The sequence below is a fragment of the Streptomyces diacarni genome, assembly GCF_003323715.1.
Classification (GTDB): Bacteria; Actinomycetota; Actinomycetes; order Streptomycetales; family Streptomycetaceae; genus Streptomyces; species Streptomyces diacarni.
In genome coordinates, this window is record NZ_QOIN01000048.1 from 113,536 (window position 1) to 171,206 (window position 57,671).

General features: G+C 72.8%; 44 protein-coding genes and 2 tRNA genes (2 of these 46 only partly in view). 28 read left to right on the top strand and 18 right to left on the bottom strand.

The window, feature by feature from the left end; genetic code table 11:
- From DTL70_RS22370 to moeZ, 6 genes are all read left to right on the top strand, one after another.
- Window positions 1-1,161, top strand: the 3' portion of a protein-coding gene (locus DTL70_RS22370; protein ID WP_114023785.1) for a DUF3152 domain-containing protein. 351 nt of this gene lie to the left of the window's left edge; the window shows 1,161 of its 1,512 coding nt (coding positions 352-1,512); its start codon lies off the left edge, out of view; its stop codon occupies window positions 1,159-1,161.
- A 238-nt stretch (window positions 1,162-1,399) separates the two neighbouring features.
- Window positions 1,400-3,424, top strand: coding sequence for a DUF3492 domain-containing protein (locus tag DTL70_RS22375; protein ID WP_114023786.1), 2,025 nt, complete (start codon window positions 1,400-1,402; stop codon window positions 3,422-3,424).
- Window positions 3,421-4,761 carry a hypothetical protein gene (locus tag DTL70_RS22380; protein ID WP_114023787.1) on the top strand — a complete coding sequence of 447 codons (1,341 nt, stop codon included), beginning with the start codon at window positions 3,421-3,423 and terminating at the stop codon, window positions 4,759-4,761. The genes DTL70_RS22375 and DTL70_RS22380 overlap by 4 nt, the downstream gene beginning before the upstream one ends.
- A 180-nt stretch (window positions 4,762-4,941) precedes the next feature.
- A complete protein-coding gene (locus DTL70_RS22385; protein ID WP_114023788.1) occupies window positions 4,942-6,138 on the top strand; it encodes an SDR family oxidoreductase in 1,197 nt (398 codons plus the stop codon).
- Window positions 6,126-6,932, top strand: coding sequence for a spherulation-specific family 4 protein (locus tag DTL70_RS22390; protein ID WP_114023789.1), 807 nt, complete (start codon window positions 6,126-6,128; stop codon window positions 6,930-6,932). Before DTL70_RS22385 ends, DTL70_RS22390 begins: the two co-directional genes overlap by 13 nt.
- Window positions 6,933-7,017: 85 nt before the next feature.
- Window positions 7,018-8,196: an adenylyltransferase/sulfurtransferase MoeZ gene (moeZ, locus tag DTL70_RS22395; protein ID WP_114014423.1), complete on the top strand. Its 1,179-nt coding sequence runs from the start codon at window positions 7,018-7,020 to the stop codon at window positions 8,194-8,196.
- Between the two features lie 75 nt (window positions 8,197-8,271).
- Here the strand turns inward: moeZ and DTL70_RS22400 are convergent, their stop codons facing one another.
- Together DTL70_RS22400 and DTL70_RS22405 are read right to left on the bottom strand one after the other, a co-directional pair.
- Complete coding sequence (locus DTL70_RS22400; RefSeq protein ID WP_114023790.1) at window positions 8,272-9,957, bottom strand: alpha/beta hydrolase; 1,686 nt, start codon at window positions 9,955-9,957, stop codon at window positions 8,272-8,274.
- A gap of 145 nt (window positions 9,958-10,102) precedes the next feature.
- Window positions 10,103-13,120, bottom strand: a complete 3,018-nt coding sequence (locus tag DTL70_RS22405; protein WP_245979548.1) for a flippase-like domain-containing protein — start codon at window positions 13,118-13,120, stop codon at window positions 10,103-10,105.
- Between the two features lie 143 nt (window positions 13,121-13,263).
- Between DTL70_RS22405 and DTL70_RS22410 the strand changes: the two genes are divergently transcribed.
- The 5 genes from DTL70_RS22410 (at window position 13,264) to nudC (ending at window position 24,103) form a co-directional block, all read left to right on the top strand.
- Window positions 13,264-13,704, top strand: a complete 441-nt coding sequence (locus DTL70_RS22410) for an MGMT family protein (protein WP_425470394.1) — start codon at window positions 13,264-13,266, stop codon at window positions 13,702-13,704.
- A gap of 179 nt (window positions 13,705-13,883) precedes the next feature.
- Entirely contained in the window at window positions 13,884-17,507 is a 3,624-nt protein-coding gene (locus DTL70_RS22415) for an ATP-dependent helicase (RefSeq protein WP_114023792.1), read from the top strand.
- A 281-nt stretch (window positions 17,508-17,788) separates the two neighbouring features.
- Window positions 17,789-21,487 (top strand): ATP-dependent helicase, encoded by a 3,699-nt coding sequence (locus DTL70_RS22420; RefSeq protein WP_114023793.1) that lies wholly within the window; start codon window positions 17,789-17,791, stop codon window positions 21,485-21,487.
- A 28-nt stretch (window positions 21,488-21,515) separates the two neighbouring features.
- Window positions 21,516-22,925 carry a dipeptidase gene (locus DTL70_RS22425; RefSeq protein ID WP_114023794.1) on the top strand — a complete coding sequence of 470 codons (1,410 nt, stop codon included), beginning with the start codon at window positions 21,516-21,518 and terminating at the stop codon, window positions 22,923-22,925.
- Window positions 22,926-23,191: 266 nt separating this feature from the next.
- Window positions 23,192-24,103, top strand: a complete 912-nt coding sequence (nudC, locus tag DTL70_RS22430) for an NAD(+) diphosphatase (RefSeq protein WP_114024235.1) — start codon at window positions 23,192-23,194, stop codon at window positions 24,101-24,103.
- Between the two features lie 136 nt (window positions 24,104-24,239).
- Here nudC and DTL70_RS22435 read toward each other — a convergent pair whose 3' ends face one another.
- A complete protein-coding gene (locus DTL70_RS22435; protein ID WP_114014418.1) occupies window positions 24,240-24,482 on the bottom strand; it encodes a mycoredoxin in 243 nt (80 codons plus the stop codon).
- Window positions 24,483-24,636: 154 nt separating this feature from the next.
- Between DTL70_RS22435 and DTL70_RS22440 the strand changes: the two genes are divergently transcribed.
- The 4 genes from DTL70_RS22440 (at window position 24,637) to DTL70_RS22455 (ending at window position 28,267) form a co-directional block, all read left to right on the top strand.
- Window positions 24,637-26,835: an ATP-dependent DNA helicase UvrD2 gene (locus DTL70_RS22440; protein WP_181861037.1), complete on the top strand. Its 2,199-nt coding sequence runs from the start codon at window positions 24,637-24,639 to the stop codon at window positions 26,833-26,835.
- A 308-nt stretch (window positions 26,836-27,143) separates the two neighbouring features.
- Window positions 27,144-27,410: a hypothetical protein gene (locus DTL70_RS22445; RefSeq protein WP_425470406.1), complete on the top strand. Its 267-nt coding sequence runs from the start codon at window positions 27,144-27,146 to the stop codon at window positions 27,408-27,410.
- Window positions 27,411-27,542: 132 nt separating this feature from the next.
- On the top strand, window positions 27,543-27,911 hold the full coding sequence (locus tag DTL70_RS22450) for a WhiB family transcriptional regulator (RefSeq protein WP_114014415.1): 369 nt from the start codon (window positions 27,543-27,545) through the stop codon (window positions 27,909-27,911).
- Complete coding sequence (locus tag DTL70_RS22455) at window positions 27,908-28,267, top strand: hypothetical protein (protein ID WP_114023796.1); 360 nt, start codon at window positions 27,908-27,910, stop codon at window positions 28,265-28,267. Before DTL70_RS22450 ends, DTL70_RS22455 begins: the two co-directional genes overlap by 4 nt.
- 230 nt (window positions 28,268-28,497) lie before the next feature.
- On the opposite strand, the gene DTL70_RS22460 is transcribed toward DTL70_RS22455, so the two are convergent.
- Entirely contained in the window at window positions 28,498-30,105 is a 1,608-nt protein-coding gene (locus DTL70_RS22460) for an ABC1 kinase family protein (RefSeq protein ID WP_245979549.1), read from the bottom strand.
- Window positions 30,106-30,158: 53 nt separating this feature from the next.
- A complete protein-coding gene (locus DTL70_RS22465; protein ID WP_114023797.1) occupies window positions 30,159-31,259 on the bottom strand; it encodes a ThiF family adenylyltransferase in 1,101 nt (366 codons plus the stop codon).
- 269 nt (window positions 31,260-31,528) lie between these two features.
- Between DTL70_RS22465 and DTL70_RS22470 the strand changes: the two genes are divergently transcribed.
- Entirely contained in the window at window positions 31,529-32,104 is a 576-nt protein-coding gene (locus DTL70_RS22470) for a M48 metallopeptidase family protein (RefSeq protein WP_114023798.1), read from the top strand.
- Window positions 32,105-32,182: 78 nt separating this feature from the next.
- Here DTL70_RS22470 and DTL70_RS22475 read toward each other — a convergent pair whose 3' ends face one another.
- Window positions 32,183-32,761: an NUDIX hydrolase gene (locus DTL70_RS22475; RefSeq protein ID WP_181861038.1), complete on the bottom strand. Its 579-nt coding sequence runs from the start codon at window positions 32,759-32,761 to the stop codon at window positions 32,183-32,185.
- The gene (locus DTL70_RS22480; protein WP_114023799.1) at window positions 32,758-34,344 is read right to left on the bottom strand and encodes a zinc-dependent metalloprotease; all 1,587 of its coding nucleotides are present in this window, start codon (window positions 34,342-34,344) and stop codon (window positions 32,758-32,760) included. Before DTL70_RS22480 ends, DTL70_RS22475 begins: the two co-directional genes overlap by 4 nt.
- A 167-nt stretch (window positions 34,345-34,511) precedes the next feature.
- On the opposite strand from DTL70_RS22480, the gene DTL70_RS22485 reads away from it, so the two are divergent.
- The 4 genes from DTL70_RS22485 (at window position 34,512) to DTL70_RS22500 (ending at window position 38,051) form a co-directional block, all read left to right on the top strand.
- A complete protein-coding gene (locus tag DTL70_RS22485) occupies window positions 34,512-35,612 on the top strand; it encodes an SDR family oxidoreductase (RefSeq protein WP_114023800.1) in 1,101 nt (366 codons plus the stop codon).
- A 232-nt stretch (window positions 35,613-35,844) separates the two neighbouring features.
- Window positions 35,845-36,348, top strand: coding sequence for a molybdenum cofactor biosynthesis protein MoaE (locus tag DTL70_RS22490; RefSeq protein ID WP_425470395.1), 504 nt, complete (start codon window positions 35,845-35,847; stop codon window positions 36,346-36,348).
- Window positions 36,349-36,559: 211 nt separating this feature from the next.
- Complete coding sequence (locus tag DTL70_RS22495) at window positions 36,560-36,910, top strand: hypothetical protein (RefSeq protein WP_114023801.1); 351 nt, start codon at window positions 36,560-36,562, stop codon at window positions 36,908-36,910.
- A 25-nt stretch (window positions 36,911-36,935) separates the two neighbouring features.
- Window positions 36,936-38,051 (top strand): YlbL family protein, encoded by a 1,116-nt coding sequence (locus DTL70_RS22500; RefSeq protein ID WP_114023802.1) that lies wholly within the window; start codon window positions 36,936-36,938, stop codon window positions 38,049-38,051.
- A gap of 163 nt (window positions 38,052-38,214) precedes the next feature.
- On the opposite strand, the gene DTL70_RS22505 is transcribed toward DTL70_RS22500, so the two are convergent.
- Window positions 38,215-38,781 (bottom strand): PPA1309 family protein, encoded by a 567-nt coding sequence (locus tag DTL70_RS22505; RefSeq protein WP_181861039.1) that lies wholly within the window; start codon window positions 38,779-38,781, stop codon window positions 38,215-38,217.
- 163 nt (window positions 38,782-38,944) lie between these two features.
- On the opposite strand from DTL70_RS22505, the gene DTL70_RS22510 reads away from it, so the two are divergent.
- The 4 genes from DTL70_RS22510 to DTL70_RS22525 all read left to right on the top strand — a co-directional run bounded on the left by DTL70_RS22510 (window position 38,945) and on the right by DTL70_RS22525 (window position 44,443).
- Window positions 38,945-41,875, top strand: coding sequence for a UPF0182 family membrane protein (locus DTL70_RS22510; RefSeq protein WP_114024239.1), 2,931 nt, complete (start codon window positions 38,945-38,947; stop codon window positions 41,873-41,875).
- Window positions 41,876-41,923: 48 nt separating this feature from the next.
- Window positions 41,924-41,997 (top strand) — tRNA-Met (locus tag DTL70_RS22515).
- Window positions 41,998-42,176: 179 nt separating this feature from the next.
- Window positions 42,177-43,997 carry a tetratricopeptide repeat protein gene (locus DTL70_RS22520; RefSeq protein ID WP_425470396.1) on the top strand — a complete coding sequence of 607 codons (1,821 nt, stop codon included), beginning with the start codon at window positions 42,177-42,179 and terminating at the stop codon, window positions 43,995-43,997.
- Between the two features lie 372 nt (window positions 43,998-44,369).
- Window positions 44,370-44,443: transfer RNA gene (locus DTL70_RS22525), tRNA-Met, on the top strand.
- A gap of 113 nt (window positions 44,444-44,556) precedes the next feature.
- On the opposite strand, the gene DTL70_RS22530 is transcribed toward DTL70_RS22525, so the two are convergent.
- From DTL70_RS22530 to DTL70_RS22545, 4 genes are all read right to left on the bottom strand, one after another.
- Window positions 44,557-45,687: an ABC transporter substrate-binding protein gene (locus DTL70_RS22530; protein ID WP_114023805.1), complete on the bottom strand. Its 1,131-nt coding sequence runs from the start codon at window positions 45,685-45,687 to the stop codon at window positions 44,557-44,559.
- A 43-nt stretch (window positions 45,688-45,730) separates the two neighbouring features.
- Window positions 45,731-46,597 carry an ABC transporter permease gene (locus DTL70_RS22535; protein ID WP_114023806.1) on the bottom strand — a complete coding sequence of 289 codons (867 nt, stop codon included), beginning with the start codon at window positions 46,595-46,597 and terminating at the stop codon, window positions 45,731-45,733.
- Complete coding sequence (locus DTL70_RS22540) at window positions 46,594-47,397, bottom strand: ABC transporter ATP-binding protein (RefSeq protein ID WP_114024240.1); 804 nt, start codon at window positions 47,395-47,397, stop codon at window positions 46,594-46,596. Before DTL70_RS22540 ends, DTL70_RS22535 begins: the two co-directional genes overlap by 4 nt.
- Window positions 47,398-47,777: 380 nt before the next feature.
- On the bottom strand, window positions 47,778-48,194 hold the full coding sequence (locus DTL70_RS22545; protein WP_114023807.1) for a Fur family transcriptional regulator: 417 nt from the start codon (window positions 48,192-48,194) through the stop codon (window positions 47,778-47,780).
- Window positions 48,195-48,358: 164 nt separating this feature from the next.
- On the opposite strand from DTL70_RS22545, the gene DTL70_RS22550 reads away from it, so the two are divergent.
- A complete protein-coding gene (locus DTL70_RS22550) occupies window positions 48,359-49,795 on the top strand; it encodes a catalase (RefSeq protein ID WP_181861068.1) in 1,437 nt (478 codons plus the stop codon).
- Window positions 49,796-49,980: 185 nt separating this feature from the next.
- On the opposite strand, the gene DTL70_RS22555 is transcribed toward DTL70_RS22550, so the two are convergent.
- Both DTL70_RS22555 and hisN read right to left on the bottom strand, forming a co-directional pair.
- Entirely contained in the window at window positions 49,981-50,421 is a 441-nt protein-coding gene (locus DTL70_RS22555) for a CBS domain-containing protein (protein WP_114023809.1), read from the bottom strand.
- Window positions 50,422-50,593: 172 nt separating this feature from the next.
- Window positions 50,594-51,388 (bottom strand): histidinol-phosphatase, encoded by a 795-nt coding sequence (gene hisN / locus DTL70_RS22560; protein ID WP_114023810.1) that lies wholly within the window; start codon window positions 51,386-51,388, stop codon window positions 50,594-50,596.
- A gap of 164 nt (window positions 51,389-51,552) precedes the next feature.
- Between hisN and DTL70_RS22565 the strand changes: the two genes are divergently transcribed.
- On the top strand, window positions 51,553-52,221 hold the full coding sequence (locus DTL70_RS22565) for a TetR/AcrR family transcriptional regulator (RefSeq protein WP_114023811.1): 669 nt from the start codon (window positions 51,553-51,555) through the stop codon (window positions 52,219-52,221).
- Between the two features lie 42 nt (window positions 52,222-52,263).
- Here the strand turns inward: DTL70_RS22565 and DTL70_RS22570 are convergent, their stop codons facing one another.
- From DTL70_RS22570 to DTL70_RS22585, 4 genes are all read right to left on the bottom strand, one after another.
- Window positions 52,264-52,587 (bottom strand): DMT family transporter, encoded by a 324-nt coding sequence (locus DTL70_RS22570; RefSeq protein WP_114023812.1) that lies wholly within the window; start codon window positions 52,585-52,587, stop codon window positions 52,264-52,266.
- Window positions 52,588-52,703: 116 nt separating this feature from the next.
- On the bottom strand, window positions 52,704-53,723 hold the full coding sequence (gene rsgA / locus DTL70_RS22575; protein ID WP_114023813.1) for a ribosome small subunit-dependent GTPase A: 1,020 nt from the start codon (window positions 53,721-53,723) through the stop codon (window positions 52,704-52,706).
- Window positions 53,724-53,736: 13 nt separating this feature from the next.
- The gene (gene aroA, locus DTL70_RS22580; RefSeq protein ID WP_114023814.1) at window positions 53,737-55,110 is read right to left on the bottom strand and encodes a 3-phosphoshikimate 1-carboxyvinyltransferase; all 1,374 of its coding nucleotides are present in this window, start codon (window positions 55,108-55,110) and stop codon (window positions 53,737-53,739) included.
- A gap of 88 nt (window positions 55,111-55,198) precedes the next feature.
- Window positions 55,199-55,927, bottom strand: a complete 729-nt coding sequence (locus DTL70_RS22585) for a M50 family metallopeptidase (RefSeq protein ID WP_114023815.1) — start codon at window positions 55,925-55,927, stop codon at window positions 55,199-55,201.
- Between the two features lie 99 nt (window positions 55,928-56,026).
- Between DTL70_RS22585 and DTL70_RS22590 the strand changes: the two genes are divergently transcribed.
- Window positions 56,027-56,869, top strand: coding sequence for an SOS response-associated peptidase (locus tag DTL70_RS22590; RefSeq protein ID WP_114023816.1), 843 nt, complete (start codon window positions 56,027-56,029; stop codon window positions 56,867-56,869).
- Between the two features lie 96 nt (window positions 56,870-56,965).
- Window positions 56,966-57,671: the 5' portion of an alpha/beta hydrolase family protein gene (locus tag DTL70_RS22595; RefSeq protein ID WP_245979550.1), read on the top strand. It continues 20 nt past the right edge of the window; only the first 706 of its 726 coding nucleotides appear in the window; the start codon lies at window positions 56,966-56,968; its stop codon lies beyond the right edge, outside the window.

Consider the following 57,671-nt stretch of genomic DNA (forward strand, 5'->3'; position numbering starts at 1 on the left):
CAAGGCCGCGGCCAGGCGCAGAACCCGTGGCGCTCGCAGGGACCCGAGCAGCAGCGCGGCGGCCCCCACGGGCCGCGCCAGGACTACCTCGACGCCTTCGACGACGCGGTCTTCACCCACAGGGCAGCCGGGGCGCCCGGCGCCTCGGCCCCCGCCGACGCGCGCCAGCGCCCCGCGGGCGCCTCCGGCACGCCGCGGGCTCCCCACCGCGCCGCCGGGCCCGCCGCGCCCGGACCGCCGGCGCCGCAGGCCACCGCCGACGCGCCCCCCGCGGACGACGAGCCGCGCGGCGACCGTACGGCGGGGCCCGCGCAGTCGCGTCCACGGCGGCAGCGCACCGGCGGCAGGGCCCGCACGTACACGGGTATCGCCGCCGCGGCCATCACGACCGTGCTGGCGATCGTCATCGCGGCCCAGGTGGCGGGCGGCGAGCACAGCTCGGGGCAGTCCGACGACGGAGCCAACACGGGCGAGCGGGCGCCGGGCGGAACCGCCGGGCAAGACGACCGCGCCGACCGCGGGACGCGGCCCACCCCGGGCGCCCCCGGCAACGGATCCGCTTCGTACGACGCGAAGATGGCGCATGTCTACCCGCTGGCCGACGACCTGGAGGGAACGGACAAGTTCACCGCCGTGCCCGGCCACGAGAAGGGCAGCGGCAAGGGCGAGGTGATCCGCTACCGCGTGGACGTGGAGAAGAAACTGCCGCTGGACGGCGAGCTGTTCGCCAAGGCGGTCCACAAGACGCTCAACGACGAGCGCAGTTGGGCGCACGACGGCAAGCGCAGCTTCGAGCGGGTCTCCTCGGGGAAGGCGAAGTTCGTCATCACCCTGGCCACGCCGAAGACCACCGACCTGTGGTGTGCCAAGTCGGGCCTGGACACCAGCGAACAGAAGGTGTCCTGCGACTCGGCGGCCACCGAGCGGATCATGATCAACGGTTACCGGTGGGCGCGTGGGGCCAAGACCTTCGGGCCCGGACAGATGCACGCCTACCGCCAGATGCTGATCAACCACGAGGTCGGCCACCGGCTCGGCCACGACCACGTCGGCTGCCCCGGCGACGGCGAGCCCGCCCCGGTGATGATGCAGCAGACCAAGTACCTGACCACGCAGGGCAAGACCTGCCGCCCCAACGCCTGGCCCCACCCGCGCGGCTGACACCCGGCCGCCACCGCCCGCACGGTTCGCCTGGAGCGGGTGGTTCCCGTAGAGCGGGTGGTTCCCGTGCTGTGGGAAAACGCGCGACGCGCGGGAAAGTCACGGGTCTTCACCCCTTCCGGTGGTGTGACGGACAACCGTCCATCGTGCGACGGGGGCGCGCATAGCGTCGTCCGCGTCCCGCCACCGAGCCGTTCGCGGCCGCTGGCACGCCGCGACGAGGGTTGGGGGTGCGCACATGCGCATCGCACTGCTTACGGAAGGTGGTTACCCCTATCTGCGGGGTGAGTCCGCGCTGTGGTGCGACCGCCTGCTGCGCGGCCTGGACGGCCACGAGTTCGCCGTTCATGCCCTCAGCCGCAGCGCACGGCAGGAACGGGCCGGCTGGTGTGAGCTGCCGGCCAACGTGACCCGGGTGCGTACGGCGCCGCTGTGGGGCCCGGGGGAGCCGGCCGGTGGGTCCGCGCGCGGGCTCGGGCACGGATTCCACGGACGGCGCGTGAGGCGTCGCTTCCGCGAGTACTTCTCCCTGCTCGCCGAGGCCGTGTGCACCGCACAGTACGGAGCGCGGGTGGACGCGCTCCGGGGTGCGGGTTCCGCCGCCGGGGCAGCTGTCGTGACGTCGCAGGCGGACCGTTTCGCCGCAGGCCTGTACGGGCTGGCCGAACTGGCGGCCGAACGCGACGGACTGGGTGCTGCCCTCCGCTCCGAGCAGGCGGTGCGCATCCTGCAGGCCGCCTGCCGCGCGCCGGGCGCGCCGCGCGCCGCGCACGCCGCCCAGGTCGAGGATCTCCTCACGGTGGCGGAGCGGCTGGAGCGCGCGCTGCGTCCGCTCTCGCTGGACTGGTACGGACTGCGCGGCGGGGAGGCGGGGCTGGCGGCGGCCGACCTGTGTCACGCGGTCGGCGCAGGACCCGCCGCACTGCCCGGGCTGCTGGCCCACCGTGCCCGGGGTGTCCCCCTGCTCGTCACGGAGTACGGCGTGCGGCTGCGCGCGCACTACCTGACGAGCGCCGCGAGCGCCACGGGGGCCGTCGCACGCGGTGTGGCGGGCGCCCCGGTGCGCGCCCTGCTCGGCTCCTTCCAGCGGCTGCTGACCCAGGAAACGTACGCGCGGGCCCACGTCATCACGCCGGGCAACGCGCACGACCGGACGTGGCAGGAGCGGTGCGGCGCGGATCGCACCCGGCTGCGTACCGTCTATCCGGGCATGGATCCGGCGCCGTTCGACGCGGTGGGGGAGCGGGCCGCCGATCTGCCGCCACGTGACGGGTGCCGCGCGGGTGGCGCGCCGACGCTGGTGTGGGCAGGGCGGATCGGCCCGGCCAAGGACGTGAGCACCCTGTTGCACGCCTTCGCCCGGGTGCGGGAGACGGTGCCGGGAGCGCGGCTGCGAATCGTCGAGACGGGCCCTCCCGACGGCCGTCCCAGGCCCTCGGCGGCGGGCGGCGACGGGGACGACGCCTCTCTGCCGCTGTGCCGGGCGCTGGCCGCACGGCTGTTCCCCGCGGATGCCGACGGCGCCTGTCCCGTCGCCTTCGACGCCGTGGGCAGCCGCGCCGTGCCCACTCTCGCCGACGCCTATGCCGCCGGGGACGTCGTGGTGCTCTCCAGCGCGGTGGAGGGCTTCCCCGTCTCGCTGGTGGAGGCCATGTTCTGCGGGCGGGCGACCGTCTCGACGGAGGGCGGCGCGGTCCGCGAGGTCATCGGCGGCACCGGCCTGGTCGTCCCGCCGCGCGACCCGCGCGCGCTCGCCGAGGCGTGCGCGGCGCTGCTGGGCGACGGGGCGCGCGCCGCACGCCTGGGCGCCGCCGCGCGTGCGCGGGCGCTCGAACTGTTCACCGTCCGGCAGAACGTGGAGGCCTTCCGCGCCCTCTACCTGGAGGTGCTGGCCCGTCACCCGGCCGGTGCGCACGCGAGCGACCGGGCGCAGGTGCCGGACGGTGACGTCGCCCACCCGGCGCGTCTGTTCGCGCGGCCCGCCGAGTCCCACCTGCCCGGCCGCTGGGCGGGCGCGGCCCGGCGCGGCGCCGGCACCGCCCCCGCGAACCCGGATGGACACCGTTCGACGGGCGCGGCCGGCCGCGCGGGCCGTCGTACCAGCACCGCCCGTCTCCCGGCGGGCGGCGCCGCGCACACCCCGAGCTGGGCCGGACAGGACCGTCAGGCGGACGGGTCCCCCGCACGGAACGCGCCGTTGCGGCGTGCGGCACCGGAGCGCACCGCCGTCGGCGCCGAACCGGAGGAGGCGACGGCCCCGTGAACACCCACCCCGCTCCCGCCGGTCCCGATTCGGGTTCCGGCTCCTCCGCCGACCCCGTCCGTGTGCTGTTGAGCCGGCACAGCACGCTGTGCGAACGAGCGGTCGATCCCTTGGAGATCGCCGCCGGGCTGGAGGCCGGCGGTGTCACGGACCGTACGGTCGCCTCGTGCCGGCACCGGGACGTCTTCTCCCTCGCCGAGGAGCTGTACGCCCGCGCGCCCCGGCGGGAGGACGACGCGCAGGCGCGTACGCCACTCCCGTCCTCCTCGCCCGCTCCCGACAGCGGTACCGGTACCGAGACCGGCACCGCCTCCCTCGCCGGTTCCGGGCACCCGGACGGCGGGGCGGGTCCCACCGGGCCCGCACGCGGTCCGGTGGCGGCGCGGCTGCTCGCCGGGGCCGTCGCGTTCGGGCTGCCCCTGTTGCCGGGACTCCTGTGCGCGGGCACCCTGGCCTGGCTCGTCCTGCTGGAGAGCGCACCGCCCGCCGTGCGCGCCGTCGTCTGCGCCGTGGGCGCGGGCGCGGTGCTCGGCAGTGGCATCGCGGCCGTGCGCGCCGTCCCGGCCACCTCACGCGCGGCCGGCGTGAGACCGCGGCCGTTCCCCGTACTGCCGTTTCTGTGCGTCTGCTGGCTGATCGGATACGCGCTCTACGGTGACTGGCTGCTGCGGCAACTCCTCGGCGGCGGGCCCGAGTTCCCCGGCACTGCCCCGGCGCCGCCCCCGCCCGGTGTTCCCCTGGGCCTCGCGCTGGCACTCGCCCCCGCCGTGTGGTGTGCGCGCGGGTTCGCGCGGGGAGCGCGGCGCAAGCTCGCCGGTTGCCGCAGCCTGGGGGAGTTCTCCGCTCGCGTGCGGCCCCTGCTGGCGCTGGCCGTGTGCGCCTTCGCCATCAGTTGCCCTGCGCTCCAGTGGGGGGCGCACACCCTCGCGGACGGGGCCTACGCGGGAGCCGACGGGGCCTACGCGGGAGCCGACGGGGCCTACGCGGGAGCGGAAGCGGTCGACGTCCCGGCCGGTCCCGTCTTCTGGGCCACCGCCGCTGTACTGCTGCTGCTGTTCGCCGCGCTGCTGCTGGGCGCGCACGGCTTCCGGCAGGCCGTCCGCGCCGGGCTGCTGGCCGCCTGCGCGCTGGAGGCCGCCGTCCTGCTGTCCGTTCCGGCCGCACGGCTGCCCCGGTTGCAGGTGCTGAGCCGGCCCGTGGAGGCGCTGGCGGCACACCAGGGCACGGCGTGCGTCCCGTTGGCGGCCTGCGGCTGCGCCGCCCTCGTCCTGCTGGCGTACGCGTCCGTCACGTTGCCCCGCGCCTCCGCACACCACCGGGAGGCGGCGCCCGCGTGAGCAGCGCGCCCCCCTCCCGTCCCCGTACCGGCACGGGCTTACGAGCCCGCTGCCTGACATCGACAAGGAGCACGACCCCATGACCCACGCGCAGTCGGCACACCGAGGCACCGCAGGGCGGCAGGCCCGTCCAGCCGTGCGCCCGCTTCAGGACGGCCTCTCCCACGAGGAGGTCGCACGATGAGGGTGCTGCTGCTGGGCGCCGGCGGATACCTGGGCCGGTTCGTCGCCGACCGGCTGCTCGCGGACCCCGCCGTGCAGCTCACCGCCCTCGGCAGGGGCGACGACGCGGACGTGCGGTTCGACCTGTCCACCGGCAGTCCGGGGGCGCTCACCCGTTTCCTGGACGCGGTCCACCCGGGCGTCGTCATCAACTGCGCCGGTACCACCAGGGGCAACGGGCGCGAGCTGATCCGGCACAACGTGGTGGCCACCGCCGCCGTCTGCGAGGCGCTGCGCCGCAGCGGCTGCGGCGCCCGTCTCGTGCACGTGGGATGCGCCGCCGAGTACGGGCCTTCGCAGCCGGGTTCGTCCACCGGGGAGGAGGCGGTGCCGCGCCCCGGCGGCCCCTACGGTGTCAGCAAACTGGCCGGCACCGAACTGGTACTCGCCTCCGGGCTGGACGCCGTCGTGCTGCGCGTCTTCTCGCCCATCGGGCCCGGCACCCCCGCGGGTTCGCCCCTCGGGCGCGTCGCCGAAGCCATGCGGCGCGCGATGCAGCAGGGGGACAGCGAACTGAAACTGGGCGGGCTCGGGGTGCAGCGCGACTTCGTCGACGTGCGCGACGTCGCGCGCGCCGTGCACGCCGCCTCGCTGTCGGCAGCACAGGGCATCGTCAACATCGGCACCGGCCGGGCCGTGCGACTGCGGGACGCCGCCTCGCTGCTGGCCCGTGTCGCCGGATACGCGGGGTCCGTGCACGAGCAGGGCGGTGGTCCGGCACCCGGCGACGGACATCCGGGGGCCGCGGCGGGCGTCCACGGCACAGGACCCGGCGGTCCCGGCGGCCCGAGCGCTCCCGGCGGACACGGAGGCCCCGGCGGACCCGCGGGGCCCGGCGGACAGACGCCGGTGATCCCCGCACAGGCCCACGCCGCCCACGCCCTCCAGGCGGTGCACGCCCAGCACGGCACACCCGGGCACCACCCGGGAGCGCACCCCGCGGCCTCGCAGCACGCCCCGCACGCGGCGCACTCCGGGCAGTCGGCGCCCGTGGCCCCGTCCGGCCCGCCCGCCTCGTATCCGTACCCGGACGGGTGCGGGGCCTGGCAGCAAGCGGACGTCCGTACGGCCAGGGACCGGCTCGGCTGGCGGCCGCGCATCGGGATGGAGGAGTCGCTGGCCGACATCTGGATGGAGGCCGCATGCCGTATCTGACGACACCGCCGGGACGGGCCCGCCGGGCGGGTGACGGCAGCGGGGTGCGTCGGCTGGGCCTGGGGGTCCCCGGCTGTGCCCATCCCCTGCTGGCGCCCGCGGAGTGGGCGGAGCTCTCCCGGCCGGGGGTCGGCGCCGCCCCCGGGCCCGAGCGGGAAGCGGGGCCGCTGCACTGGGTGGTGCTGGACATCGCCGACGGGCCCGGCGCGCGCCCCGACCCGTATTGCGCCCCCGCGACGGCCGCGCTGCGTTCCGCCGGGGTCGCACTCCTCGGTCGTCTCGACATGCGAGACGGTACGCGGACATTCGGCGAGCTGCTCTCCGAGGCCCACAGGTTCCTCGACTGGTACCGGGTGGACGGCTTCCACCTGGTGCACGCGCCGGGCGGCGCGGACCGGCTGGGGTACGTCCAGCGCCTGGCGGCCACCCTGCGCGCGCTGCTGGGCGGCGAGCGCGACGGCGGACACCTCGTCCTGGCGCCCGGCGGCCCCTCGCACCCGGCCTACCTGGAGTGCGTCGACCAACTCGTCACCTATGCCGGGAACTGGGCGGACTACCGCTGGTCGCAGGCCGAGGAGTGGACGGCGGCGCACCCCGCCGAGCGCTTCTGCCACCTGGTGCACTCGCTGCCGCGGCTGCACCTGGAGGAGGCGCTGCGCATCGCCCGCTGGCAGGGCGCGGGCACCGTCTGCTTCACGGACCGCACCCGTGGCGCCGGCCGGGACCCCTGGGAGACGCTGCCCGGGTACTGGGACGAGATCGTCTCGTGTCTTGGACCTGGTGTCTCGGAATGAGATAGCGCGTGGCAGTGTTGCGAGAGGAACGGCCCGCCTCCGGGCGGGTGACTTCCCGCACGTCCCACCGACCATCGGAGTCTCCGTGTCACTGCCACCCCTGGTCGAGCCAGCTGATGAGCTCACCGTCGACGAGGTCCGCAGGTACTCACGTCACCTGATCATCCCGGATGTCGGGATGGAGGGTCAGAAGCGGCTCAAGAACGCGAAGGTGCTGTGTGTGGGCGCGGGGGGTCTCGGCTCCCCCACCCTGATGTATCTCGCCGCCGCCGGTGTCGGGACACTCGGCATCATCGAGTTCGACGAGGTCGACGAGTCGAACCTCCAGCGCCAGGTCATCCACAGCCAGGCGGACATCGGCCGCTCGAAGGCGGAGTCGGCGAAGGACACGGTGCTGGGGATCAACCCCTACACCCAGGTCAATCTGCACGAGGAGCGGCTCGACTCCTCGAACGTGATGGACATCTTCGCGCCGTACGACCTGATCGTGGACGGCACGGACAACTTCGCCACCCGCTACCTGGTCAACGACGCCTGCGTGCTGCTGAACAAGCCGTACGTGTGGGGCTCCATCTACCGCTTCGACGGCCAGGCGAGCGTCTTTTGGAGCGAGCACGGCCCCTGCTACCGCTGCCTGTACCCGGAGCCCCCGCCGCCCGGCATGGTGCCGAGCTGCGCGGAGGGCGGCGTGCTGGGCGTACTGTGCGCCTCCGTCGGCTCGATCCAGGTCAACGAGGCCATCAAGCTGCTGGCCGGCATCGGCGAGCCGCTGGTCGGCCGCCTGATGATCTACGACGCGCTGGAGATGACCTACCGCCAGGTCAAGGTCCGCAAGGACCCCGACTGCGCGATCTGCGGCCCCAACGCGACGGTCACCGAGCTGATCGACTACGAGGCGTTCTGCGGCGTCGTCTCCGACGAGGCGCAGGAGGCCGCCGCCGGCTCCACCATCACTCCCAAGCAGCTCAAGGAGTGGATGGACGACGGCGAGCAGATCGACGTCATCGACGTGCGCGAGCAGAACGAGTACGAGATCGTCTCGATCCCCGGCGCCCGGCTGATCCCCAAGAACGAGTTCCTGATGGGCAACGCGCTCCAGGACCTCTCACAGGACAAGAAGATCGTCCTGCACTGCAAGACGGGTGTCCGCTCGGCCGAGGTGCTGGCCGTCCTCAAGAACGCTGGATTCGCCGACGCCGTGCACGTGGGCGGCGGGGTGATCGGCTGGGTCAACCAGATCGAGCCCGAGAAGCCGGTCTACTGAACCGACTCGCGCGACAGGGCGGTGTTCCCCTCACGACGGGGACACCGCCCTTCGCCGTGCCGGGCCGTCACCGGATCACCGGCAGTTCGTGCCGTCCTCGGGGACCTTCCCGCGCAGCAGATAACCGTCGACCGCGCGCCGCACGCACGTGTTGTCGCTGTCGTACGCGCCGTGGCCCTCGCCCCGGTAGGTGACCTCCACCCCGACGCCCTCGCCCAGCTCCTTCTTCATGGCACCCGTGCCTCCGTAGGGCGTCGCGGGGTCCCCTGTCGTGCCGACGAGCAGGATCGGAGCGGCCCCGGCGGCCCCCACCGGAGGGGACGTCCACTGCCCCCGGACCGGCCAGTCGTGGCAGGAGGAGAGCCCCCACGCCGACATCGGCCCGAAGACGGGCGACGCCTCGGTGAAGCCGGGCAGCTCGGATTTGATCTCCCGCGCGCCGTAGCGCTGCCGGTTGTCGGCGCAGCTGATGGCTGTCAGGGAGGACTGGAGCGTGCTGTAGGTGCCGTCCTGGTTGCGTCCGTTGAGCGCGTCCGCCAGCAGCAGCAGGGTGCTCCCGTCGCCGTCCACCAGCGCCTCCTGAAGCCCCCGTGAGAGCAGCTGCCAGGTGTCCTTGGCGTACAGCGCCTGTGCGATGCCGCCCTCGGCCAGTGACTCGGTCAGCTTGCGGCCGCTGTCGGTGGGCATCGGCTCGGCGTCGAGCTCGGCGAGCAGGTCGGTGATCCGCTGTTTCCCCTCGTCGGGGTCCTCGCCCACCGGGCAGTCCTCGCCGCGCGCCGCGCAGGCCTTGAGGAAGTTGTCGAGCGCCAACTGGAAGCCGCCGGACTGGCTGAGCGAGCCGGCGACCGGAGTGGAGCGGGGGTCGACGACGGCGTCGAAAACGGCGCGCCCCACTTTCCGCGGGTACAGGTGCGCGTAGACACCGCCCAGCTCGGTGCCGTAGGAGATGCCGAAGTAGTGCAGCTTCTCGTCGCCGAGCACCTGGCGCATCACGTCCATGTCGCGTGCGGTGTTCTCCGTCGTCAGGTGCGGCAGGAGCGTCCCGGCCCGTTTTTCGCATCCGTCCGCGAAGTTCTCCTGGCGGTCGAAGAGGCGCCTTTGCTCGCTGTCGGTGTCCGGTGTCCAGTCGGCGGCGAAGTAGCCGTCCAGTTTCTTGTCGCTCAAACACCGCACCCCCTCGCTGCGGCCCACCCCGCGAGGGTCGAAGCTCACCAGGTCGTAGCGTCCGCGCAGCTTCTCGTAGTCCCGGGCGAAGGCGGGCAGGGTGGCCACCCCCGAGCCGCCGGGACCGCCGAAGTTGAACAGCAGGGAGCCGATACGTTTTCCGCCTCCCTTGCGCTCGGTGGCGCGGATCATCGCGATGCCGAGCGTCCTGCCCTTGGGCTCGTCGTAGTCGAGCGGCACCTTCAGCTCGGCGCACTCCCAGCGCGTCCCACCCGGCAGCGGGGAGGGCGAGCCGGCGTCCGTGCCCTGTGCCGCGTTCGGCTCGGGACAGCGCGACCAGGACAGCTTCTGCCGGGTGACGGAGTCGGGCAGCGCTGGAGAAGGGGGCCCGGTGGGAGTGCCGGAGGGCCGGGTCGAGGAGGCGGGAGGGGAGTCCGGGGCCCTGCCCGAGGCGGAGGAGCCGCGGGCGTGGGGGTGGGCCGCCTGCTTTCCCGTGCCGTCCGATGCGGCGCTGCCGCAGCCGCTCGCGACGGCCGCGGCCGCTATGAGCGCCGCCACGAGGGCGGCACGCGGCCGCAGGGAGCGGGTGTGACGCATGGGACGTCCTCCCGTGCAGACGGTGGGACGTTCATCGTGCGTACGGCGGGGCGGCCGGGGCGCGCTGTGAGGGGCGTTAGGGTGTACGGCTCGCTACGACGCCCCTGCGCCACGGCGCTGGACGGCTCACTACAGCACTGTCGCGTTACAGCGCTCCCTTGCGGGTCAGATGGGTGAAGGACAACCAGCCGGGCAGCACCGGCAGCCAGAGCGTCATCAGCCGGAAGAGCAGCACAGCCGGGGTCGCCACCTCCTTGGGCACCCCGAAGGCGATGAGCGCGGCGATCAGCGCCGCCTCGACGGCACCGAGGCCGCCCGGTGTGGGGGCGGCGGACCCGAGCGCGTTCGCCGTCAGGAAGACGACGGCCAGGTTGGCGTAGCTCGTCTCGTGGCCGAAGGCACGCACGCACGCGTCCAGGCACATCACGAACGCCAGGGTCAGCAGCAGCATCCCCAGCACGCCCGTGAGGAGTTTCTGCGGCCGCTGCACCACGTCCAGCATCCGCGGCACCACCCCCGCGAACAGCGAGCGCACGCGGTTGGAGACGAACCTGCGCAGCGCGGGAACCGCCGTGACGATCAGCACCAGCACAGCAGCCGTCAGCAGGCCCGCGATGACCGCGCGGGACGGCGAGAGGGTGGGCGTGTGCTCGGTGCCGGTGATGTAGCCGAACAGCAGCAGCAGGGTGATGTGGCTGCCCAGCCCGAAGAGCTGGGAGGCACCGACGCTCGCCACCGCGTGTCCGGGCCGGACCCCCGCACGCTGGAGGAAGCGCGCGTTCAGGGCGACGCCGCCGACCGCCGCCGGGGCGACGAGCTTCACGAAGGAGCCGGCGATCTGCGCCTGCACCGTCCGCCACCACGACACCTTCTCCGGGACGAACCCCAGCAGCGACATCGCGGCGCACGCGTAGGTGAGCGCGGAGAAGGCCACGGCCCCGCCGACCCATGCCCAGTTGGCGTCCAAAACGACGTCCACCGGCACCTGCGAGAGCTGCGTGAGCAGGAAGTAGGCGGCCAGGGTGCCGGCGATGAAGCTGACCAGGGTGCGCGGCCTGATGCGCTCGAGACGGGCGGGCTCTATGGGGGCCTGCGGCCTGATGCGCAGCACCTGGTGGCGGATCTGGGCCAGCAGATCCTCCTCGCGTGCCTCTTCCAGCGCCTCGTCTATGGCCTTCTTCTCGGCGTTCTTCTCGGCCCGCAGCGACTTGCGGTGCGCGCGTCCCCCCGCCGCCTCGGCCCCGTGCACGTCCTCCCCGCGGGCTCCGGCCTCCCTCGCCTTGGTCTCCTTGTTGGCGCGGGAGGCCTCGATGACCGCCTCGCGTTCCCGTTCGGCGCGCTCCTTGGCGAGGTGGCGCAGGGTGGTGCGGGTGCTGCGGCTGAGCGCGATGGGCTGGAGGAGCGGGAGGCTGTCGGCGATGGCGTCGGGGCCCAGCACGTCCACCGCGGCCGCCACCGCGCGTTCGGCCCCCACGCGCAGCCCCAGCGTCGTCAGCAACTGGGCGACGTCCATGCGCAGGATCAGGTCGCCCGCCGCGATCTCGCCGCCGCGCAGGTCCGTGAGGTAGACGGCGCCGGAGCGGTCCACCAGCAGCGCGTCCCCGACCAGCCTGCGGTGGGCGATCCGCCGGGACTGCAGCGCCTCGACCTGCTGCCATGCCGTGCGCATCAGCGCGTCGCTGATCTCCTCGTCCGCCAGCGCGTCCAGGCTGCGTCCTGGCAGGTGTTCGTAGACGAGCATCACGGCGTCGGGGCCGAGCTCGGAGGTGGCGATCAGCCGGGGCGCGTTGGCGCCGGCGGAGATCGCCGCGTAGGCCAGCAGGGCCTCCTGCTCCAGCGCCTGGCGCAGCGACTGCAGACTGCGGCGCTGGGTGATCCCGCGCAGCGCCAGCCTGCGCCAGACGCGGTAGAAGAACCCCTGCGCCTGCTGTTCGCGGTCGACCACGGTCACATCGAGCGGCCCACCGTCCTCCAGGGTCACCCGGTAGCGGCGTCCGCGGTCGTTGTGGTCGCGCTTGTCGGCGTCGCCCGCCTCCTCCACGCGCAGCGCGCCGACCGGGTTGAAGCCCACCCGGCGCAGCCCCGCCAGCAGCGTCTGCCCGGTCGGCCTGACGTTGGGGGTGCCGACCGCGTACAGCGTCCCGTAGGCGATCGACCATCCGATGAGGATCGTCACGGCGATGGAGAAGGCGGTGGTGTACCCGGGCACCAGGACGGCGAAGGCGTTCAGCAGCAGTACGCCCCACAACACGACCCGCCAGCGGGGGCGGCGCGCCATGCCGACCGCCGTCATATAGGCGATGACCGGCGCCAGGTAACTGTGCACCGGTGTGGTGGCGTCCTGCGGGGTGATGGCCTTGGTCAGGGCGTCCCTGATCGAGTCGGGGGCCGCCTGCGCCACCCACAGGTCCACGGCCAGTGAGGCGCCGTGTGCGAGCACGGCGGCCAGGACTCCGTCGGCGATGCGCAGCCCGTCCCGTTTGATCAGCCTCTCGATCGCGAACGCGACGGGCACGAGCAGGACGGCGATGCTGGAGGCCAGCCCGGTCAGGCTGATGAGCAGGTCGGGCGCTTCCGCGGTGCCTTTGTCGATGTCCTGTTCGAGTCCCGCGGTGGTGCCGTGCGCGAAGTTGGCGATGGTGAGGACCAGCGCGATGCCCAGCAGTCCCAGCACCAGCCGCAGCAGGTCGGAGGGCCGGTGCACCCGGGCGGAGAGCAGCGGCTCGTCGCTCTCGATCTCGATACGGTCCCCCTTGGCGACGGCCTCCAGCTTCTCGCCGGGCGCCAGCGGCTCGGTCTTCGCAGCCTTCGCGGTGTGCTCCCGGTTCGCAGCCTTCTCCGCGTTCGGGGTCTTGCCGGCTTCGCCTCCGTCCGCTCCGTCCGCGGCGTTTTCGGGCTCCCTCACGCCTTCGGGGCCTTCGAGCTTCCCCGCGGCCTCGGCTTTCCCCGCGGCCTGGGTCGTCTCCGCGACCTGGGCCTTTCCCGCGGCCCGGGTCGTCTCCGCGCCTTCGGTCGTCTCCTCGCCGGGTTCCGGCGCGTCGTCCTGGTTGCCGATGGTTCCGCCGTCCCCGTGGGCAGCACTGCCGGCGGCGGGTGCGCCCCCTGACCGGGGGCCGTCACCGTGCCGCTGTCCGGATTCCGTCTCGTCCTGGTCCCGTATCACTCGTCACCGCCCGGAAGATGGTGGCACGAGGGAAGACTCACCGGGAGCACGAGGGTGCATTCCGGGGTCCCCGGGGACGAATCGACGGGCGGTACAGGCCGGCCGCGGGCGATCCGGCACGGCTGTCGGTGGCATGAGGCAGCATGGCCCGTATGCCTGGAGAACCCGGAGACGGGCGACCGTCGGCCGGCCGCACCGCACCGCCCGTGGCGGACCCGCCCGCGCCGTCCGACGTGGACGGGACCGCCCTGCCCGAGCTGCCCGATTACGCGGAGCGCGTACTGGAGGTGGCCGACCTGATCCCCGCGGGCCGCGTGCTGACCTACGGGGACATCGCCGAGTGGCTCGAAGAGGGCGGTCCCCGACAGGTGGGCCGGGTCATGGCGCTGTACGGCGGCGCGGTGTGCTGGTGGCGTGTGGTGCGCGCCGACGGCGTGCCGCTCCCCGGCAAGGAGCGCGAGGCGCTGAGGCACTACCACGCGGAGGGCACTCCGCTGCGGTCCGGCTCCGCCGCCTCCAGCACGCCAGGGCACATCCCGCGCATCGACATGCGCCGGGCCCGCTGGGACGGGAAGCCCGGATGATCCCGCGCTGCGGCTGCTCACGGTTTCCAGCTTCCGTCATGGCCCCCGGCTCCACGCACCCCCGAGTGCGTACGGAGTACCGCGGCCGTACGGGGTACAGGAGCGATGCGCTGCGGCACATGTGCCCGCTGGCGTAGCGTCTGTACCACCCCGCACAGACCTCCCCCTAGGCGATCCACGTGAGTCCCTCCCTTACTGCCGAGGCGCATCAGCGGTCCCGCGGGCCCGGCGCGTACCGGCTGGTGCGCACCCCGGCGGGACCTGTCGATCTCCCTGCGTCTGACGCGGCACAACGCGCCGTGGTTGACCACAGGGGCGGCCCCCTCCTCGTCCTGGCGGGTCCCGGAACCGGCAAGACCACCACGTTGGTCGAGGCGGTCGCCCGCCGTGTGTGCGAGGGCGCCGATCCCGAGCGCGTCCTGGTGCTCACCTTCAGCCGCAAGGCCGCCGTGGAGCTGCGCGACCGGATGACGGCCCGGCTGTCCCGCGCGGCGGACGCCGGTGCCCTGACCGCGCCGCAGGCCACCACCTTCCACTCCTACTGCTACGCGCTGGTCCGCGCCCACCAGGAGGCCGATCTGTTCGCCGAGCCGCTGCGCCTGCTGACAGGCCCGGAGCAGGATCTGCACATCCGCGAGCTGCTGGAGGGCCAGATCGCGCTGGAGCGGCGGGGGCGGGCGACGGTGCGCTGGCCGGACGAGCTGCGTGCCTGCCTGACCACTCGCGGTTTCGCCGACGAGGTGCGGGCCGTGCTGGCCCGCAGCAGGGAGCTGGGGCTGGGCCCGGCGGCGCTGGAGGCCTTCGCGCGGCGGGCCGGGCGCCCCGACTGGCGGGCCGCGGCCGGCTTCTTCGCCGAGTACCTTGACGTGCTCGACGCGCAGGGCGTCCTCGACTACGCGGAGCTGGTGCACCGGGCCGCGCTGCTCACCGAGCGTGACGAGGCCGCCTCCTGGCTCGACGGTGCCTACGACGCGATCTACGTCGACGAGTACCAGGACACCGACCCCGCCCAGGCGCGTCTGCTGCGCGCGCTGGCGGGCGGCGGGGCCCGCACGCTGGTGGCGTTCGGCGATCCCGACCAGTCGATCTACGCGTTCCGCGGCGCGGACGTGAACGGCATCCTGGACTTCCCCGACGCCTTCCGGCAGCCCTCCGGCGACCCCGCGCCCGTACGGGTGCTGCGCACGGCGCACCGTTTCGCGCCCCCGCTGTCGGCCGCCACCCGCCGGCTGACCGAGCGTATGCCGCTGACCCGGCTGCCCGCCGAAGCGGTCCGCGCCCACCGTGCGCTCGCCCCGGCGCCCGCTCCCGGCGTCCCTTCCCCCCGTCCAGCGGACCGGCGGCCCGGCAGCACCGACGAGCAGCCGTCCCCTCCCGAGCGGGAATCTCTCCCCGAGGGCGGGTCCCCCTCAGGACGGGCCGCGCGTGAGCGGCCCGCCCATGAGCGGGCCTTGCCCGAGCGGGCGGGAGCGCGCCCGGCCGCCGCCGGCCGGGTCGAGGTGTTCACCTACCCCACGGCCGGCGCTGAACTGGAGCACATCGCCGATGTGCTGCGCCGTGCGCACCTGGAGGAGGGCGTGCCCTGGGACGAGATGGCCGTGCTGGTGCGCGCGGGCGGACGCTCCCTGCCCGTGGTGCGGCGCGCCCTGGTCTCGGCCGGGGTGCCCGTCGACGTGGACGGTGACGACGTGCCGCTGCGCCACGAGCCGGCCATCGCCCCGCTGCTGACCGCGCTGCGGGTCGCGGCCGAGGGAGCGCTCGAAGAGCGCGCCTCGCTCACCACCGACACCGCACTGACGCTGCTGTCCTCTCCGCTGGGCGGGATGGACGCGGCCGATCTGCGCCGCCTGGGCCGGTCGCTGCGTGAGGAGGAGCGCGCGGCGGGCGCCAGGGTGCCGCGCCCCTCCGACGTGCTGCTGGCCGAAGCGCTCGCCGAGCCCGAACGGCTGGTCGCCCACACGCCGCAGTCCCTGGCGGCCTCGGCGGCGCCAGGGGGCCGCTCCGTCGAGGGCGCGCACAGCCTCGGGCTGCTGCTGCGCAAGACCCGCGAACTGCTCGACGGGGGCGGCACGGCCGAGGAGGCGCTGTGGACGCTGTGGACCGGCACCGGGTGGCCCGACCGGCTGGAGCGGGCCGCGCGCCGGGGCGGCACAGGCGGGCGCCACGCGGACCGCGACTTGGACGCGGTCTGCACCCTTTTCGCGGTGGCGGCCCGCGCGGAGGAGCGCGGTGGCGGCCGGGGCGCCCTCAACTTCCTCGCGGAACTGGAGGCCCAGGACATCGCCGCCGACACCCTCGTCCAGCGCGCGGTACGCCCGGACGCCGTACGGCTGCTGACGGCGCACCGCGCCAAGGGACGGGAGTGGCCGCTGGTCGTCGTCGCGGGGGTGCAGGAGGGGCTGTGGCCCGATCTGCGGCGGCGCGGCTCCCTGCTGGAGGCCGACCGCATCGGCCGCGACGGGCTCGCCGAACCGCTGTCCGCCGGAGCGCTGCTGGCCGAGGAGCGCAGGCTCTTCTACGTCGCGGCCACCCGTGCCTCGCGGCGCCTGGTGGTGACGGCCGTCCGCGCCCAGGCGGAGGACGGCGACCAGCCCTCGCGGTTCCTCGCCGAACTGGGGGTCGAGCCCCGGCAGGTGGCGGGACGCCCGCGCCGGCCGCTGTCGGTGCCCGCGCTGGTCGCGGAGCTGCGCGCCACCACCGTCGACCCGCAGGCCTCGCCGGCGCTGCGGGACGCGGCGGCGCGCAGGCTGGCCCGGCTCGCGGGGGAGCGTGACGAGGAGGGCTACGCGCTGGTCCCCGCGGCCCACCCGCAGCGCTGGTGGGGGCTGGCCGAGCCGACCCGCTCCGACGTACCGCTGCGCGACCGCGACCAGCCGGTGGCGCTGTCGGGCAGCGCGCTGGAGCAGTTGGAGCGCACCTGTTCGCTGCAGTGGTTCCTCACCCGCGAGGTGAAGGCCGACGAGCCGGCGACGGCCGCCCAGGGCTTCGGCAACGTGGTGCACGTCCTGGCGGACGAGGTCGCCTCGGGCAGCAGTCCCGCCGACCTGTCCGTGCTGATGGAGCGGTTGGACGCGGTGTGGGACGGGCTCGCCTTCGAGGCGCCGTGGAAGTCGCGGCAGGAGAAGGAGAGCGCGCGGGCCGCGCTGGAGCGGTTCCTGCGCTGGCACGTCATGGAGCGCGGCGAGGGCCGCGAGCCCGCCGGAAGCGAACACGGTTTCGAGGTGACGTTGCGGGCGGGCGAGCACGCCGTCCGCATCCGGGGCAGCATGGACAGGGTCGAGCGGGACGCCCAGGGCCGCGCCTACGTCGTCGATTTCAAGACGGGCCGCGCCCGCCCCACAGGCCCCGAGGTCGAGCGCCATCCCCAGCTCGCCGTCTACCAGCTCGCCGTACGGGAAGGCGCGGCGGACGCGCTGTTCGACGGGCGGCGGCCCGAACCCGGCGGAGCCGAACTGGTGCACCTGCGCATCGGAGCCGCCAAGCGTGACGGCGGCGAGACCCTGCCCGTGGTGCAGCGCCAGGAGCCGGAGAGCGGCCCCGACGACGCCCCGGACGGGCCCGACGGCGCCCCGGCCTCCGACGGTGCCCCGGTCCCCGAGGGCGCTCCTGGAAGCTCCGGCCCCGACGCCCCACAGGGCGGCTCCGGTGACTCCGGTGGCGACTGGGTGGGGGATCTGCTGGCCACGGCCGCCGCCCGCGTGCTGGACGAACGCTTCACCCCGACCCCGGGGCAGCACTGCGCCCACTGTGCGTTCCGCTCCGCGTGTTCGGCCCGCCCGGAGGGCCGTCAGATCGTGGAGTGACCCGACCGGTCGTGCACCGGACGTCCGGCGGCCCGCAGCGGTCTGCGGGGCACCGGACGGCCGGCGGCCCGCAGCGGTCCGCGGGGTCGCAGACGGCCCCGGCCAGGCGGGCCGGCCGCGGTCGGGGAAGGCGGCACCGGCCAGGCAGGCCGGCGCGGTCGGACAAGCGGTCGCGAGCAGCCGGGATCGGTGTCCTGCCGACGGGGGCGGCGGTCCGGCCGGGGTGGGGCCATGACCCCGCCCCGGCTCGGCTGTCAGCCGCGCCCGCTAGCGTCTGAGGAGTGCCCGCACCACTCAACGACCCCGGACAGCTCGCCGAGCTGCTGGGTATCCCGTTCACCCCGGAGCAGACGGCCTGCATCACCGCACCGCCCGCCCCGCAGGTCATCGTCGCCGGTGCGGGCTCGGGCAAGACGACCGTCATGGCCGCCCGCGTCGTCTGGCTGGTGGGCACGGGCCAGGTCGCCCCCGACCGCGTACTCGGCCTGACCTTCACCAACAAGGCGGCCGGGGAGCTGGCCGACCGCGTCCGCAAGGCCCTGCACAGGGCGGGCGTCACCGATCCCGACCCGGCCGTCCCCGGCAGCGCGGAGGCCGGGGAGCCGCAGATCTCCACCTACCACGCCTTCGCGGGGCGGCTGCTGAGCGAGCACGGGCTGCGCCTGAGTATCGAGCCGTCCGTGCGGCTGCTGGCCGACGCCACCCGCTTTCAGCTCGCGGCGGGCGTGCTGCGCGCCGCCGAGGGCCCCTACGAGGCGCTCACCAAGTCCGTTCCCGCTCTCGTCGAGGACGTGCTGGCGCTCGACGCCGAACTGAGCGAACACCTGGTCACCCCGGAGCGGGCCCGCGATCACGACGCGGAACTCCTCACCTCGCTGGAGGGCGCCCGGCTGACCAACGACAAGCTCCGCAAGGTCCCGCAGGCCACCCGCGCCCGCGAGGAACTGCTGGACCTGGTGGAGACCTACCGTTCGCGCAAGCGGGAACGCGAACGGATCGACTTCGGTGACCAGATCGCCCTCGCCGCCCGCCTCGCCGGGCTCCCGGACGTCGGGCGGGCACTGCGCGAGCAGTATTCCGTCGTCCTGCTGGACGAGTACCAGGACACCTCCGTCGCGCAGCGCGTCATGCTGGCAGGACTGTTCGGGCAGGGCACCGGCCACCCCGTCACGGCCGTCGGCGACCCCTGCCAGGCCATCTACGGCTGGCGCGGGGCCTCCGTCGCCAACCTGGACGACTTCCCCCGGCACTTCCCGCACGCCGACGGCAGCCCGGCCCGACGCCAGTCGCTGAGCGAGAACCGCCGCAGCGGCGGCCGCCTGCTCACCCTCGCCAACGGCCTGGCCGCGCCGCTGCGGGAGCGGCACGCAGGGGTGGAGGCGCTGCGCCCCGCCCCCGACGCGGCCGGGGCGGGCCGAGTGCGGGCGGCGCTGCTGGACACGCAGGCCCAGGAGATCGACTGGCTGGCCGACTCCCTGGCCCACCTGGTGCGCACCGGCACCCCGCCGGGCGAGATCGCCGTGCTGTGCCGCGGCGCGGGCGACTTCGCGCAGATCCAGGGCGCGCTGGCCGAGCGGGAGCTCCCCGTCGAGGTGGTGGGCCTCTCAGGGCTGCTGCACCTGCCCGAGATCGCCGACCTGGTGGCCGTCTGCGAGGTCCTCCAGGACCCCACCTCCAACGCGGCGCTCGTCCGGCTGCTGACCGGCCCGCGCTGGCGCATAGGCCCCCGCGATCTGGCGCTGCTCGGCCGCCGCGCCGCGCTGCTGGTCGCCCACCAGCGCGGCGGGGCCGACGCCGACCCCGACGAGCGGCTCGCCGCCGCCGTGGAGGGCGCCGACCCCGCCGAGGTGCGCTCGCTGGCCGACGCCCTCGACACCTTCCTGGAGAGCGAGGGACACGACGACGAACTGCCGTTCTCCGCCGAGGCCCGGGTGCGCTTCGCCAGGCTGGCCGCCGAGCTGCGCGAGCTGCGCCGCTCCCTGGCCGACCCGCTCATGGACGTCCTCCACCGGGTGCTGGCCGCCACCGGACTCGAGGTGGAGTTGGCCGCCTCCCCGCAGGCGGTCGCCGCGCGGCGACGCGAGACCCTCGGCCGGTTCCTCGACATCGCCGCCGGGTTCGCCTCCCTGGACGGCGAGGCGACCCTGCTGGCCTTTCTGGCCTTCCTGCGCACCGCCGTGCAGTACGAGAAGGGCCTCGACAGTTCCCTGCCGGGCGGCGAGGACACGGTCAAGGTGCTGACCGCGCACAAGTCCAAGGGCCTGGAGTGGGACGTGGTCGCCGTACCGGGGCTGGTCGCCAAGCAGTTCCCCAGCGAGCAGGCCCGCGAGACCTGGCTCAGCCAGCCCAAGGTGCTGCCGTACGCGCTGCGCGGCGACGCGGCCACCCTGCCGCAGGCCCCCGAGTGGAACGCCAAGAGCCTCAAGGAGCACGAGAACGCGCTGCGGGCCCACCAGGCCACCGAGGAGCTCCGTCTCGGTTACGTCACCTTCACCCGTCCCCGCAGCCTGCTGCTCGGTTCGGGACACTGGTGGGGTCCGGCACAGAAGCGTCCCCGCGGACCGTCCGCCTTTTTGGAGGCCCTGCGCGCCCATTGCGAGGCCGACCCCGCACACGGTGAGGTCGAGCACTGGGCGGACCCGCCGGAGGAGGACGCGGTCAATCCCGCGCTGGAGGAGTCCGCCGAGGAGCGTGCCTGGCCCCTGCCGCTGGACCCGACCGCTCTGGCACGCCGCCGGGCGGCCGCCGACGCGGTCCTGTCCTATCTCCAGGGCGCACCCGCCGACGGGGCAGCGACGGATGTCCGAAGGGCGAGCGGAACGGAAGCCGGGGCGGAACGACTCGGCGTCGAAAGGGAGCGCGAAAGGGAGTCTGCGGGGGAGCCCGACAGGGAGTCTGCGGGGGAGCAGGGAAGGGACTCTGCGGGGGAGCCCGACAGGGAGGCTGAGAGGGAGCTCGAAAAGGAGCCTGCAGGGGAGCGCGAGAGGGACACCGCAAGGGAGACCGGGCGAGAGCCGGGGGCGGATGACGTGGCCGGCGGCAGCGGTGCCGACGGCCTCGGTGCCGGTGGCCTCACCCCGGAAGAGGCGCGTCTGGCCGCGGCGTGGGACCGCGATCTGGAAGCTCTCACGGGCGAGCTGCGCCGCTCGCGGGCAGCGGTACGGGACGTGCCCCTGCCGCGTACGCTGAGCGCCACCCAACTGCTGCGTGTGGCCGCCGACCCGGAGGGTTTCGCACGGGAACTCGCCCGCCCCATGCCGCGCCCGCCGCGGCCCGCCGCCGCCCGCCGCGGTACCCGGTTCCACGCCTGGGTGGAGTCCCGCTTCGAGGAGCTGACCCTGCCCATGCTCGGTCCCGACGAGCTGCCGGGCGCGGAGGGGGAGGGCCCGGACGGCGGTGAGCCCCCGTCCATCGCGGACGAGCGGGACCTGGCCGCGCTGAAGGAGGCCTTCGAACGCTCCCCCTACGCCCGCCGCTCCCCCTACCGCGTCGAGGCACCGTTCCAGCTGATGCTGGCCGGACGCGTCATCCGCGGCCGTATCGACGCCGTCTACCGCGACCGTGCGGCCGACGGCGGTGTGACGTTCGACATCGTGGACTGGAAGACCGGGCGCGGTCAGGACGCCGACCCCCTCCAGCTGGCCGTCTACCGGCTGGCGTGGGCCGAGCAGCACGGTGTCCCGCTGTCCTCCGTCAGTGCGGGATTCTTGTACGTGCGCAGTGGTGAACTCGTCCGCCCCGAGGGGCTGCCCGACCGGGCCGGTCTGGAAAGACTCCTGACCGGGAGCACGGACGGCACGGACGGCACGGACGGCACGGACGGCACCGCTAGTACGAGCAGCACGGGCGGCAGCGTCAGTACGAGCAGCGCGGGCGGCACCGGAACACAGGACGAGGCGGACTCTTCCGGGCAGGCCGGCAGCGGCACCGGTGGCGGCACCGCGGAGCCGGGTGGCGGCCACCGTTCGGCTGACGAGTAATCCCCCGACGACCGTTAGGCTCGATGGCATGAGCACCACCCCGGCTCCTCCGGACAACGCCGTCCGGGCCTTCATCGACGACCAGCGTTCCGCCTTCCTCGCCGACCTGTCGGCGTGGCTGCGCATTCCCTCCGTTTCGGCCGATCCGGGTTGTGCGGACGAGGTGCGGCGCAGCGCCGACTGGCTCGCTGCCGCACTGCGCGCCACCGGTTTCCCCGTCGTTGAGGTGTGGGAGACCGACGGGGCGCCCGCCGTCTTCGCCGAGTGGCCCGCCGCCGACCCGGCCGCACCGACGGTGCTGGTCTACGGCCACCACGACGTGCAGCCCGCCGCCGTCGCCGACGGCTGGCACAGCGAACCGTTCGAGCCCCAGGAGCGGCAGGGACGCCTCTACGGGCGCGGCGCCGCCGACGACAAGGGGCAGGTGTTCTTCCACACCCTGGGTGTCCGCGCGCACCTGGCCGCCACGGGCCGCACCGCTCCGGCGGTCGGCCTCAAACTGCTGATCGAGGGCGAGGAGGAGTCGGGATCGCCGCACTTCCCCGCTCTGCTGCGCGCCCACGCCGCACGCCTGGCCTGCGACGCCGTCGTCGTCTCCGACACCGGCATGTGGGACGAGAACACCCCCACCGTCTGCACCGGGATGCGCGGCCTCACCGACTGCCAGATCGACCTGCGCGGCCCCGACCAGGACATCCACTCGGGCTCCTTCGGCGGCGCCGTCCCCAACCCGGCCACCGAAGCGGCCCGGCTGGCGGCAGCACTGCACGACGAGGACCGCAGGGTGACACTGCCCGGGTTCTACGACGGCGTCATTCCTCTCACCGACGAGGAGCGCACCCTCTTCGCCGAACTGCCCTTCGACGAGGACGCCTGGGTCCGCACCGCCCACTCCCACGCGACACTGGGCGAGCACGGCTACAGCACCCTGGAGAGGGTGTGGGCCCGCCCCACCGCCGAGGTCAACGGCATCGGAGGCGGCTACCAGGGCCCCGGCGGCAAGACCATCGTGCCCGCCCACGCACAACTGAAGCTCTCCTTCCGCACGGTCGCGGGACAGGACGAGGAGAAGATCCAGCAGACGCTGCGCGAGTGGGTCGCCGACCGGGTGCCGGCCGGTATCGAGCACGAGATCACCTTTTTCGGCGCCACCCGCCCCTGTCTCACCCCGCTCGACCATCCCGCGCTGCGCTCCCTCACCCGCGCCATGAGCCGCGCCTTCGGGCAGCGGGTCCGCTTCACCAGAGAGGGCGGTTCGGGGCCGGCAGCCGACCTTCAGGACGCCCTGGGGGTCCCGGTGCTCTTCCTCGGAATCTCCGTCCCTTCGGACGGCTGGCACGCGCCCGACGAGAAGGTCGAACTCGACCTCCTGTTCAAAGGCGCGGAGACGGCCGCCTATCTGTGGGACGACCTGGCGGCACACTGGGGCGCGGGCTGAGACCGGGCCGGCCGCCCCTCCCGTGAGCCACCGGGTGCCCCGCGCGGGCACGCCCGGGCCGCCTCACCACCACGCACCGACCCGTCCCCTGACCCGCCACCGGGCAGGGAGGCCCCGACACCTGGGGGAGTAGGAAACACACAGTGACCACCTCGACCTCGATCGACCGCCCGGACCGCCCGGAACGCTCCACCGGCGATGCCGCCACACGCCCCGCGGACCACGCCACCGGCTCGGCGCCCGCCGCGCCCGACGCGGAGCGGCCGATCAGCCTCACCGCCACGGGCGGTATCGACCGCGCCTCCCACCACCGTCTGGACGAGGCCTGGCTCGCAGCGGCCTGGAGCCACCCCACCACCCGCGTTTTCGTGGTCTCCGGCGGCCAGGCCCTGATCGAGGACAAGGAGGACGGCACCACCGAACTCGTCACGATGCCCTCCTTCGACGCGCCCTTCACCGAGGCCCACCGCTACTTCCTGGGCACGGACGAGGAGGGGGTGCGCTACTTCGCGCTCCAGAAGGACACCCTGCCCGGACGTATGGACGACATCGCGCGGCCCGCCGGGCTCCGCGAGGCGGGCGTGCTGCTCTCCGACCGCGACAGCGAACTGATGACCCACGCCGTCGGCCTGGAGAACTGGCAGCGCACCCACCGCTTCTGCTCCCGCTGCGGCGAGCGCACCGGCATCGCCGCCGCGGGACACATCCGCCGCTGCTCCGCCTGCGGTGCCGAGCACTATCCGCGCACCGACCCGGCCGTGATCATGCTCGTCACCGACGAGCAGGACCGCGCCCTGCTGGGTCGCCAGGTCCACTGGCCGGAAGGCAGGTTCTCCACCCTGGCGGGCTTCGTCGAACCGGGGGAGTCCCTCGAAGCCGCCGTACGCCGCGAGGTCGCCGAGGAGGCGGGCGTGGCCGTCGGCCCCGTCGCCTACGTCGGAAGTCAGCCCTGGCCCTTCCCCTCCAGCCTGATGCTCGGCTTCATGGCGCGCGCCACCCGCTCCGACATCCAGGTGGACGGCGACGAGATCGAAGAGGCGCGCTGGTTCTCCCGCGACGACCTGCGGGACGCCATCGAGTCCGGCGAGGTGCTTCCCCCCTCGGGCATCTCCATCGCGGCCCGCCTGGTCGAACGCTGGTACGGCCAGCCTCTGCCGCAGCCCCGCCACCACAGCTGAAGGCGACACCTCCGCCGCCCTCTCCCGGTATCACGACGGCCCCGCCGGGCGGCCTCGGTCCTGCCGGACCGGCCGCCCTGCGGGGCCGCGAAGATCGGGACTCGAACCGTCCCACAAGGCCGCGAAGAACCGGGTCTTAGGCCCCGACCTTCTCCTTCACCTGCGCCAGCGACGGGTTGGTCAGCGTCGAACCGTCAGGGAACAGCACAGTGGGAACGGTCTGGTTGCCGCCGTTCGCCTTCTCCACGAAGGCCGCCGACTCCGGGTCCTGCTCGATGTTGACCTCCGTGTACGCGATCCCCTCGCGCTCCATCTGGCCCTTCAGCCGGCGGCAGTAGCCGCACCAGGTGGTGCTGTACATCGTCACAGTGCCCGCCATTGTCCAGTGCTCCTTCGTCTCGTTCGGTGCCTTCGGTGAACGCGCGACGGTACCCGGCCATTCCCCGGACCCCCGAACCTCATTCGTACGACTAACACCCCCACCCTGTGGACAGCCGCCTCCTCCCCACCCCGTCCCCTGGCAGCATGGCGGGGTGACAGCAGCAACGGACTCCCCGCTCTTCCCACAGGCACCCGACTCTCCCGACGCGGTGCTCGAGGGCCTCGACCCCGAGCAGCGCGAGGTGGCGACCGCCCTGCACGGTCCGGTGTGCGTGCTGGCCGGTGCGGGCACGGGCAAGACCCGCGCCATCACCCACCGCATCGCCTACGGCGTGCGCGCCGGCATCCTGCCCCCCGCGAGCGTGCTGGCCGTCGCCTTCACCCAGCGCGCCGCCGGAGAGATGCGCGGACGGCTGCGCGCTCTGGGCGCCCACGGCGTGCAGGCCCGCACCTTCCACTCCGCGGCGCTGCGCCAACTGCAGTTCTTCTGGCCCCGCGCGGTGGGCGGCGAGCTGCCGCAGCTCCTCGAACGGAAGGCCGCCCTCGTCGCCGAGGCCGCCACCCGCTGCCGCCTGCGGCTCGACCGCAACGAGCTGCGGGACGTCACCAGTGAGATCGAATGGTCCAAGGTCACCCAGACCGTCCCCGAGGACTACCCGGCCGCCGCCGCCAAGGCAGGCCGCCAGGCCCCCCGCGACCCTGCCGAGACCGGCCGCATCTACGCCCTGTACGAACAGCTCAAGCGCGAGCGCTCCGTGATCGACTTCGAGGACGTCCTGCTGCTGACCGTCGCCGTACTCGAAGACCGTGCGGACATCGCCGAAACCGTCCGCGGCCAGTACCAGCACTTCGTCGTCGACGAGTACCAGGACGTCAGCCCCCTCCAGCAGCGCCTCCTGGAGCTGTGGGTCGGCGAGCGGGAGAGTCTGTGCGTCGTCGGCGACGCCAGCCAGACGATCTACTCCTTCACCGGCGCCACCGCCGACCACCTTCTCGACTTCCGCACCCGCCATGCGAACGCCACCGTGGTCAAGCTCGTCCGCGACTACCGCTCCACCCCCCAGGTGGTGCACCTCGCCAACGGCCTGCTGACCCAGGCCTCCGGGCGGGCGGCCGAACACCGGCTCGAACTCGTCTCCCAGCGCGAGGCGGGCCCAGAACCGGTCCACGCCGAGTACGCCGACGAGCCCGGCGAGGCCGAGGGCACCGCCCGCCGCATCCGCGACCTGATCGCCTCGGGCGTACCGGCCAGCGAGATCGCCGTCCTCTACCGCATCAACGCCCAGTCCGAGGTCTACGAGCAGGCCCTCGCCGACGTCGGGGTCCCCTGCCAGCTGCGCGGCGCCGAACGCTTCTTCGAGCGCCCCGAGGTCCGCGAAGCGTTCGTGGTGCTGCGCGGCGCCGCCCGCGCGGGCGGGAACGACGCGCTGCTGGACGACGCGGTCGACCTCCCCTCCCAGGTGCGCGCCGTCCTCGGTACCAAGGGCTGGTCGCCGCAGGCCCCGGCAGGCTCCGGCGCCGTGCGGGACCGCTGGGAGTCGCTGGCGGCCCTGGTGCGCCTGGCGACGGACTTCGCCGCGGCCCGCCCCCAGGTGACGCTCTCCGACCTCGTCACCGAGCTGGACGAACGGGCCAGGGCCCAGCACGCCCCCACGGTCGAGGGCGTCACCCTCGCCTCCCTCCATGCGGCCAAGGGCCTGGAGTGGGACGCGGTCTTCCTCGTCGGCCTCACCGACGGCATGCTCCCCCTCACCTACGCCAGGACCGACGAGCAGATAGAAGAGGAACGCCGCCTGCTCTACGTCGGGATCACCCGCGCCCGCCGCATCCTCACCCTCTCCTGGGCCCTGGCCCGCTCCCCGGGAGGCCGCCCCGGCAGACAGCCGAGCCGCTTTTTGAAGGGGCTCCGGCGCGGCGGAGCGGGAGCGGCCTCGCGCGCGGGCACCGCGACCGGCAGCGTGGAGGGCGGCTCCGGCCCGTACCGGGTCCCCGGCACGCGCTCGCGGGTGCGCCGTGCTCCGGCGCGGTGCCGGGTGTGCGGACGCTCGCTCACCGACCCGGGCGAGGTGAAGCTGATGCGCTGCGAGGACTGCCCCTCGGAGCTCGACGAGGTGCTCTACGAACGCCTGCACCAGTGGCGGGCTGGCCAGGCCGCGCTGCTGGGCCAGCCCGACTACTGCGTCTTCACCGACAAGACGCTGCTGGCCATCGCCGAGACCGTCCCCGGCGACGAGGCGGCCCTCGCCCGGATCTCCGGCGTCCGCGCGCGCAAGCTCCAGCAGTACGGCGCCGACGTCCTGGCCCTGTGCGCGGGCGAGGAGCTCCCGAAGACGGAGGAGAAGGAGACGTAGGGAGCTGTCACGCAAGGAGGCGGCAGTGGTGGGTGGGCAAGGGGGAGGGAGAGGGAGAAGGCCGAGCGAAGCGGAACGGACCGAAGAGCCACCGCGCGGTGGGCCTGTTTCTCTGTCACAGAAGCTGTGACAGAAAGCCGCGAAAAATAGTTTGCGCCCGCCGTGCGGAGCCTCATAGCCTTCCGGACATGGAGAGGGCGGGCCTTTTCGTCTCGTCCCTTCCATGCTCTACTCAGTCCTGAACAACTACGGATCGGCCTCGCGGCCGGTCCCCGAGACGCCGAGAGGAGGCGAGACCAGTGGCCACGATGAAGACGCAGATCAAACTGACTGATCACTCGGTCGTTCGCGCCTGCCTGCTCGGCTCCCGCCTCCACGGCACCGGTGTGTCCGGTGTCGCGCTGGGCGGCAATGAGCGACCGACCCAGGCACCCGAGGTAGCAGCACCGGCACGGGCAGCAGTGCCCTTCGCCAGTGGCTTCGCGGCCGACGGTGCCGGCGAGGGACGCCAGAAGACGCAGCGCTACACGATGTGGGCCTTCCGTGGGCTCGATCCCTGGAGAGATCCAGCCTGATCGGCGAGATCAGGTCGGCACCTTCCAGGGCCGCGGAACCCACACCGGGATCCGCGGCCCTTCTGTTTGCCCCGACCGGCCACCAGCCGGACCGACCAACAACAGACACACGACAGACAGGAAGAACCGACAGTGCACACCGAGACGCACCCCAACCCGTTGCGCCCCGCGCCTTCTCTGCCGCCTGATGCCACCACGGAGGACTCCTTGAACGCCCCGCTGTTCACGCTCACCGAGCTCGACGACGCGATCGACCGTCTCGGCGTCGACGTACCCTGCCGCTCCTACGACCCGGAGGTCTTCTTCGCCGAGTCGCCGGCCGACGTCGAGTACGCGAAGTCCCTCTGCCAGACCTGCCCGCTGCGTGAGGCCTGCCTCGCCGGCGCCAAGGACCGCCGCGAGCCCTGGGGTGTCTGGGGCGGCGAGCTGTTCGTCCAGGGCGTCGTCGTTCCGCGCAAGCGGCCGCGGGGGCGTCCGCGTAAGAATCCGGTGACGGCATGAGCTCCCACCGTCACGGCTCGGCCGCCCGCCGCACGGCGGCTGCCGGAACGATCGACAACCCGTCGGCGCTGGACCCCCGTATGCGCCACCTCACGAAGCAGGATCCGACGATGACATCCACTCGCGAGATCACCGCCCACTCCCACTCCGATGCGACGCTCGTGCGTCAGGACAGGAACCGCGACATGCAACTCATGCCAGAAAGCCTGGCGAGGGTGCACATACACGACAGGCTGAGGGAGGCGGATTCGGAGCGGCGGGCGCTGCGGCTGCGGACCGCCCGCCGCCTCCAGCGCCGGGCCGAACGGGCCACCCTCAAGGCGCGGCGTGCGCTGGCCATGGCCGTCATGCAGTGACCACGCGTCGACCCCTCTGTGGGAAGAGCCGGGGCTTTCGCCCCGGCTCTTCGCCGTTGCGGGCAAGCCTCAAGCGAGAGGGGCGCACCTGCGCGAGGGGCGCGCCTGTGTGGTGGGCGCGCCCGTGCGAGGGGGCGTCTGCGCGACCGACGTGGCTGCCGCGGTGACTCGGCCCCATGAGAGGCGGCCTCCGAGTAGCCGGCCCTGGGAGTGGGGCCCGTCGCCGGTGCTCACGATGCGGCTTCGGACGGCTCCGCTTCATCGGGATCGACGGGCTCGACGGACTTGGTGGGCTTGGTGGGCTTGGTGGGTTTGGCGGGCTCGACGGGCTCGATGGGCTCGACGGGCTCGATGGGCTCGACGGGCTCGATTGTCCCCGTCGCCTTCGCGGTATCCAGCACCTCCGCGGTTCCGGTGGAATCCGCCGTCTCCGCCTGCTCGGCGGTCTCCGCCGTCTCCGCGTGCGCGGCGGTTTCGGTGGGGCGTGTGGGCGGGGGTGGCTGGTCGGTGGGGGCGAAGCCGGGGACCCAGGTCGCCATGTCGTCGCGCATCCGCACCGTGGCGCCCAGTTGGCACAGCACGCCGATGGTGCTCAACGTCACCCGGTGGATGAGCAGGTAGGAGGGGGGCAGGTTGAGCTGCCGGCCCAGCTGGTGGGCGGGCGAGCGCGGGTCGGCTATCCGGGCCGCCTGCCCCCGCATCCACTCGCGGTCGAAGGTGAACTCGGGGGCGTTGGCGGGCTCGATGATGGGCGTCAGGTAGTCCCGTATTTCTTCGGGGTCCAGCGCGATCCGCTCTTTGACGAACCCTTCCTCGCGCAGCAGCTCGTAGGCGGTCTCGGCGTCGCCGTCGAGTATCAGCCGCAGCACGGTGCCGATGGTCGGCGGGAGCCCTTCGGGCAGCCGGTCCACGGTGCCGAAGTCCATCACTCCGAGCCGCCACTCCTCGGGCGCGGTGCTGCCGCCGGTCACCAGCCGGAAGTTGCCCGGATGCGGGTCGGCGTGCAGCAGCCCGGTACGCATGGTCCCGGAGAAGAGGAAGCGGCTCAGCAGTTGTCCGGCACGGTCGCGCTCTTCCTGGCTGCCGCCGGATATCACCTCGGAGAGCGGTGTGCCCGACAGCCACTCGGTCACCAGGACCCGCTCGCCCTGGTGGACGACGTCGGGTACGACCACGTCCGGATCGTCCGTGAACTCCTGGGCGTAGGTGTGCTGGGCCTCCGCCTCGAGACCGTAGTCCAGCTCCTCGGTCACCCGCTCGTGCATCTCGGTGATGAGCGGTTTGATGTCCATGCCGGGGATGAGGGGGCCCAGCAGGCGTGCGAAGCGTCCGAGTTGGGCGAGGTCGGAGGCCAGGGCCTCGCCCGCGCCCGGGTACTGCACCTTCACCGCGACGTCGCGTCCGTCGTGCCAGACGGCGCGGTGCACCTGGCCGATGGAGGCGGCTGCCGCGGGTTTGTCGTCGAACTCGGCGAACTGCTCCCGCCACTGTTCTCCCAGCCGCTCCGCCAGGATCGCGTGCACCGTGGCGGCGGGCATGGGCGGGGCGGCTTCTTGGAGGCGGGTCAGCGTGGCGCGGTAGGGGCCGGCCAGCTCGTCGGGGAGCGCGGACTCGAAGACCGAGAGCGCTTGGCCGAACTTCATCGCGCCCCCCTTCAGCTCTCCGAGCACCTTGAACAGCTGCTCGGCGGTGCGCTGTTGCAGCTCCTGGCCGACCAGGTCGGCGGAGAGGCCGCCGAGGCGCTTGCCCAGCCCCCAGGCGGAGCGGCCCGCGAAACCCAACGGCAGGGCGGCCAGTTTGGCCGTACGTGTCACCGCCTTGCGGGGAAGATCAGTCATGCGCCCCTCCAACTCCACTGACAGCTCGATCGAGACGGCACCGAGGACGACGGCTACCCCGTCATTGTCGCGTGCGGGTGGCCGTTCGCGGAGCCCGCGGGTGGGGCGCTCACGGAAGCGGCACCGCATGGACACTCGGGATGCGCGGTGAACTCTTCCGTGGCCGGCAACAGGTGGGGCAGAGCGAAGCGCAGGCGATATCCCACCGCGCACGCGCCGTCGCCGTCGAGATAGCCGAGGGCGTAGGAGGCCGTGGCCCCGGCGACCATCGTGGCCAGCGCGGTGTCGCAGGCGGGGACCCCCGTGCGCCGCCTGCTCGCCGTCCGCCACTGGCCCACCAGCATCGGCCAGCTCGGCTCCCGCTCGGCCCTGGCGCGCGTCATGCAGTCCGAGCAGGGCGAGGATCCTGGCAGCACCAGTGGCCCGACCACGCCGGTGGCCTCCACCACACCGCCGTACACATGTGGGGTCCGTGCGGACAGGAACCGCTCGGCGATCTCCGGGTCCGGGGCGTAGGCGTCCAGCCCGTCGCGGGGCGCGATCACCACCAGGTCGATGCCTCCTCGCGCGGTGCTCTTCCAGGCGCGCGACTCCCGCACCGCGCCGCGTGCTGCCACATCGCGACGCGTTCCCACCTGGTCCGCCGGGAGTCCGCCCGGTGCCGTGTCCCACTCCTCGACCACTCCGCCGTCCACGACGTCGACCTGGCCTACTCCGGCCGCCGCCAGTGTGGCCGCCACGGCGGCTCCCACGCGGCCCGCTCCCCGTACCTGGACGCGGGCCTCGCGGCGGGCGGCGAGACGGCGGACCGCGCCGCCGGGCTCGCGGTGGACCACGGACAGGGAGGCGAGGTCGGGCCGTAACCGGTCGGTGACGCTCGCGGAGGCGGCGCGGTCGGCTGTCGCGTCGTCCAGCACCCCCGCCGAGGCGAGTCGTTCGGTCAGCTTGCCGGGGGTTTGGGGCGCGAGCCCGAGCCTGTGGGCCTCCTGCTGGAGGCGCTCCATGCTGCGGGTGCCGTCCATCAACTCCATGAAGGCGGCTGTGGCGTCGCTCATCGGCCCCAGGAGGACGGCGTGCGCGGGTGCCACGCCGTACTGCACCGTCTCCCTGTCGCGCCAGCCGCGGCGCAGAGCGGGTTTGATCATCGGATGCATGCTGACTCCTCGAAGTCGGAACGAAATGGGACGAAACAAGACAGGACGGGATGAGAGGGAACGGAGCTGAACGAGACGGGGCGGGGCGTGCGGGCAGGGCAGCCCAGGGCCCCGTCGTCGTTCGGCGGTGTCGATCACTTTCGTCGACCGACCCCGACAGCATGCAGCCGACCGCCGGATCGGTGCGCTGAGTTATCCACAGGCGCCCGTGTTAGTCGTACAAATACGGGGCGCTGACTTCCTCCGTCGTCAGCGGGTAACGTCGAGGCGTGCCCGTCGACCCGCTGAACAGCACCAGCCGCACCAGCCCGAGCGCGGTCGAGGTGCGCCGCAGCGCGCGCCGTCGCCGTACGGTCTCCGCCTACCGGGAGGGAGACCGCACGGTCGTGCTCCTTCCGGCCCGCATGACGGCCGACGAGGAGAAACGCTGGGTCGGCGTGATGCTCGACAAGCTCGCGGCGCAGGAGAGCCGGCGGATGCTGGACGACGGCGATCTGGCCCGGCGCGCGGCGCAACTGTCCGCGCAGTATCTGGACGGGCACGCCTGCCCCTCCACGGTGCGCTGGGTGACCAATCAGAACACCCGCTGGGGGTCGTGCACCCCGGCCGAGGGCAGTATCCGCCTCTCCCACCGGCTCCAGGGCATGCCCGAGTACGTCCTCGACTACGTACTCCTCCACGAGCTGTCGCATCTGCTCGTCCCCGGGCACGGCCGGCGTTTCTGGCGGCTGTTGGAGGCGTATCCGCGCACCGAGCGGGCGCGTGGATATCTGGAGGGCGTCGCTGCGGCGGAGCGGCTGCCGCATCTGCCCCTCGCCGGGGGCGAGGAAGAGGGCGTCACCTGACCGTGCCGGCGGGAGGGGGAGTGGGGCGGGGCCTGTTTCGGATCTGGCAGCCGGCCCGTCACCCAGCTGCTCTCCGTCTCACACGTGCGAGTTCGGATGCTGGGCGGAACGGAGGGCCGCGGCCGTCTGCCGGGCGAGCCGCACCACGGACTCGTCGGCCACCTCGGCGACCTCGTCGAGGCCGACCCAGCGAAGCTCCAGTGACTCGTCGCTGATCGACTCCACAGCTCCCGCGGGGGCCAGGGCCGCGTACTGGACATCCAGGTGCCAGGCGCACGGAGTGTGGTGCCTGTCGAGTCTGAGGGGGCCGCCGGGCAGCAGCGTCAGGCCCGTGATCCCGGACTCCTCCGTGGCCTCCCGCAGCGCGGCGTCGGCGAGCGTGGCGTCCTCGGGTTCGCAGTGGCCGCCCATCTGGAGCCACATGCGCAACTTGCGATGCAGGGTCAGCAGCACTCTGCCGCCGTCCGGCTCGACGACCAGGGCGCTGGCCGTCAGGTGCCCGGCGGAGCACGCCTTCCACATGCCGTCCGGGTGCGTGGCCAGGTGGCGCAGGTAGTCCTGGCGCAGCTGCTCCTGCTCGCTGTCACCGTCGAGACCGCGCCACCTGGTCAGTACCTGCTCCGCGTCGGCGCGGAGAGCGTCAGGCGCCGCGCTCACCGCTTGCCCTCGTCCTCTCCGCCCTCGGAACCGCCCTCGGAGCGACCTTCGGAACCGCCCTCGGAACCGCGTCCCGAGCCGCCCGGGGAGTCGCCCTCGTCCTTGCCGTCCGCCTCGCCGCGGCGCGGGCCCTTGCCCTCTTCCGCCGTTTCGGAGCCGCCATCCGCAGTGTCGGTGCTGTCGGTGCCGGTCCCCGCGGCCGCGGCGCCGAGGATGCGGTCGAGCTCGGAGAAGTCCGGCTGCTCGCGGTGCACGAAGGCGTCCGGGTCGTCCAGGTCGGCTGCGGTGGGCAGCATGTCCGGGTGCTCCCACAGGGCGTCGCGCCCCTCGGAGCCGCGCGCGTCGGCCAGCGAGGCCCACAGTCGGGAGGCGTCGCGCAGCCGTCGGGGGCGCAGCTCCAGGCCGATCAGCGTGGCGAACGTCTGCTCGGCGGGGCCACCGGAGGCGCGCCGCCTGCGCAGCGTCTCGCGCAGGGCCGAGGCCGACGGGAGGTGCGGTTCGGCGGCCGTGTGCACGACCGCGTCCACCCAGCCCTCCACGAGCGCCAGCGCGGTCTCCAGCCGGGCGAGCGCGGCCTTCTGCTCGGGGCTGTCCTCGGGCTGGAACATGCCCTGCTGCAGTGCCTCCTGCAGCTCCTCGGGGCGCTGCGGGTCGAGCTGGCCGACGACGTCCTCGAGCTTGGCCGTGTCCACCTTGATGCCCCGCGCGTACCCCTCCACGGCGCCGAAGAGGTGCGAGCGCAGCCACGGCACGTGGGCGAACAGCCGCTGGTGGGCCGCCTCCCGCAGCGCGAGGTAGAGCCGCACCTCCTCCTGCGGGATGCCCAGGCCCTTGCCGAAGGCCTGGATGTTGACCGGCAGCAGGGCGGCCTTGCCCGCCGGGCCCAGGGGCAGGCCGACGTCGGTGGAGCCGACGACCTCGCCCGCGAGTACGCCGAGGGCCTGCCCGATCTGGGTGCCGAACATGGCGCCGCCCATGGAGCGCATCATGCCGAGCAGCGGCCCGGCCATGGCCTGCATCTCCTCTGGCAGCACGCTGCCCATGGCGGCGCCGACGCGCTCGGCGACGGGGTCGACCAGGTCCTTCCAGACCGGGAGGGTGGACTCGACCCACTCGGCGCGGCTCCAGGCGACCGCCGTTCCGGAGCCGGACGGCAGCGAGGTGACGCCGTCCAGCCACAGGTCGGCCAGTCGTACCGCCTCCTCGACGGCCGCGCGGTCCTGCGGGCCGACGGAGGAGTCCTTCGAGCCGTCCTGCGCGCCCGCGGCGACGGTCTGGCGGGCGATGTCCTTGGCCATGTCCCAGTTCACCGGGCCGCCCTCGTAGGAGAGCATCTGGCCCAGCTTCTGGAAGGCCGCTCCCAGGTCGCTCGGGTCGAACTGGCCCTGCTGGCCGCCGCCCAGCGAGCCGAACATCGCAGCGAGTGGGTTGTCGGCTCCGCCGGAGCCGGGGCCGCCGCCGAAACCGAACGGGTTGGGCGTGCCGCCGCCCGGCTGCTGGCCGCCCTCCGGCTTCTTCTTGCCGTCGTCCCCGTCCTCGGGCTCCTCGGGAGGTACGCCGAATCCGAATGGGGTGTCACTCACGGGTTTCCTCGGCTCTGTCTCGTCGGACGGTTCTTGTGGTTCCGGGACGGTCTGCGTGTCGCGCATGTCCTGGGTGCGATCTGCGAGCTCTGCCCCCAGCCTAGACACCAGTCAGGCAGGATGGAGCCTGCGCACCTCGTACCAGAAACAACCACTGGAGACGCCCGGTGAGTTCCTCCGAGTCCCACGTTCGCGCAGCGCGAACCCCGACCGTCGCCGTCACCGGCGCTGCCGCGGGGGTCGGCGCGCTGCTCACCGAGCGGCTCGCGGCCTCCGAGGAGATCAAGCAGGTTATCGCCCTGGACGAGCGCCGGGGCGAGGTGAGCGAGGCCCAGTGGCACACGCTGGACGTGCGCGATCCGGCGATCGCCGACCGGCTGCGCGGGGACGGCGACCCGGTGGACGTCGTCGTCCACCTCGCACTCGATCTCGGCCTGGAGACGGACTCGGCCGCCCGTACCGCCTACAACGTGCGCGGCACCCAGACGGTGCTGACCGCGGCCGCGGCGGCGGGCGTCCGTCGCGTCGTTCTGTGCACCTCGGCGATGGTCTACGGAGCGCTCCAGGACAACGACGTACCGCTGTCGGAAGAGGCGGAGCTGAGGGCGACAGCCGACGCCACCGGCATGGGCGACCTGCTGGAGATCGAACGGCTGGCCAGGCGGGCTCCCCGTGCCCACCCGGGGCTGAACGTCACCGTGGTGCGCCCTGCGGTGCTGGTGGGCGCCGGTACGGACACCACGCTGACCCGGCATTTCGAATCGCCGCGGCTGCTGGTGGTCGCCGGATCGCGGCCCTGCTGGCAGTTCTGCCACGTCGACGACCTGGTCACCGCGCTCGAGTACGCGGCGCTGGAGAGGGTCGAGGGTGAGGTCGCGGTCGGCTGCGACGGCTGGCTGGAGCAGGAGGAGATCGAGCAGCTGACGGGCATGCGCCGCATGGAGCTGCCTTCCAGCGTCGCCCTGGGGGCCGCTTCCCGGCTGCACCGGCTCGGCCTGACGCCCTCACCGGCGGCCGACCTCGCCTACACCATGTATCCCTGGGTCGTCAGCGGCAGCAGGCTCCACGACGCGGGCTGGCGGCCCCGGTGGACGAACGAGGACGTGCTCGCCGAGCTCCTGGAGGAGGTGGCGGGCAGGCACACGGTCGCGGGACGGCGCCTCGGCCGCACGGAGGCGGCGACGGCGGCCGGCGCGGCCGGCGCCACGGTGGCCCTGATCGGCACCGCCGCCCTGGTCCGGAGGGCGCGCAAGCGCCGTGGGCTGTGAGCGGAGCGGCGGTACGTCCGCCTCGCCGCCGGGAGTCCTTCGGGGGTGCGTTCCACGGGCGGGCGCTGTGGCCTGTGCGCTTCGGTACGTCACACCGGCGAGTGCCGAGGGCTGTGCCCGTCGAGTGCCCGGTACGTCCCTCGCGTCGGGCGCGGTCCTCCGTGCGCGGCCGCCGCACGGAGCACCGCGCGCGGCAGGTCGGGTGTTCCGGATCGGCGGCGGGTAGGGCAGCATGACCGGCATGGCACAGACGTACGACGCGGCCGGCAGTGGCGACCGGGGGAAGCACCCCGACCACCCCGGCGAGCAGGGCGCCGAGGACCCCGTCCGGCTGCTGGCGGTCCGCGAGACACCACTGTCCGTGGACGAGGTCTTCGCCGCGGTCGGCGACCACGCGGCGGGCGGGACGGCGCTCTTCGTCGGCACCGTCCGCGACCACGACGGCGGGAACGACGTCGCCCGTCTGGGCTACTCCTCGCACCCCAGCGCCGAGGCCGAGCTGCGCCGGGTCGCCGAGAAGGTCGTGGCCGACCACCCGGTGCGCGCCCTGGCAGCCGTGCACCGGGTCGGCGACCTGGTGGTGGGGGACCTGGCCGTGGTGGTGGCGGTCTCCTGTCCGCACCGCGCCGAGGCGTTCGACGCCTGCCGGAAGCTCATCGACGATCTCAAGCACGAGGTGCCGATCTGGAAGCACCAGACGTTCTCCGACGGCACGGAGGAGTGGGTCGGCGCCTGACCCCCTGCGGCACCTTCCCCCCCCGGTGGGGTGCCTTGCCGGGTCCGTTCGGTGGACCCGGGCGCACTGATGGCCCGCACGCGGCTCCGGTTGCGTAACCGGCACCGGGGCCGGACCGTTGAGGAACCGACGGTTAATCTGCTCATCGGCCGGTCTGCCGGCCGCCGGGTCGCGTGCCCGGAAGGCGCGTTCGAGGGGTCGGGAGGTTCCGATGGCGGCTCTCGCCTGGTTGCTGATTCCGGTCGTCGCCGCTGTCGCCGCCAGCCTGTGGGGAAGCTGGGCCGGACGGCGCCGCGCCAAGACACCCGATGCCGTGGGAGTCGCCGGGTACGAGCGCTTCCGCGCCGCCATGGAGCGGTCCGGAACGGACGGTGCCGCCTGCCGGCGGCCGGAGGGCCGGGACGGGCAGGTCTTCGGAGCCGAAGACGCGCACCACGGGCGCGGCGGTGCGGGATCACAGGCCGGTGAGCGGGCCTCGCGGGGCCCGGCGGCGGCCGAGTTGGCCTCCGCCGGGGCGGTCGGCCACGCGTCCCCGGACGGACCGGCCCGGGGCGCCGGGTGACAGACCCGTCCCGTACTGTCGTGCCATGCCTCGCCGCACCGCGACCCTCCTCGCCTCCACGCTGCTGCTCATAGCGATGCTCTGCGCCGGAGTGCTCATCCAGGTGCCGTACGCGGAGATGTCCCCGGGCCCGACGGTGAACACGCTGGGTGAGCACGACGGCGACCCCGTGCTCAACATCAAGGACAAGCCCGGTGACAAGGGCGAGCCGAAGCAGTACGACACCTCCGGCCATCTGAACATGACGACCGTCCGTGTCACCGGCTCCGAGTACCGCATGACGCTTCTGGGCGCCCTCTCCGGTTGGCTGAGCGACGACAGCCTGGTCGTACCGCACAAGACGCTCTACCCGGAGGACAAGTCGGCCGAGGAGGTCGATCAGGAGAACGCCGAGGAGTTCACCGCGTCTCAGGAGAGTGCCAAGGTCGCGGCCCTCAAGGAGCTCGACATCCCGGTCAGCTCCTATGTCGCCGTCGGCTCCGTCGAGAAGGGCGCTCCCGCCCACAAGAGGCTGCACGCGGGGGACGTCATCACGGCGGTGGACGGCAAGCCGGTCTCCAAGCCGGAACAGGTCGGGGTCGTGGTGCGCGGGCACAAGCCGCGGGAGAACGTCTCCTTCACCGTGATTCCGGCTGCCGAGGTGAAGGCCGCCCAGAAGAAGGGCAAGAAGCCGTCGTCGAAGGACGCGGAGAAGGTCACGGTGCGTACCGGAAAGATGAAGGGCGGGAGCAGCGCCCGGGTCGGTATCACCACCATGCTGTCGCACAGCTTCCCGTTCGAGATCGACATCAAGCTCGCCGACATCGGCGGCCCCAGCGCGGGGCTGATGTTCGGCCTGGGCATCGTCGACAAGCTCACGCCCACCGACCTCACCGGGGGGAAGTTCGTGGCCGGCACCGGCACGATCGACGACTCCGGGAAGGTCGGCGAGATCGGGGGCATCCAGATGAAGACGCTGGCCGCCCGCAAGAAGGGCGCCCGGTTCTTCCTCACCCCAGCGGGCAACTGCGCCACCGCCGCCAAGGCCAGGCCGGACGGGCTGACCCTGGTGAAGACGTCGACCATGGACGACGCCCTCAGCTCTCTGCAGAAGATCCGCAAGGGTGAGACGGACGAGCTCACCCAGTGCACGGCGCACTAGGTCAGCTTCGCCCGGTCACGGCCGCTGCACCGGGGAGCTCGTGCTCCAAGGTGCTCCCCTTCGGGCAGGTCACACCCGCGGGGCAGGTCCCTCGGAGCGGGTCGCACCTCCAGGGCAGGCCCCTCGGGGCCGCGTCACCTCGGCAGCAGCCCCCTCGGAGGGGTCACTCCTCGAACGTCGCCGCCAGCGCTTCCGCGAGCCCGGGCACCAGGTCGGAGCCGGTGAGCACCTCCGTGGTGGCGTCCTTCTCGCGCAGTCGCAGCGCCGATTCCCGCTCCCCGTCGCGCAGCACGGCCACCGTCATCCGCACCTCCTGACGCTCGGGGTGTTCGGCAACCCAGCGGGTGAGCGCCTCGTCGTCCAGGTCCTCGGGGACGGCGGACTCCGCGGACGGCGGCAGCATCAGCCGCTCGACCGTGAGCGCGCACCCGACGACGGCGTCGGGCCAGGCGATGGTGGCCAGGAACTCGTCCAGCGGTACGTCCGCGGGGATCTCGTCCTGTTCGATGGGGGTCAGCGCGTCGGCCGGCGCGTCCTTGTCCTGTTCTTCCATGCCGAGCTGCTGGGCCAGCCCGGGTTCCTCGGTGCGCAGGCGTTCCGTGTCGACCAGGGCGAAGAGCCGTGCCGGCTGGTCCCAGCCGAGCCCTGCCGCGTACTCGTCGAGCTCCAGCACCGCGCGGGTCAGGGGGCGGGAGGCGAGGGGCGTGCCCTCGTGGGGGAGATTGTTCATCCCCATATCGTGCCGCCTCCGGGAAGGAAAGGTGGACTTGGACCCCGGAGACGGGAACTGGGTAAAGCCTCGGTAAGTTGCTTAGGTGGGCCGTACGATGCGGGCCCAGCTTCTGAAGCTTCACACACTGCCGAACTTCGAGGTGCGCACCTTGGCTTTCCAGATGCCGGACCGGGGCTCCGGTGGGGGTCCCTCCGGGCCACGGATCAGAGTGGGCCGGCCATCACGGCGTGCCCGAACGCTGTTGATGACAGCGGGCGTGCTGGTCGTTCTGGCGATGCTTTTCGTCATGTTCTCCGGGTTCTGGACGGACTGGCTGTGGTATCGCTCGGTCGACTACAGCTCGGTCTTCACCAAGACCCTGTGGACCAAGATCGGCATGTTCGCCGTCTTCGGTCTGCTGATGGCGCTCGCTGTGGGATTCAACATCTGGTTGGCCCACCGGCTGCGCCCACCGCTCAGCGCGATGTCGATGGAGCAGCAGAGCCTCGACCGCTACCGCATGGGCCTGGCGCCCTACAAGAAGTGGGTGCTGCTGGGCATCACGGCCCTGGTCGGGCTGATCTCCGGCGCCTCGGCGGCGGGCCAGTGGCGTACGTGGCTGATGTGGGTGAACGGCGTCGCCTTCGGGACGAAGGATCCGCAGTTCCACAAGGACGTCTCGTTCTACGCGTTCGATCTGCCGTTCTACCGCTTCCTGCTCAGCTTCGGTTTCGCCGCGGCGATCCTCTCGCTGATCGCGGCCGCGCTGGTGCACTACCTCTACGGAGGGCTGCGGGTCACCACTCCGGGGGCCAGGGCGACGGCGCAGGCCACCGGGCACCTGTCGGTGCTGCTGGGTGTCTTCGTCGCGCTGAAGGCCGTGGCCTACTGGCTGGACCGGTACGGGCTGGCCGTCAAGTCGGGCGACTTCAAGGCGACGGACAACTGGACGGGTCTCAAGTACGTCGACGCGAACGCCTACCTGCCCGCGAAGACGATCCTGTTCATCATCGCGATCATCTGCGCACTGCTGTTCTTCGCCACCATCTGGCGCCGCACCTGGCAGCTGCCGGTGATCGGTTTCGGGCTGATGGTGCTCTCGGCCATCCTGATCGGCGGCCTCTACCCGGCTCTGGTGCAAAAATTCCAGGTCTCGCCGAACGAGCAGGCCAAGGAAGCGCCGTACATCAAGAAGAACATCGAGGCGACGCGCGACGCGTACGACATCGACGACGCCGAGGTGCGCCAGTACGACGGCAAGAGCAAGGCGGACGACGACAAGCTGCGGGACGCGGCGGACAGCACCGCGAGCATCCGCCTGCTGGACCCGAACGTGGTCTCGCCGACGTTCCAGCAGAAGCAGCAGGTGCGCGGGTACTACCAGTTCCCGCAGACCCTGGATGTGGACCGCTACGAGAAGGACGGCAAGGAGCAGGACACCGTCGTCGGCGTCCGGGAGATCAATACCAAGGGGATCCCGGAGAAGAACTGGATCAACGAGCACTTCAAGTACACCCACGGCTACGGCATGGTCGCGGCCAAGGGCACCTCGGTGGACAAGGACGGCGCGCCGGACTTCACGGAGAAGGACCTGCCGCCCAAGGGCGACAAGGGCAAGTACGAGGGCCGGATCTACTACGGCGAGAAGACCAGCCAGTACGCGATCGTCGGCGGCCCGCAGAAGGAGCTGGACTACGCCGACAACAAGGGCGAGAAGACCTACACCTACAAGGGTGACAGCGGCGTCGACCTGTCGAACCCGGTCAACCGCGCCGCCTACGCGGTGAACTTCAACGAGCCGCAGATCCTCTACTCGGGCGCGATCGGCGAGGGCTCGCGGGTTCTGTACAACCGCACGCCCAAGGAGCGCGTCGAGGCCGTCGCCCCCTGGCTGACCATCGACGGCGATCCCTATCCCTCGGTGGTCGACGGCCGTATCCAGTGGATCGTCGACGCCTACACGACCTCCAACGGCTACCCCTACTCGTCGCGTACGACGCTGGGGGACACGACGGAGGACTCGCTCACCGACGGGCAGCGTTCCGTGGTCGCCCAGCAGAACCGGGTGAACTACATCCGCAACTCCGTCAAGGCGACCGTGGACGCCTACTCCGGCAAGGTGAAGCTGTACGAGTGGGACAAGAAGGACCCGGTCCTCAAGACGTGGATGAAGGCCTTCCCCGGCACGGTCAAGTCCAAGGCGTCCATCAGCGACGACCTGATGGATCACCTGCGCTATCCGCAGGACCTGTTCAAGGTGCAGCGTGAACTGCTGCAGACCTACCACGTGACCTCGCCGTCGCAGTTCTACAGCGGCTCGGAGCGCTGGCAGGTGCCGGACGATCCCACGCACAAGGGCAACGCGGTTCCGCCGTACTACCTGAGCTTGAAGATGCCGGGGCAGAAGGATCAGCAGTTCCAGCTGACGACGACGTTCAACCCGAACAAGCGGGAGACGCTCGGCGCGTTCATGGCCGTGGACGCCGACGCGCGCAGCGATGAGTACGGCAAGATCAGACTCCTGAGACTCCCGCCGAACACGACGGTCGCAGGGCCTTCGCAGGTGCAGAGCAAGTTCAACTCCGAACCTGAGATCGCCGAGATCATCAACCGCATCAGACGAGGCGACTCCGAGGTCGAGTACGGCAATCTGATGACCGTGCCCCTGGAGGGCGGGCTGCTGTACGTGGAGCCCGTCTACGTCCGCGGTGCCGGCGTCAACTACCCCCGTATGCAGAAGGTTCTGGTCACCTACGGGGAGCGGGTCGCCTTCGAGGACAGTCTCGATCAGGCGCTGAACAAGGTCTTCAACACGCCTGACAGAGACGAGGGCGGGGAGCGGACCGGCCCCGGCGACCAGGAGAAGGAGAAGGAGAAGGGCGAGAATCCGCCGAACGCCTCCGTGGACGAGGCGCTCAAGGACGCTCAGAGCGCGTACGACGCCGGTCAGAAGGCCCTGGAGAAGGGTGACTGGGAGGAGTACGGCAAGCAGCAGAAGGCGCTGGAGGACGCGTTGAAGGACGCTTCCGAGGCCGAGCAGTCCGACGGCGGCAAGAACGGCTCCGGCTCGGGTTCGGGTGGGGACTCGGGTTCGGGCTCCGGCGGCGGATAGCCGGGTGAGACCACCCCGCGCCATGGTGTAGAGTTATGAACACAACGGCGCGGGGTGGAGCAGCTCGGTAGCTCGCTGGGCTCATAACCCAGAGGTCGCAGGTTCAAATCCTGTCCCCGCTACTCGTAAGAAGAGGCCCGGAGTCAACAGACTCCGGGCCTCTTCGCTTGTGCGGGGGATGGTGGGTGCGCTGTAGTTTGAGGTATCTCTTCGTCGGGAAGTCGACAAACCGCCGAAGTGACCTCACTGGCTGCGGTATACGAGGTGTACGCGGGTTGCAGGTGGTGCGACGATGGAGCTTATGGGGGAGAAGGCAAGGCCGACGGACCCGGCACGTCCCGGTCCGGGCCCGAGTGTGGAGGAGTACACCGAAAAGACCGCAGCCGCAGTGGCGAACGCAGCCGGACACTCCGCGGGGGACACGACCGCCGCGGACAGTGTGCTGGGGGCCCAACTGCTGCGCCGGGGGGATCTGGACGGCGCCGAGCCGCATCTGCGCGCCGCCACGGCCGCGGGTGACCGCGCGGCCGCCAACAACCTCGGAGTGCTGCTGCACCAGAGGGGGTATACGGAAGAGGCCGCCGAGTGGTGGCGTACGGCCGCCGTCGCCGGATCGGCCGCGGCGGCACACGCGCTCGGCCGCCACCAGCGGGAGCGCGGTGACGAGCCCGCGGCGCACTACTGGCTTCGGCAGTCCGCCGAATCCGGCCACGCGCTCGGCGCCTACGCGCTGGCGGACCTGCTGGAGCACCGCGGCGAGGACGGTGCGGAGGAGTGGTTCCGCGCCGCCGCCGAGCGCGGTCACCGGGAGGCGGCCTACCGCGTCGCGCGGCTGGCCGGAGCCAGGGCCGAACAGCTGGCGGCCGACGGCGAGTCCGACGCGGCGACCGTACGCGAGGCCGAGGAGGAGGCCGAGGGCTGGTACCGCCAGGCGGCGGCCCGCGGCCACCGCAGGGCGGCGCTGCGGCTGGGCGCTGCCCTGGAGCGGCGCGGCGAGCTCAAGGAGGCCGGTCGCTGGTACCTGACCTCCGCCAAGGACGGCGAGGCACGGGCCGCCTGCGCTCTCGGCTTCCTGCTGCGGGACGCGGGCGACGAGGAGAGCGCCGCCGTGTGGTGGCGCCGTGCGGCCGAGGACGGCGACGGGAACGCCGCCAACGCCCTGGGCGCGCTGCACGCCGATCGCGGCGAGCGGCAGGCCGCCGAGCGCTGGTACCGCGTCGCGCTGGAAGCCGGCAGCGACAACGGGGCGTTCAATCTCGGGCTCCTGTGCGCCGCGCAGGGCCGTACGGCGCAGGCCGAACAGTGGTACCGCCGGGCCGCCTACGCCGGGCACCGCGAGGCGGCCAACGCGCTCGCCGTCCTGCTGCTGCAGCGCGGGGACGCGCAGGGGGCCGAGCCGTGGTTCTCCAAGGCAGCCGAGGCCGGAAGCGTCGACGCCGCCTTCAACCTCGGCATCCTGCACGCCGGCCGTGGCAACGAGCGTGCCGCGCGCGCGTGGTACGAGCGGGCGGCCGCCTCCGGGCACGCGGAGGCCGCGCTCCAGGTCGCCCTCGCGCTGCTGCGCGAAGGCGAGCTGCACACCGCGGAAAAACACCTGCGGTGTGCCGCGGGCGGGGGGAGTGTCGAGGGCGCCTTCCGGCTCGGCGCGCTGCTGGAACGGGTCACCCGGCCCGACACCGGCGAGCTCGGTTCGGCACACGCACTCGGGCGCGTCGAGGGCGCCAGACCCGAGTACGAGGAGTGGTACCAGCGCGCTGCCGAGCACGGCCACCGCCGGGCACAGGTGCGGCTGGGCATGTGTGCGGCCGCGCGGGGCGAGGTCGTCGACGCCGCACGCTGGTACCGCGCCGCGGCCGAGGCGGGCAGCCCCAACGGCGCCTTCAATCTGGGCCTGCTGCTGGCCCGCGAGGGCAGCGAAGCGGAAGCCGTGCTGTGGTGGACCCGCGCGGCCGAGGCCGGGCACGGCAGGGCAGCGCTGCGGCTGGCGCTGCTCAGCGCACGCCAGGGCGAGCTGGCCGAGGGCCAGTTCTGGTGCGCCCGCGCCGTCGAGCTGGGCCCGGCCGAGGTGGCCGAGCGGGCCGCACGGCTGCGGGATGCGCTCCGCGCGGAGCTCACGGCGTAGGAGCGGGCCTCCCTCGCCGGGGGGCGCCGGGAGGCCCGACCGAGGCCGCCGGCGCCCCGCCGCCCCCGCCGTGAGCGCCCCCGCCGTGAGTGCTCCCGCGTGAGTGCTGCCGCCATGAGTGCAGCCGCTCCGAGCGTCCCGCCGCTAATGCTCCCGCCATGGGTGCTCCCGCCATGGGCGCTCCTTCACGAGCGCCGCGCCATGAGCCACCCCACCGCAGGACCGGATCCGGAGTGCGCGGAGGACTCACCGTGAGCGCTCGGAGTGCGGTTCGGAGGGTGGCTCGGAATGCCTGCCACAGCGGGCCCACGCGGCTCGCGGGTCTCGGTTTGCACTGGTCGTCGGCGTGCGTTAAAGTTGTACACACAACGGCGCGGGGTGGAGCAGCTCGGTAGCTCGCTGGGCTCATAACCCAGAGGTCGCAGGTTCAAATCCTGTCCCCGCTACTGGAAGACGAAGGCCCGGATCCACGGATCCGGGCCTTCGTCATGTCCGCGCACTCTCCGGGTCGAGCCGTCCGCTGGCCGGCTTCCGGGCCACAGGCCCCGGCGCGTGGGCGTCACGGCTCGTGTCCGACCGCTTCCGCGTAGAGCCTGCGGTCCACCAGGCGTGCTTCGGGAACGGGCTTGCCCTTGGTGACCCCGGCGTCGCGGTAGGCCTTCTGGAGCCTGTCGGTGGTGCCCTCGCGGATCTCCCAGTCCATCCGGAGCGCGGGCACGGCGGTGATGACCTGCGGATCCTGCTTGAGGATCGTCGCGAGTTCGGCCACGAAGGCGGGGTCCTTCTTGTAGTCGTCGGCGAAGTAGGTGTTGATCGTGCGGATGTACGCGCGCAGCAGGGCGACCCCCGCGTCGACGTCGGCACTCAGCAGGCCGGGTCCGAACAGGGCGCCGCCCAGGGGTTCGCCGGGTGGCTGGCCGCCGAGGAAGGCGAACTTCTTGTCCTCTTCCACGCGGCGCCACACCGGGTCGAGCAACCAGGCCGCGTCCACTCCGCCGCTGGTGAAGGCCGTCAGGACGTCGGAGGAGCCGAGCTGCTGGAAGGACATGGACTCCATATCGGCGCCGTGTGCGGAAAGGAGGGTGTCCATCGGGTAGGAGATCACCGACCCCTTGCCGATCAGGGTTCCGATCTTCCGGTCCGCGAGCGAGACGGAGGACGGCTTCTCGCCCTTGCGCGAGCGGACCCACAGGCCGCTTTTGGACTTCGGGTCGGGGGAGAAGTTGCCGGCGACCCAGCGGATGTCGAAGCCGGAGTTGACGCCGTTGATGACGGCGGCTTCCGGGGCGGCCCACAGCGCGTCGATCTCCCCCTTGGCCAGCAGCGGCAGGGCTTCGGGGGTGGGCAGCACCTTCAGTTCGACATCGAGCCCTTCCTCGGCGAACTCGCCCTTGCCTATGGCGACCTGAAGGGGTGCGACGTACTCGGCGGTCAGTGTGCTGGTGGCGATGGTGAGCTTGCGGGTCTTCTTGAGCTTGCGGGGCGCGGGGGCCCCGGCTTCGCAGCGTGCGGGGGAGCGGTTCTCGCCCATGCGGGCGGGGTCGGTCCAGGAGTGTTCGCCGCAGCCGGGGACGGGTTCGATGTCGCGGTCGGCGGTCTTCAGGCCGCCGTCCTGCTGTGCGGAGCAGCCGGTCAGGGCGAGGGCGCAGCTGAGGACGAGGGTGAGGACGGGGGCGAGGGGATGGCGCACGGCGGCCCTTTCGGGGAGGTCGGGCGGGGAACCTGTGCGGGACTCAGGACTGGCCGCGGCCACGGTCGCGCGGCGCCCACGGGGTGAGGAGGCGTCCGGCGAGCCGGACGAGTTCGGAGAAGAGCACTCCCAGGACGGCGACGCAGACGATGCCGACGAACATCACGTCGTTCTGGAACAGGGCGCGGGAGTCGAAGATCAGGTGTCCGAGGCCGTCGGAGGCGGCGATGGACTCCGAGGCGACGATCACCAACACGGCGACACCCGAGGCGATCCGGGCGCCGACCAGGACGGAGGGCAGGGACGCCGGCAGCAGCACGTGCCGGAACATCTGCCAGTGTCCGGCGCCGAAGACGCGCCCGGCGTCCCGGTGCCCCTCCGGGACGGACAGCACGGCGGCCATGGTCGAGATCCAGACGAAGAAGAAGACCGTCGCGGCCACCAGCGCCACCTGCGGCCCCTCACCCAGTCCGAACATGTTGAGGAAGATGGGCAGCAGCGCCAGCTTCGGCACCACGTACAGGGCGTCCATCATGGGTTCCAGTGCGGCCCGCACCAGCGGCAGCGCTCCCATCAGCAGCCCGAGCAGGTAGCCGGCCACCGTGCCGAGCAGGTATCCGGCGAGGACCCGTTTGAGGGTGGCCCACACGTCGGGCCACAGGTCGCCTTCCGCGGCGCGCTCCCATCCGTCGGCGGCGATGGCGCTCGGTGCGGGGTAGACGCGTGCGTCGATCCACTGCTGGGTGGCGGCGAGCTGCCACAGCAGGACGAGGACGAGGGGTACGGCGACGGCCAGCGACAGTTCCAGTGCACGCCGCCGCCTGTGGGTGCTCTCCGGGGCTCTCTCGTGCGGCCCGGGACGCCGTATGAGGCGCCCCTCGCTGCTGTGCGGCGTTCGCAGGGTGCTCATGCGGCGGCCCCCTCGCCGCTCGCCGGGGCCGGTCCCGCGTCGGGTGCCCGGCGGCCGACCTCGCCGCGCAGCAGTTCCCACAGTTCGTCCTTGAGCGCGGTGAAGCGCGGGTCGGAGCGGACGTCGCCGGTGCGGGGCCGCGCGAAGGGCGTGCGGCGTTCGGCGATCACGCGGCCGGGGCGCGCGGACATCACCAGGACGCGGTCGCCGAGGACGAGGGCCTCTTCGAGGCTGTGGGTGATGAAGAGGGTGGTGGCGCTGGTGGCCTGCGTGAGGGCGAGGAGCTCGTCCTGGAGGATGGTGCGCAGTTGCGCGTCGAGCGCGGCGAAGGGCTCGTCCATGAGCAGGATCTCCGGTTCGACGGCGAGCGCGCGGGCGATGGCCACCCGTTGCCGCATGCCGCCGGAGAGGGCGGCGGGGTAGGCGTCGGCGAAGTCGGCCAGCCCCAGTTTGGCGAGCCACGCGGCGGCACGGGCGTCGGCCTCCTTGCGGGGGGCGCGCTGGACGTCGAGGCCGAAGCGGACGTTGGCCAGCACGGTCTTCCAGTCGTAGATGCCGTAGTCCTGGAAGATCATGGCGGCGGGGTGGGTGGCGTCGGTGCGCAGTTCGAGTGCGCCGGAGGAGGGGCGCAGCAGTCCTGCGGCGATGCGCAGCAGAGTGGACTTGCCGCAGCCGGAGGGGCCGACGACGCAGACGAACTCGCCCGGGTCGACGTCCAGATCGAGTGGACCGAGTGCGGCGACTGTGCGGGGGCCGCGGCCGAAGCTGCGGGTGACGGCACTGGCGCGGATTTTCGGCATGGTCACTCCCCGTTCCGGGTGGGGAAGAGTGCGTCAGTCCGCGACGATATGACGGCCCGTCAGATACCGGCAAGGGTCATGCGGCAACACGGCGGGGGCCCGCACCTGGCGGTGTGGGCCCCCGCCGGCCGGAAATCGGGACCGGCGATGCGCCGGCAGCCGACACGCCAAGGGGCGACCGTGCCGAGGGGCGGGCCGTGCCGAGGGGTGACCGCGCCGCCCCCTGCGGATGCACCGTCGGGCGGTGCGCGCGTGAGCGCGTGCGCGTCCGCGGGAACGACGGGCCGTCAGGGTGCACTCCGGCGCGAGGGGGTCCCAGGGCGTAAGTTCCCCCGGGGTAGCGGTTCCCCGGGGTGCGAGGTTTCAGGGCCGGGGGGAGGTCAGGCGTCGGCGCAGTGGGGGCAGACGCCGCGGTAGGTGACCGTGGCCTCCGCGACGGCGAAGCCGAACCGCTCCCGTTCGGGCAGGGCGGTCAGCGGGTCGCCCGTCGGGTGGACGTCGCGGATGGTGCCGCAGCGGGAACAGACCAGGTGCTGGTGGCTGTGGCGCGCGTTGGGATCGTAGCGTTTCGCGCGTCCGTCGGTGCTCACCTCGAGCACTTCACCGAGGGCGACGAGTTCGCTGAGCGTGTTGTAGACCGTCGCGCGGGCGATCTCCGGCAGGCGGTCTGTCGCGCGGGCGTGGACCTCGTCGGCCGTGTAGTGGACATGGTCGCCGTCGAGCACCTCGGCGACGACTCGCCGCTGCGCGGTGAGGCGCCAGCCGCGGTCGCGGAGCCGTTCCAGCAGGTCACTCATGTGTCCAGACTAGCAGCGCCATGTCCATGGGCAGAACCCGTACGGGTTTCGTTTTCTTCTTGACTTAGACAATGTCCAATGTAGGGTTACGAGTGGTTGGCCCACAGGACAGATGTGAAGCACAGGAGGCGCACGTGACCGTGCAGGACGAGACGTCCGGACCGATGACGACGGAAGCCGGTGCTCCGGTCGCGGACAACCAGAACAGCCAGACCGCCGGCGTCGGCGGCCCGGTGCTCGTTCAGGACCAGCACCTGCTCGAGAAGCTCGCGCACTTCAACCGCGAGCGGATCCCCGAGCGGATCGTGCACGCCCGGGGCGCGGGCGCGTACGGCAAGTTCACCGTCACCGCAGACGTGACGCAGTACACGCGGGCGAAGTTCCTCTCCGAGGTCGGCAAGGAGACCGAGGTCTTCGCGCGGTTCTCGACGGTGGCGGGCAACCTCGGCGCGGCGGACGCGGTGCGTGACCCGCGCGGCTTCGCGCTGAAGTTCTACACCGAAGAGGGCAACTACGACCTGGTCGGGAACAACACACCGGTGTTCTTCGTCAAGGACGCCATCAAGTTCCCCGACTTCATCCACACCCAGAAGCGCGACCCCTACACCGGCTCGCAGGAGCCGGACAACGTGTGGGACTTCTGGAGCCTCTCGCCCGAGTCGACGCACCAGGTGACCTGGCTGCACGGCGACCGCGGTATCCCCGCCTCCTACCGCCACATGGACGGTTTCAGCTCCCACACCTTCCAGTGGAGCAACGAGGCGGGCGAGGTCTTCTGGGTCAAGTACCACTTCAAGACCGACCAGGGCATCAAGAACCTGACGGCCGCCGAGGCGGACGTGCTGGCCGGCAAGGACCCCGACAGCCACCAGCGCGACCTGCGCGAGTCCATCGAGCGCGGCGAGTACCCGAGCTGGACCGTCGGCGTGCAGATCATGCCCGCGGCGGAGGCGGCGAACTACCGCTTCAACCCGTTCGACCTCACCAAGGTGTGGCCGCACGCGGACTACCCGATCCACTGGTTCGGCAAGATGGAGCTCAACCGCAACCCGCGCAACATCTTCGCCGAGACCGAGCAGTCGATCTTCTCCCCGCACCACTTCGTGCCGGGCATCGGCCCCTCGCCGGACAAGATGCTCCAGGGCCGCCTGTTCGCCTACGGTGACGCGCACCGCTACCGGGTCGGCATCAACGCCGACCTGCTGCCGGTGAACGAGCCGAAGGCGGCGCAGGCCCGCTCCTACGGCCGCGACGGCTTCATGTACGACGGCCGCCACGGCGGTACGAAGAACTACGAGCCGAACAGCTTCGGCGGCCCGGCCGAGACCGGCCGTGCCATGTGGGAGCCCCAGAGCGTCAGCGGGACGACCGAGGACCACGAGGCGCCCTCGCACGCCGAGGACGACGACTTCGTCCAGGCCGGGAACCTCTACCGCCTCATGTCGGACGACGAGAAGCAGCGGCTGGTCGACAACCTCGCGGGCGGCATCGCCGCCGTCTCCCGCGACGAGATCGCCCAGCGCGCGATCGAGAACTTCCGCAAGGCGGACCCCGACTACGGCAAGCGGCTCGAGGCCGCGGTCCAGGCCCTGCGCGGCTGATCGATCGCTCGCCGTACGAGCCCGGAGGGATCGGACGCCATGGGGCTCCGGTCCCTCCGGTGCGTTTCCCGCGCCGTCCCCGCAGGTGCTCGCGGGGCGGCGCGGGGCCGCGTTCGGTGCCGTCTCCTTCCCCCGCGGGAAGGAGACGGCACCCTCACTCGATCAGGTGGCCGTCCCCGGCGGGATCAGACGGCCGCCTCTCCGGCGGGAGGGGCGCCCGCGGACCAGGGGTCCGCGGGCGGCACATCGGTGTCGGCCCAGCTGCGCACGATGTCGCGGACCGAGACGATCCCCACGGGTTCGCGCCCGTCCAGCACGATCAGGTGGCGGAAGCCGCCTTGGACCATCGCCTCCGCTGCCGCCGCCAGTGTCCAGTCGGGTCCGGCGAAGACGACGTCGGAGGTCGTGTGGGCGTGGGCCGTCTCCCGGTCGGGGTCCTGGCCGGCGCCGAGGGAGTTGAGGATGTCGCGCTCGGTGAGGATGCCGAGGCCGCTGGTGTCGGGGTCGAGGACGACGGCGGCGCCCACCCGTCGGGCCGACATCAGCTGCGCCGCCTGACGCAGGGTGTGGGCGGGGCCGATGGTGAGGACCACGGTGCTCATGGCGTGCTGGACGTGACCTGGCATGCGGGGCTACCTCCTTGGCGGAACGGCTCCTGCGGGGCCCCGGGCGCGGAGCGCGGGACCTCGAGAAGGGGTTCACAAGGTCACAAGCGTGCTCGTGTTCATGCTCGCATGTGACGCAGGCCACAACAAGGAAGTGTGTACGGGCCAGCCACCCTGTCCGGGCGGCCCGCCCTCATGCCGTCAGATAGCCCAGCAGCGTCTCGTGCAGCAGACCGTTGGAGGCCGCCGCGCTGCCGCTCTGCGGGCCCGGATTGCCGTCCAGGCCGGTGAAGCTGCCGCCCGCCTCCTCGACGATGACCGCGCTGGCCGCCATGTCCCACAGCGACAGCTCCGGCTCGGCACACATGTCCACCGAGCCCTCGGCGACCATCATGTACGGCCAGAAATCGCCATAGCCCCGGGTGCGCCAGCAGTCGCGCGTCAGATCCATGAAGCCGCCCAGCATGCCGCGCTCCTCCCAGCCGTGCAGCGAGGAGTAGGCGAACGAGGCGTCCCGCACCTCGGCGACCTTGGAGACCTGAAGGCGGCTCGCCTTGGAGAGGCTGCGCCCCGCGTAGGCGCCCGCGCCGAGCGCCGCCCACCAGCGCCGGTTGAGCGCGGGGGCCGAGACGACGCCGACCACGGGACGGTCGCCGCCCTCACCCATCTCCATCAAGGCGATCAGCGTCGCCCAGACGGGGACGCCGCGCACGTAGTTCTTCGTCCCGTCGATGGGATCGATCACCCAGCGGCGCGGTCCGTGTCCTTCGGTGCCGAACTCCTCGCCCAGCACCGCGTCGCGGGGGCGGGTGCGCTGGAGCGAGCTGCGGATCAGTTCCTCGGCCGCCTTGTCGGCCTCGCTCACCGGCGTCATGTCCGGCTTGGTCTCCACCTTCAGGTCGAGAGCCTTGAACCGCTCCATGGTCGTGGCGTCGGCGGCGTCGGCCAGCACGTGGGCGAGACGCAGATCATCGTGATAGTCCAGCATGTCCGCACAGTATCCGGCGGGGTGACCCCCGGCCACAGGGCCATGCGCGTGCGGCGCGTATTGACACCTCATGGCGGTGCGTCAATTCTGTGCCGCACGCCGGGCTCTGGGGCGAGTCGGCCCGGCGCTCGATCAGTGGAGGGTGCGGGCTGGGGGAGGCGACGATGCCTGCTGCGCGCGAGACCCTGCTGGAAGCCGCCCACGCGGCGGTGCGGACACGGCCCTGGAGCGTCGTGCGGATGGTCGATGTCGCCGCGGCGGCCGACGTCTCACGGCAGACGCTCTACAACGAGTTCGGCAGCAAGGAGGGACTGGGCGCGGCACTGGTCAGCCGCCTGGTCGAGAACTTCCTCGACGGTACGGGCCGCGCCGTGACCGAGGCCTGCCGAGGCGGCGCCGACCCCGCGGCCTGCTGCGCCGCCGCCGCGCACTGGGTGCTGCGCACCGCGCGCGCCGAGCCCATCGTGCACGCGGCCCTCACCGGGTGCTGGGGGCCCAGGATCCCGCTGCCGCCGGGTCCGCCTCCCCCGGCCGGGTGGGACCGGGCCGTCCGTGAGGCGCACCCGGCGGAGCCGGGGAGGCTCGCCCACGTGCTGTGCGACCGGGCCGTGGCGGGGCTCGACCGGGCCACCCGCCTGCCGGTCGGCGGTCCCCGGGCCCGTCCGCGCGGGGGACCGGCCGCGCCGGCCGAGACCGCCCGCGGCGACCTGCTGCGCGCGTACGAGGCGGGGCTGCGGGTCGCGCTCAGCTACGTCGTCGCACCCCAGCCGGGTCCCGACGACGACCCCTGCGGCCGGGTCGACGCGGTGGTACGGGCGCTGCTGGCGTGCTGAGCGGTCGGCGCGGGGCGGCGCTACCGGGAGGCAGGCGCGGTGTCAGTGGGCGCTGCCGGACAGCTGGAGCCCCATCACGCCGATGATCACCAGTGTGATGGAGACGAGTTTCAGGACCGAGACCACGTCACCCATGAAGATCATGCCGTAGATCGCCGTGCCGGCGGCCCCGATACCGGTCCAGACCGCGTAGGCGGGGCCGACGTCCAGCCGCTTCAGCGAGAGGGTCAGCAGGCCGAAGCTGCCCAGCGCGAAGGCGCAGAAGGCGACGGTCGGCCAGAGTTTGGTGAAGCCGTGCGAGAGTTTCAGACACACGGCGAAGCCCGTCTCCAGCAGCCCAGCGACTATCACCAACAGCCACGCCATGTGCTCTTCCTCCCGTGACGCTCCGTGCGGTCCAGGTCAAGCGCAGGCGAACCAGTATGCCGCCGCGGGCGCCCGGAAGCGATCAGTCCCTCTCGCGGCGGGCCCGCGTGCCCGGATCAGTCCCCTTCGCGGCGTTCCCGCGTGCCCAGCAGGCGGCGCAGCGAGTGCAGCCTGGCGGCGTCCGCGTGTCCGTCGGCCACCCATGCGTCCAGTGCACAGCCGGGCTCGTTGTGGCTGCACCCGCGCGGGCACAGGGCGGCCCCCTCCTCCAGGTCGGGGAACGCGTGGATGACGCGCGAGAGTTGAATGTGGTTCAGCCCGAAGGAGCGCACCCCCGGGGTGTCGATGACCCAGCCGTCCTCGCCGGTGGTCGACGGCGGCAGCGGAAGCGCCAGCGCGGACGTCGTGGTGTGCCTGCCGCGCCCTGTCACCGCGTTGACGTCGCCTGTCGCGCGCTGCCTGCGCGGCACCAGCGCGTTGACGAGTGTGGTCTTGCCGACGCCGCTGTGGCCCACGCACACCGTGACCTGGCCGCGCATCAGCTCGCGCACGCTCTCGGCGCCCGCCCCCTCGGCCAGCCCCTCCCGGCTGGTGACCACGTGGCGCACCCCCAGCGGCGCGTAGGTCTCCAGCAGCGGCCGCGCCGGCGCGAGATCGGACTTGGTGAGCACCAGCAGCGGTTCGAGACCCGCGTCGAAGGCCGCGACCAGGCAGCGGTCGATCAGCCGCGGCCGCGGCTCGGGGTCGGCCAGCGCGGTGACGATGGCGAGCTGGTCGGCGTTGGCGACGATGACGCGCTCGTAGGGGTCGTTGTCGTCGGCCGTCCTGCGCAGCACCGAGGTGCGCTCCTCGACGCGGACGATGCGCGCCAGGGTGTCCTTCGCCCCGGACAGATCACCCACCACGGCCACCCGGTCGCCCACCACCACGCCCTTGCGGCCCAGCTCGCGGGCCTTCATCGCGGTGACCGTGCGGCCCTCCACCAGGCACGTCAGACGGCCGCGGTCGATCGTGAGCACCAGTCCCTCGGCCGCGTCCTCGTGCTTGGGTCTGGTGTGGGTGCGCGGCCTGGTGCCGCGGCGGGAGGGGCGGACGCGGATGTCGTCCTCGTCGGTGTGCTTGCCGTAGCGGCGCATCGCGGGCGCCCCTTCAGGCTTTCACTCCGGCCGGTGCCCCGAGCATGTCCGCCCACATCGCCGGGAAGTCGGGCAGGGTCTTGCCCGTCGTCGCGACGTTCTCCACCTCGACGCCCTCGACCGCCAGGCCGAGCACCGCGCCCGCCGTGGCCAGCCGGTGGTCGTCGTAGGTGTGGAAGACGCCGCCGTGCAGCGGCCGCGGGCGGATGCGCAGCCCGTCCTCGGTCTCGGTGACGTCGCCGCCCAGCCCGTTGATCTCCTTGGCCAGCGCCGCCAGCCGGTCCGTCTCGTGCAGCCGCAGGTGGCCCACCCCGCGCAGCACCGACTCGCTCTGGGCGAGCGCCGCGACCGCGGCGATGCCGGGGGTCAGCTCACCCACCTCGCCCAGGTCGATGTCGATGCCCAGGACGCGGCCGCCGCCGGTCAGGGTCAGACCCCGCTCGTCCAGCTCGCAGCTGCCGCCCATGGCCGTGAAGATCTCCCGCAGCGCGTCGCCCGGCTGGGTCGTGTGCCGCGGCCAGTCCGCGACGGTGACCCGGCCGCCGGTGACCAGCGCCGCCGCCAGGAACGGCTGGGCGTTGGACAGGTCGGGCTCGACCGTCACGTCGCGGCCCAGCAGGGCGCCGGGCGCGACCCGCCACACGTGCGCCGCTCCGCCGTCCTCGGGCGTGTCCACCTGCGCCCCGGCGGCGCGCAGCATCTCCACCGTCATGCGGATGTGCGGCATCGAGGGCAGGGTGCCGCCCGTGTGGCGCACCTCCACGCCCTGGTCGAAACCCGCACCCGACAGCAGCAGGGCGCTGACGAACTGGCTGGAGGAGGACGCGTCGACCTCGACCGTGCCGCCGGCCAGCGACCCCGCGCCCCGCACCGTCAGCGGAAGCGCGCCGCGCCCCTCGTCCTCCACCCGGGCGCCGAGCGCGCGCAGCGCGTCGATGACCCCGTGCAACGGGCGCTCGTAGGAGCGCGGATCGCCGTCGAACCTGACCGGTCCCTCGGCCAGCGCCGCCAGCGGCGGCAGGAAGCGCATCACGGTGCCGGCGTTGCCCACGTCCACCGTCGCGGGGCCGCGCAGCGGCCCTGGCGACACCCGCCAGGCCTCGTCCGCGGTGCGCGCGCCGCCGGGCTCGGTGGCGGCGGAGGCCGAGGAGGCCGTCTCCTCGATCCCGACGCCCATGGCCCGCAGCGCCCCGGCCATCAGCAGGGTGTCGCGCGAGCGCAGCGGGCGGCGCAGCAGGCCCGGCTCGGCGGCCAGCGCCGAGAGCACCAGCGCCCGGTTGGTGACCGACTTCGACCCGGGCACGGTGACGGTCGCCTCGATGCGGCCCGGCGCGGTGGGAGCGGGCCAGAGGGCGGTGTCTGCGGCGGGCGCGTACTGGTCGGTCATGGGGCAACTCTAATGGCTGGGGCACGGCGCGCCCCGAGCCCGCCGCGGGGCACCAGGACCAGGAGAGGTGGCGCCGCGAGCGGTGGGCTCACAGCTGGTCCAGCACCGGGCCGAGCAGCCAGCGGCCCCCGCCGATCAGGCAGCACAGCGAGACCGCGTGGAAGAGGAAGAGCCACATCGCCGCGGGGACGTGGGTGAGCCGCGAGAGCTGGTCGGCGTCCGAGTCCCCCGCTTGCCCGTACCGCCGCTTGCGCTGGAGTTCGAACGCCGGCCTGACGCCGCCCAGCAGCAGGAACCACACCACCACGTACGCGAAGCCGGCCTGCACCTCGGGATCCGTCAGCCAGGAGACGAGGACGAAGGCGCCGCCCGCCACCACGACGGTCAGTACCCCGTAGGCGTTGCGGATCATCACCAGCATGGCGAGCAGCAGCACCGTCGCCCCCCACAGCAGCGCGGTGATGTGGTTGGCGGCCAGCAGCCAGGCGCCGCCGAGGCCCAGCAGCGGGGGAGCGGTGTAGCCCGCCGCGGCGGTCAGCACCATGCCGATGCCGGTGGGTTTGCCCCGCGAGACGGTCAGCCCCGAGGTGTCCGAGTGCAGCCGTATCCCGTCCAGCTGCCGCCCCGTGAGCAGGGCTATCAGGCCGTGTCCGCCCTCGTGCGCGATCGTGATGGCGTTGCGGGAGAGCCGCCACACGCCATGCGGGGCCACCGCGAGCAGCGCCAGCACGCCGGTGGCGATCACCAGCCACTGCTCGGGGTCCGGCTGGCTGCCCACGACGCGGTCCCAGACATCCGTGATGCTCGCGTTGTCCATGTTCGCGGCGTTCTCCTCGTGTGGTCGGTATGCGGCCGCGCGTGCCGTCCTTTGTCAACGCACGGCGGCGTTTCCGCGTGCCGTGGCAGTCTTGCAGGCATGTGCGGACGGTATGCAGCGAGCCGGGGGGCCGAGGATCTGGCCCGGCTGTTCGAGGTGGAGAAGTGGGAGCCCGAGGAGGCGCTCGCGCCCGACTGGAACGTCGCGCCCACCAAGCAGGTGCACGCGGTGCTCGACCGCCCCCTCAAGGGCAGTGCGGAACCGCGTCCGGTGCGGCAGCTGCGCCCCCTCAAGTGGGGTCTGGTGCCCGGCTGGGCGAAGACGCCCGACATGGGCGTCAAGATGATCAACGCCCGCGCCGAGACCGTTCACGAGAAGCCCGCCTACCGGCGCCCCTTCGTCGCCCGCCGCTGCCTGCTGCCCGCCGACGGCTACTACGAGTGGGTCACGGCCGAGGGCGAGCTCAAGCTGGAACAGGAGGGCAGGCGCAAGCGCCCCCGCAAGCAGCCCTACTTCATCTCTCCCGCCCCGCGGGACGGCTCGGACGAGGCGCCGGTGATGGCGATGGCCGGGCTCTACGAGTTCTGGCGGGACAAGACACTGCCCGACGACCATCCGCAGGCGTGGTGGGCCACCTGCACCGTCCTGACCACCGCCGCCGAGACCACCCCGCTGGCCAACGCGGGCGAGCTGAGCGAGGGCGGTCCGGGCTCGCTGGCCGACATCCACCCGCGCATGCCGCTGATGCTCACCCCCGACCGCTGGGACGCCTGGCTCGACCCTTCCCACACCGACTCCGAGCAGCTCCGCGCCTTGCTGACCCCGCCGCCCGGTGGCCTCATGCGGGCCCACCCCGTCTCCACGGACGTCAGCAATGTCCGCAACAGCGGCCCCCACCTGGTGAAGGAGCTGCCGGCGCCGGAGGAGGAGACACTGTTCTGACCGGGCTCTGACGTCCCTTCCCGGGCCCGCTGGTCCGACCGTCCCGCCCGCCGGTTGACCGGCCCTTTCCCGGGCACCCCTGCAAGGATGCCGGACATGAACGCGCACAAGGACCCGGAGATGACCGCGCACAAGGACAAGGGAACGGCGCATCCGGGCGGGGACGAGGAGCGGCCCCGCGGGGGCGGCGGGCGGATCGAGACGGTCGCCACGCCGGTCGGGCAGGCCCGGATCACCTGGTACGACGCGAAGAAGGCGCACACGGTGCTGGCGCTCGGCCACGGGGCCGGCGGCGGCATCGAGGCACGGGACCTGCGGGCGTTGGCCGCCGCGATGCCCGCCGAGGGCGTCAGCGTCGCCCTGGTGGAGCAGCCGTGGCGGGTGGCGGGGAAGAAGGTGGCTCCGGCGCCCAGAACCCTGGACGCGGCCTGGAGCGCGCTGTGGCCCGCCCTCGCGCTTCCCGGGCTGCCGGTGATCGCCGGTGGCCGCAGCGCGGGGGCCCGCGTGGCTTGCCGTACGGCGGGCGAGCTGGGCGCACGCGCGGTGCTCGCGCTCTCCTTCCCGCTGCACCCGCCGGGCAAGCCGGACAGGTCGCGGGCCGACGAGCTGACCGGGGTGGAGCTGCCGGTGCTGGTCGTCCAGGGCGGCCGGGACCCGTTCGGGCGGCCCGAGGAGTTCCCGCGGGGCACCAGCCTGGTCGAGGTGGCGTGGGGCGATCACGGGTTCGCGCTCCCGAAGTCGGCCGCGGTCTCCGAGGACGAGGCCATGGGCGTGATCACCGGTGCGGTGGCCCGGTGGATCG

Excerpts from the sequence above, each read along its gene's own strand:
- DTL70_RS22375 (WP_114023786.1), top strand. The coding sequence starts at position 1,400 with ATGCGCATCGCACTGCTTACGGAAGGTGGTTACCCCTATCTGCGGGGT.
- DTL70_RS22385 (WP_114023788.1), top strand. The coding sequence starts at position 4,942 with ATGAGGGTGCTGCTGCTGGGCGCCGGCGGATACCTGGGCCGGTTCGTC.
- DTL70_RS22390 (WP_114023789.1), top strand. The coding sequence starts at position 6,126 with ATGCCGTATCTGACGACACCGCCGGGACGGGCCCGCCGGGCGGGTGAC.
- DTL70_RS22400 (WP_114023790.1), bottom strand. The coding sequence starts at position 9,957 with ATGCGTCACACCCGCTCCCTGCGGCCGCGTGCCGCCCTCGTGGCGGCG.
- DTL70_RS22410 (WP_425470394.1), top strand. The coding sequence starts at position 13,264 with ATGGCCCGTATGCCTGGAGAACCCGGAGACGGGCGACCGTCGGCCGGC.
- DTL70_RS22425 (WP_114023794.1), top strand. The coding sequence starts at position 21,516 with ATGAGCACCACCCCGGCTCCTCCGGACAACGCCGTCCGGGCCTTCATC.
- DTL70_RS22435 (WP_114014418.1), bottom strand. The coding sequence starts at position 24,482 with ATGGCGGGCACTGTGACGATGTACAGCACCACCTGGTGCGGCTACTGC.
- DTL70_RS22445 (WP_425470406.1), top strand. The coding sequence starts at position 27,144 with ATGAAGACGCAGATCAAACTGACTGATCACTCGGTCGTTCGCGCCTGC.
- DTL70_RS22455 (WP_114023796.1), top strand. The coding sequence starts at position 27,908 with ATGAGCTCCCACCGTCACGGCTCGGCCGCCCGCCGCACGGCGGCTGCC.
- DTL70_RS22460 (WP_245979549.1), bottom strand. The coding sequence starts at position 30,105 with ATGACTGATCTTCCCCGCAAGGCGGTGACACGTACGGCCAAACTGGCC.
- DTL70_RS22465 (WP_114023797.1), bottom strand. The coding sequence starts at position 31,259 with ATGCATCCGATGATCAAACCCGCTCTGCGCCGCGGCTGGCGCGACAGG.
- DTL70_RS22490 (WP_425470395.1), top strand. The coding sequence starts at position 35,845 with ATGACCGGCATGGCACAGACGTACGACGCGGCCGGCAGTGGCGACCGG.
- DTL70_RS22495 (WP_114023801.1), top strand. The coding sequence starts at position 36,560 with ATGGCGGCTCTCGCCTGGTTGCTGATTCCGGTCGTCGCCGCTGTCGCC.
- DTL70_RS22500 (WP_114023802.1), top strand. The coding sequence starts at position 36,936 with ATGCCTCGCCGCACCGCGACCCTCCTCGCCTCCACGCTGCTGCTCATA.
- DTL70_RS22505 (WP_181861039.1), bottom strand. The coding sequence starts at position 38,781 with ATGAACAATCTCCCCCACGAGGGCACGCCCCTCGCCTCCCGCCCCCTG.
- DTL70_RS22510 (WP_114024239.1), top strand. The coding sequence starts at position 38,945 with ATGCCGGACCGGGGCTCCGGTGGGGGTCCCTCCGGGCCACGGATCAGA.
- DTL70_RS22520 (WP_425470396.1), top strand. The coding sequence starts at position 42,177 with ATGGGGGAGAAGGCAAGGCCGACGGACCCGGCACGTCCCGGTCCGGGC.
- DTL70_RS22535 (WP_114023806.1), bottom strand. The coding sequence starts at position 46,597 with ATGAGCACCCTGCGAACGCCGCACAGCAGCGAGGGGCGCCTCATACGG.
- DTL70_RS22540 (WP_114024240.1), bottom strand. The coding sequence starts at position 47,397 with ATGCCGAAAATCCGCGCCAGTGCCGTCACCCGCAGCTTCGGCCGCGGC.
- DTL70_RS22545 (WP_114023807.1), bottom strand. The coding sequence starts at position 48,194 with ATGAGTGACCTGCTGGAACGGCTCCGCGACCGCGGCTGGCGCCTCACC.
- DTL70_RS22550 (WP_181861068.1), top strand. The coding sequence starts at position 48,359 with ATGACGACGGAAGCCGGTGCTCCGGTCGCGGACAACCAGAACAGCCAG.
- DTL70_RS22555 (WP_114023809.1), bottom strand. The coding sequence starts at position 50,421 with ATGCCAGGTCACGTCCAGCACGCCATGAGCACCGTGGTCCTCACCATC.
- hisN (WP_114023810.1), bottom strand. The coding sequence starts at position 51,388 with ATGCTGGACTATCACGATGATCTGCGTCTCGCCCACGTGCTGGCCGAC.
- DTL70_RS22565 (WP_114023811.1), top strand. The coding sequence starts at position 51,553 with ATGCCTGCTGCGCGCGAGACCCTGCTGGAAGCCGCCCACGCGGCGGTG.
- DTL70_RS22570 (WP_114023812.1), bottom strand. The coding sequence starts at position 52,587 with ATGGCGTGGCTGTTGGTGATAGTCGCTGGGCTGCTGGAGACGGGCTTC.
- rsgA (WP_114023813.1), bottom strand. The coding sequence starts at position 53,723 with ATGCGCCGCTACGGCAAGCACACCGACGAGGACGACATCCGCGTCCGC.
- aroA (WP_114023814.1), bottom strand. The coding sequence starts at position 55,110 with ATGACCGACCAGTACGCGCCCGCCGCAGACACCGCCCTCTGGCCCGCT.
- DTL70_RS22585 (WP_114023815.1), bottom strand. The coding sequence starts at position 55,927 with ATGGACAACGCGAGCATCACGGATGTCTGGGACCGCGTCGTGGGCAGC.
- DTL70_RS22590 (WP_114023816.1), top strand. The coding sequence starts at position 56,027 with ATGTGCGGACGGTATGCAGCGAGCCGGGGGGCCGAGGATCTGGCCCGG.